This is a genomic window from Terrabacter aeriphilus (assembly GCF_039542985.1).
Classification (GTDB): domain Bacteria; phylum Actinomycetota; class Actinomycetes; order Actinomycetales; family Dermatophilaceae; genus Terrabacter; species Terrabacter aeriphilus.
Window position 1 is genome coordinate 111,322 of the sequence record NZ_BAABIW010000006.1, and the last position, 55,256, is coordinate 166,577.

A 55,256-nucleotide genomic window follows, 5' to 3' on the forward strand; every position below is an offset into this window, starting at 1 on the left:
GTCGCGGCGCACGTAGGGCGCGGCAAGGGCGGCCACCGGCACGACGAGCAGCGGCAGGAGGGCCGGCCCCAGCTCGACGTCGGCCGTGGCCAGCGTGACGAGCGTGCCGAGGATGCCGCCGGCGGTCCAGAACCCGTGGAAGGACGGCAGGATCGGCCGGCCGTAGAGGTGCTCGACGGTGACCGCCTGCATGTTGGACGACGCGTCGACGAGACCGAGGGCCAGCCCGTAGACGGCGAGCCCGGCGACGAAGACCCCGAAGGTGGGCGCGACGAGCAGGACGGCGAAACCCGCGGTCGCGGCGACGAGGCCGAGCCGGACGACGACGGCGCTCGAGGACCGGCCGGCGACGAGCTCGGCGACGACGGAGCCCCCGCCCGCGAGCAGCACGACCATGAGCAGCAGGCCGCTCACGGCGAGCTCGTCGAGCGACCACTTCTGCTGCACCTGCGGCAGGCGGGTCGTCAGAGAGATGAAGAGCAGGCCCTGGACGAAGAAGGCGGTCCCGGCGGCGAGCCGGGAACGCACCAGCGAGGACGGGGGCAGCGGCGGCGTCACGCTCGGACCCTGTCGGTCCCGCCCCTCGCCGTCAAGCGTCGCGGGTCACCAGTCGGCGCCCTGGCAGCGGGAGCGGTCGGTCGTCTCCACCTGCAGGGTGGCGTGCGCGACGTGGAACCGGTCGCGCAGCATCCGGCTGGCGGCCTCGAGCACCTCGGGCCCGGCGCCCGGGTCGGTGGTGACGACGTGGACGGTCGCGACGTCCATGCCCGACGTGAGGGTCCACACGTGCAGGTCGTGCACCTCGGTGACCCCCGGCACCTCCTCCAGGGCGCCGAGCAGCTCGGTCGGCTCGATGCCCGACGGTGCGTGTTGGCCGAGCACGGCCACGACCTCGCGGCCGAGGCCGACGGCCCGGACCGCGACGAAGACCGCGATGGCGAGCGCCACGGCGGTGTCCCACCACGCGCTGCCGGTGGAGCGCACGAGCAGGGCGGCGGCGACGACGCCGAGCGAGCCCACCGTGTCGGCCACGACCTCGAGGTAGGCGCCGCGGACGTTGAGGCTCTCGGCGGCGCCACCCCGCAGGAGGAGCAGCGCGACGACGTTGACGACGAGGCCGATCGCGCCGACGACGAGCATCGTGCCCGAGGCGATCTCGGGGGCGGCGCCGATGCGCCCGACCGCCTCGACGGCGATGTAGACCGACACGGCGAGCATGAGCAGGACGGCGAGTCCCGAGGCGAAGACCTCGGCGCGGTAGGAGCCGAAGGTGCGTCGTCCGGTCGTGTCGGGACGGGTGGCGATGCGCGTCGCGACGAGGGCGGCGCCGAGCGTCACGACGTCGGCGGCCATGTGGCCGGCGTCCGACAGCAGCGCGAGCGATCCCGACACGAGGCCGGCGACGAGCTCGACGCCGAAGTAGGCCCCGACGAGGCCGAAGGCGACCGCCAGGCGCCACCGGTGGCGACCGGCCGCGTGGTGGGCGTGGCCGTGGCCGTGGCTCACCGGACGGCCCCGTCGTGCAGGGCGTGCTCCCGCGTCACGTCGAGCAGCAGGCGGACGTGGGCGTCGGAGAGCCGGTAGAAGATGTTGCGACCCTCGCGACGGCCGGTGACGACACCTGACGCGCGCAGCAGCCGGAGCGCCTGCGACACGGTGGCCTCGGCCGTGGCGGTGGCCGCGGCGAGGTCGCACACGCAGAGCTCGCCGGCCTCGAGGAGGGCGTAGAGCAGGCGGGCCCGGGTGGGGTCGCCGATGAGCTTGAACACGCTCGTGACGCGGGCCAGCTCGCCCTCGTCGGGCGCGTGGGCCGCGGCCAGGGCGACCTTCTCGGGGTGCACGTGCGAGGTCGCGCACCCGTCGAGACCGGTGACGGTCGTCATGCTCATCCCTTCATCTGATCGGATGATCAGATGTCACTGTGTCGTCCGTCGAGACCGGGTGTCAAGCGGGCGGCAGACTGTCGCCCATGCTGAGACTGACCGTCACGATCCCGGCCGAGCTGACCGACCGGGTCACCGAGGTGCTCGCCGACTCCACGGCCGTCAGCACGCTCTCGGTGATCCGCGGCGCCGCGCTGCGCCCCGTCGGCGACGTCGTGCACGCCGACGTCGCCCGCGAGGGTGCGAACGTGCTCGTCGACCGGCTGCGCGACCTCGGCGTGCACCGCGAGGGCACGCTGCAGATCGAGCCCGTCACGACCTGGGTCTCGCGCCGCGGCTTCGAGGCCGACGAGGAGACGCCGGGCAGCAGCTCGGACGCCGTCGTCTGGGCCCAGGTCGCGCAACGCTCCTACGACGACAGCGAGCTCAACTGGACGTTCCTGTCGTTCATGTCGCTCGCCACCCTCATCGCCGGGATCGCCATTGTGCTCGACTCCCAGATCCTCGTCATCGGCGCCATGGTGCTCGGGCCGGAGTTCGGCGCGGTCGCCGCGCTCGGGGTCGCCCTCGTGCGACGGCGCACCCTGCTGCTCGCCGTCGCGGCGCGGGCGCTGCTCGTCGGCTTCGGCGTGGCCATCGCCGTCACCGCGGTGGCCGGGCTCGCCGCACGGGCCCTCGGGTGGGTGACGATCGACGACATCAGCGGCCCCCGGCCCGCCACCGCCTTCATCTACACGCCGGACAAGTGGTCGTTCATCGTCGCGGTGCTCGCGGCGGCGGCCGGGGTGCTGTCGCTGACCTCGGCGAAGGTCGGCGGGCTGAGCGGGGTCTTCATCTCCGTCACGACGGTGCCCGCCGCCGGCAACGTCGCCCTCGGCCTGGCCTTCGGCGCGTGGGACGAGGTGCGCGGCAGCGGCCTGCAGCTCGTGGTCAACCTCGTCGGCATGGCGCTCGCGGGGTGGCTCACCCTCGCGCTCCAGCGCGCCGTGTGGTCGCGCGTGCCGGCGCCGCGCTCGCACTCGCGGCTCAGCCGTCGCATCCACGCCGACCCGCCGACCCGCTCGTGATGACCCCGCCGCCGGGCCTCGATCCCGGCCGGATCGTGACGGCCCTGCGCGATCGGTGGGGCATCGACGTGGTCACCCTGACGTATGCCGCCGTCGGCTTCGGCGGCCACCACTGGCGCGCCGTGGACGCGGCGGGCGTCCCGTGGTTCGTCACGCTCGACGTCGACGTCCCCGGCGGGCCGCTGCGCGCCGCCCTCGGCTCGGCGCGCGCGCTCGCGGACGCCGGCCTCGCCTTCGTCGTGGCCCCGGTCCCGAGCCGCGACGGCGAGGTCGTCGTCGACCTCGGCACGACCGGTTGGCTCTCGGTGACTCCGTGGCTCGACGTCACCCGCACCCCCGAGCCGGGGGTGCAGGACCGCGGCGACCGCGACGCCGTGGTCTCGGCGCTCGCCCGCCTGCACGCGCGCACCGACGTCGTGGCGGGAACGGCCGGCCGCGACGACCTGTGCGTGCCGGAGCGTGACCGTCTCGAGCGCGCGATGACGGGCACCCTGCCCTGGGCGGGCGGCCCAAGTGCAGACCGGCCGTATGCCGATCGCGCCGCCCGCGCGCTGGCCGCCGCGGCCGCGGTGCTGCGGCCGGCGCTGGAGGAGTGGGACGCCGCCGCCGCGCGCGCCCGGCAGGACGCCGCCACGGACGGCGACGCCTGGGCGGTGACGCACGGCGAGCCGCACTGGCGCAACGTGCTCGTCGGCGCCGACGGCCTCCACCTCGTCGACTGGGACACGACCCTCGTCGCGCCGCGCGCCCGGGACCTGTGGCACGTGGCCGGCGCCGACGGAGCCGCCTCGCTCGAGGTGCTCGACGCCTACGCGCGCCACGCGGGGCGGGTGGTGCGACCGGAGGAGCTGCAGGCCCAGGCCCTGCGCTGGGACCTGACGGACGTCGCGCTCTACGTCCGCTGGTTCAGCGAGCCGCACGCCGACGACGCCGACAGCGCCACGGCGTGGCAGGGTCTCACCGAGGCGTTGGACTCGCTCGGGGCACGGGGGTCGAGGGGGACGGGGGAGCCGGCGGCACCGTGAACGTCGTCGACAGGGCGCCGTTGACGACCGACAGCAGCACGACGGTCTCCTGCCGGATCACGGCGTAGCGGCTCACCGCGACCGGTGACGAGGCCTCGGCCTCCCCCGAGGCGGCGTCGGCGAAGAGGCGCAGCGAGCCGACCCGGCCGTAGTAACTGGGCGGGTCCACGCCGGGCGGTGGCCCGTTCGCCTCGAGGCGCGCCAGCCGGCGGGACAGCTCGTCGAGCCGGACGGCTGCGGGCGCACCGCCGAGCGGCATCCGGTCGAGGGCGGCCACGTCGGCCACGAGGGCGGTGTAGTCGACGACGGCGCCCGCCCGGTCGAAGACCCGCGTCGTCGTCAGGGCGGGGCGCGGCAGGACCGTCACCGTGACCGCCGGGGTGGCCACGACGGTCGTCGTCCGCACGACGGTGGACGTGACGGTGACGGTGCGGGTGTCGACCTGGGTCACGACGACCGTGCTCGTCGGTGCACCCGTCGACGTGTTCGGTGGCGCGGGCGTGCCGGTCGAGGCGACCACCTGGCTCAGCTCGACGGCCGGGGTGCCGCTCGAGCAGCCGCCGAGCGCGAGGGCGCCGGCGAGCGCGACGAGCCCGATGGCTCCCGCAGCGGGGGCGCGGCGCACGGCGGCTCCAGGTGTCGACGGGGACGGTGGCTCGATTGTCGGCCCCGGACCGGCCCACGGGGGCCGAATGGGACCAATCAGGTTCGCGCCACGTCGGGGCGGCTTGCCGACCGCCGCGTCCGGGCCGTCAGAGCAGCGAGCTCGGGTCGTCGGGCACGTCGGCGGCATACGCCGTCAGCAGCTGCAGGGGCACGACCTCGAGCGCCTTCTCGTGGGTGCCGGCGAGCAGCACCGGTGCGGCCGCGCCGTCCTGGTGGGCCTGCAGCCAGCGGGCGGCCACGACGCACCAGCGGTCGCCGGGGGTGAGCCCGGGAAAGCGCCACTCCGGCCGGGGCGTGACGAGGTCGTTGCCGACCGAGCGCTGGTGCGCGAGGAACTCGGCCGTGACGACGACGCAGACGGTGTGGCTACCGCGGTCCTCGGGCCCCGTCGTGCAGTAGCCGTCGCGGTAGAAGCCGGTGAGCGGGTCGGTGCCGCAGGCCACGAGGTCGCCACCGAGCACGTTGCGTTCACGCGCTGCCATGGCTGCCAACCTAGCGGCCTCGCGGGCCCCGCGTCCGGAGGCTCCGCTCGCTAGGCTGAGGTCATGAGGGAGCACGACCAGGACTACGTCGACGCCTGCCGATCGCGGGTGGAGTCGCAGATCGGGATGTTCCGGGAGGTCGCCCAGGCCGCCCGCGACCACGGTGACGCCGACGTCTCCGGCCTCGAGGGCGCCCTCGAGTCGCTCGAGTACGAGTACTTCAACAACATGCTGCTCGTGCTCGACGCCTCCTTCCCGACGCCCGACGCGGGCCCCGGCACCGCCGTGGCGGAGGTGCGGGCGCTCTCGCGCTCGCTCATGGAGGACGGCGGCACGCTCGCGGTCGACCCCGAGGACCCCGACGCCCCGGCGCCCGGTGGTGGGGTGCTCGGACTGCGGGCCGGCGACCCGATCACGTTGACGCTGCAGCAGTTCCGCCGCATCTCCGACGCGTTCTTCCGCGAGATCGAGAGCCGCACCGCCCGCAGCGATGGGTGACCCCGCAGGGGTGCGCCGCGACGCGCTCGGCGTGCCCCACCTGCGCGCCGACGACGTCCTCGAGCTCGCGCACCTGCAGGGACGGGTGACGGCCCTCGACCGCGGCTGGCAGGTCGAGCACCACCGCTGGCGCATGGAGGGCCGCACGGCCGAGCACGTCGGGCGTGCCGGCCTGCCGTGGGACCGCTTCGCCCGGCAGGTGCGCCTCGAGCCGATCGTGCGGCGCTGCTTCGAGGGCCTCGACCCCGAGACGCGCGAGTGGCTCGCCGCCTACGTCGACGGCGTCAACGTCGCGCTCCCCGAGGGACTGGGCCACGCGCCCGAGATCGACGCGCTCGGCCTGCAGCCGTATGCCGCCCGCCCCCGACCGTGGGAGCCGTGGACGCCGCTCGGCATCTTCTGGGGCATCCACCTGCTCTTCGGCACGTTCCCCGGCAAGCTCTTCAACGCGCACGTCGCCGACCGGCTCGGGCCGTCGTTCCTCCCGCTCTTCGACGCCGAGGGCGCCGACGGCTCGGGCAGCAACGCGTGGGTGATCGGCGGGTCGCGCACGGCCGGCGGCCTGCCGCTCGTGGCCGGCGACCCGCACCGCACCATCGAGCTGCCCGGCTGCTACCAGCAGGTGGGGCTCGCCTGCCCGGGCATCGACGTCGTCGGCTTCACCTTCCCCGGCGTGCCCGGCGTGCAGCACTTCGCGCACGCCGGGTCGGTCGCCTGGGGCATCACGAACGCGATGGCCGACTACCAGGACCTCACCCTCGAGACGCTGCGGGTCCTCGACGGTCCGGGTGGACGGCGGTTCGAGGCCCGCGGGCTGCAGGGCTGGGAGCCGGTCGAGGCCAGCACCGAGTCGATCGCGGTGCGGGGGGAGCAGCCCGAGGTGGTGCCGGTGGTCGTCACCGCCCGCGGACCGGTCGTGACCGGCCTCGAGGGGGAGCTGGAGCGCGCGGAGGGTGGCGTCCCTGACGGGAACCCGCCGGCATACAGCCTGCGAACCCCCACGCAGGTCGAGCACGACCTCGGCTTCGCCGCGCTGCTGCCGCTGCTGCGGGCGCGGACGGTCGACGACGTCGAGGCGGCGCTCGCGCACTGGGTCGAGCCGGTCAACAGCGCCCTCGTCGCCGACGACACCGGCGCGATGCGCCACCTCGTCGTCGGGCGCGTGCCCGACCGCGACGCGGCGGGGCTCGCGCTGCCGTTGCCCGCGTGGGACCCGCGGCACGCCTGGCGCGGCTACCGCACCGTGCCCGCCGAGGTGGTGGCCGACGTCGCGGTGAGCGCCAACGACCGGGCCAGCGGCGGCGGCCTCGGCGCGGAGTACGCGACGCCGTTCCGAGCGGAGCGGATCCGGGCGCTCGTCGGTGAGCGCACGGGGCTCACGGCCGACGACTGCGCGGCGATCCACGTCGACACCCGCAACGGGCAGGCCGACCTCATGCGCGAGCTCGTCGGGGCGTGCGTGCCCGAGGCGCTGGGCGAGCCCGCCCGCGCGGTGCGTGACGCGCTGCTCGCCTGGGACGCCCACAGCGACGCCGGCAGCCACGGTGCGGCGCTCTTCGCCGGCTGGCGCACGGCCCTCGTGCGCTGGCTCGCCGCGCACCCGGTGCTCGCCCCGATCGCCGGACCCAGCGCGCACTCGCCGCTCTTCGCGTCGTGGACCGACGTGCCGACCCGGGTCGGGGCCGGGTGGCAGGCGATGGCGGTGCTCGGCCCGCCGCACGGCATCGCCGTCGGCGAGGGGGTGCGGCACGCCCTCGAGCACGTCGCTGCCTCGATCAGCCCGAGTCAGGTGTGGGGCGAGCGGCACTGGCTCGACCCGGTGCATGCCCTCGACCCCGTCGGCGAGACGGCGGGCGCGCGGCCGACCCCGCGGCGTCGACCGGTGAGCGGCGACAAGGGCTGCGTGCTCGCCGCCGCGAGCGCGCCGGGCTCGACCGAGCGCTGCTACGGCGGTCCCGTGGCGCGCTACGTCTGGGACCTCGCCGACCGGAGCGCGAGCCGCTGGGTCGTCCCGTTCGGGGCGTCCGGCCGGGCGGGCGAGGCGAGCTTCGAGGACCAGACCGACGCGTGGCTGGGGGGGGTGCTGCTCCCCGTCGACGATCCGCTCTGATCGGGAAAAGTCGGGACTTTACTCGACACTTACCATTCCCAGTGCAGTGGATGACGGTTCAACGTACAGTTATGGGGTAAAGGCACCGTTTTGCCCCTTGGTGTCGCTGCGCGAACGCAGGAGAGGTGAGTCAGGTGACCACGAGCATCGTCCCGGCACCCCACGACCCGTCGCGCCCCGGCCCGGCGACGGCCGAGCTCGACCGGTGGGTGCAGGACCCGTCGTGGCCCGTGCCGCCCCGCGGCTGGCACCTCTGGGCCGCGGCCGGCGCCTCGGCCGCGAGCGAGCACGAGCCCTCCTTCACCCTGCCGGCACGCCCCGGCGCGGGTCGTGAGCGCGTCGACCTGCTGGCCGACCGCGAGCCGCGTCCGCTGCCCGAGGGCACCGTGCCCGGATTCGCGATCCTCGCCTGCCTCGTCCTCTTCGCCTTCCTCGTCGGGGGCGCGACCGGTGGCCTCGTCGTGCTCGGCGTGGCCCCGCTGCTCGCCGCGGTCGCCGCCCTCGTGACCGGTGGGGTCTCGCTCCTGCCCGTCGGCGGACGCCGCGGCGCCGGACTGCTGCTCGGCACGGCCGTGACGGCGCTCATCCTCGGCTCCGTCGTGACGAGCGACCGGCCGTCGCCCGTCAGCGACCTCGACGCGGCGATGATCGCGTCCGGCGCGCCGCGCCTGGCCGACACCGACCTGACCGACCCCCAGCCGACCGACCCCGAGCCGGCCGGCGCCGACGCCGCCCCGGCCGCCGCGTCCGCCCCGGCCGCCTCGAAGGGAACCGAGGGTGCCGGCGTCGTCGCGTCTCCTGCGCCCGTGCCCTCGGCCGGCGCGTCGCGACCTGCTCCGCACGCGGCGACGGGTGCCGGCTCGGCGTCGACGACGCCTCGCGCCACGAGCCGGCCCGCTGCGTCGCCCGCCCCGCAGTCCGCGCAGTCCGCGCGGCCCGCTGCGCCGGCCGCGTCCGCCCCGGCGGTCGCCGCGCCCGGAGGCGCCACTCGTCCCGGGGTGGTGAGCCGTCCGGCCACGCGCCCGTCGGTGCCCACGCTGGCGTCCGACGCCCTGGAGCCCCGGCCGGCTGCCGCGGCCGCACCGGCCAGGGACGCGGCCCGGCCGGCGACGAGCGCGCCCGGCACGGCCGAGCCCGCCACGGCGAAGCCGGCCAAGAGCAAGCCGGCGAAGAGCAAGCCGGCGACGAGCAAGCCGGCGAAGAGCAAGCCGGCCAAGAGCAAGCCGGCCAAGAGCAAGCCGGCCAAGAGCAAGCCGGCCAAGAGCAAGCCCGCCAAGAGCAAGCCCGCCAAGGCGAAGTCCCAGCCGGCCAAGGTCAAGCCCGCGAAGGGCACGCCCGCCAAGCCGATCCGTCCCGGCGCGGGACCGGGCGGGGCGGCCCACGCGGTCACGGACCGCACGGCGCCCTGAGCGGCTCCGCGCGAGGCCGGGGACGCCGGCACCGCGCGTGTGCGACAGTGACCCCGTGCACTCCTCGATGACCCGCGCCACTATCATCTGGTTCGTCGGCGCCGCGGTCGTTGGGGCGGCCGCGGGTGGCCTCCACCTGCTCCGGTCGGACCTCGGCGGCGCGCACACCGGCACGCCGCTCATGGTCGGCGCCTACGGGCTGACCGCCCTGGCCGCGCTCATGCTCTACCACGGCGTCGTCGTCGCGGCCCGCGAGCAGGATGCCGCGGCCGGGCCGGAGCAGCCGCAGCAGGTCCAGAAGCCCAGGAAGCCCCAGTCGCAGCCGGGCGGCTCCCCGCCCGACCCGACCGTCTACACCTTCCGCGGTGGCAAGCCGGTGAGCGATCGCTCCCGGCCCCCGCGACCCTGACGACGGGCACCCTGACGACGGGCACCCTGACGGGCACAATGACGGGGTGAACGCCGGCGTCACCCCGTGGGTGCTGCACGTCGACCTCGACCAGTTCATCGCAGCGGTCGAGGTGCTGCGCCGTCCCGAGCTGGCCGGCCTGCCCGTCATCGTCGGGGGACGCGGCGACCCCACCGAGCGTGCCGTCGTGTCCACCGCGAGCTACGAGGCCCGGGCGCTCGGCGTCGGGTCGGGGATGCCGCTGCGGCTGGCCGCGCGCAAGGCGCCGGACGCCGTCATCCTGCCCGTCGACGCTGCTGCCTACACGGCCGCGTCGGAGCAGGTCATGGAGGCGCTGCGCGGCCTGGGCGTCGTCGTCGAGGTGCTCGGCTGGGACGAGGCCTTCCTCGGGGTGGCGACCGACGACCCGGAGGCCGTGGCGCACCGCGCGCGGGAGGCCGTGCTCGACGCGACCGGGCTGCACGCATCCGTCGGCATCGGCGACAACAAGGTGCGCGCGAAGATCGCGACGGGGTTCGGCAAGCCGCGCGGGGTCTTCCGGCTGACCCGGCACAACTGGTTCGAGGTCATGGGGGAGCGCCCGACGATCGACCTCTGGGGAGTCGGGTCGAAGGTCTCGAAGCGACTGGCCGGCCACGGCATCGCCACGGTGCGCGAGCTCGCCGACGCCGAGGAGGCCGTGCTCGTCGGTGAGTTCGGGCCGCGGATGGGCGTCTGGTACTCCCAGCTCGGCCGCGGCCTCGGCTCGGCCGTCGTCGACGACACCCCGTGGGTCGCGCGGGGCCACAGCCGCGAGACGACCTACCAGCACAACCTCACGACGCCCGAGCAGGTGCGCGAGGCCGTCGCCGAGCTCGCGTCGCAGGCGTTCGACGACACGAGGAAGGAGGGCCGGCCCGTCGTGCGGGTGACGCTCAAGGTGCGCTACGCACCGTTCTTCACGCAGACGCGGGCCCGCAAGCTCGCCGAGCCGACGAGCGAGCGGGCCACCGTCGTGGCGGCGGCCCTGCAGCTCGCCGCGGGCCTCGACCCCGAGCGCGAGGTGCGCCTGCTCGGCGTGCGGGCCGAGATGGTGATGCCCCCGGACGGCGACCCCGTCGAGCGGACGCCTATCCGCGGACGCCTCTGACGCCGTCGTGCAGGAACCCCACGATGGGGGCGAGCTCGGGCACCTCGCCGGCCGAGTCGAGCGACGTCTCGAGCACGGCGTCGTGCGTGGGGCGCGCCTCGCGGTAGAGCGCCCAGCCGGCGTCGGTGAGCTCGGTGTAGATGCCCCGGCGGTCGTCGGCGCACAGCACCCGGGTCAGCAGGCCACGGTCCTCGAGCCGGTTGACGAGCCGGGTCGTGGCCGACGAGGAGAGCGCGGCCGCGCGGGCGAGCTGCGACATGCGCATGTGCCACCCGTCCTGGCGGGAGAGGGCGTCGAGGACGGTGAACTCGACGACGGAGAGGGCGTGTCGACGCACGAGCTCGCGCTCGAGGGCGCTCTCGATGTGCGCGTGCAGCGCGGCGAGGGTGCGCCATCCCGAGGCGCGCACCTCGACGGCGGAGTCGGCGATTCCCATGCGCACCATCATAGCGCGCGTTTGCAATATGCCGCGTGTGCAACTAACGTCGCCGACGTCAAGTAGTTGCACACGCGGCATACCGGCGCGAGCAGGGAGGCTCGGACCGGCGTCACCGTCCCGTTCGGAAGGACTCGGAACCACTCATGCCTCTCGGTCTACTCGCCCTCGCTCTCGGCGGCTTCGGCATCGGCCTGACGGAGTTCGTCATCGCCGGCCTGCTCAGCACCGTCGCCGGCGACCTCGGGGTCAGCATCCCCACCGCCGGCTACCTCATCAGCGGCTACGCGCTGGCCGTCGTCGTCGGCGCCCTCGGGCTCACGCCGGTGCTCGGCTCGTGGCGGCCCAAGCGCGCGCTGCTCGTGCTCATGGTCCTCTTCGTCGCCGGCAACGTGCTCTCCGCCGTGGCCACCGGCTACGGCGTGCTCCTGCTGGGGCGCGTGGTCGCCGCACTCGCCCACGGCGCCTTCTTCGGCATCGGCTCGGTGCTCGCCGCCTCGCTCGTGCCGGCCGACCGCCGCGCCGGCGCGATCTCCGTCATGTTCGGTGGGCTCACCCTCGCCAACGTGCTCGGGGTGCCGCTCGGCACCTTCGTCGGCCAGCAGTGGGGCTGGCGCGCGACCTTCGCCGTCATCGCCGTGGTCGGCGTCGCTGCGGCGGCCGGCATCGCCGCCCTCGTCCCGGATGCCGCGGCCGAGCGCCGCGAGGCCGGGCTGCGCACCGAGCTCGCGGCGTTCCGCAGCGGCCAGGTGTGGTTCTCGCTCGGGATGACCGTGCTCGTCTTCGGCGGCATGTTCGGTGCCTTCATGTACGTCGAGCCGCTCCTGACCCGGGTCTCCGGCTTCGGCGAGTCGGCCGTGCCGTGGCTGCTCGTGCTCTTCGGCGTGGGCCTCTTCGCCGGCAACCTGCTCGGCGGCCGCTGGGCCGACCGGGCGCTGAACCGGACCCTCGTGTGGCTCACGCTGGCGCTCGCCGTGTCGCTCGTCGCCTTCGCGCTGCTCTCGGGCACCCGCCTCGGCTCGGCCGCCATGCTTCTCGCGATGGGCTTCTTCGGCTTCGCGACGGTGCCCGGGCTGCAGATGCGGGTGCTGGAGCACGCGACCGGCGCTTCGACGATGGCCTCGTCGGCCAACATCGCGGCCTTCAACGTCGGCAACTTCCTCGGTGTGTGGGTCTCCGGGCTGGCCATCGCGGCCGGTCTCGGCTGGACCTCCCCGCTGTGGGTGGGGGCGGCCTTCGCCGCGCTCGGCCTGCTCGTGCTCGGTCTCGCGGCCCGGGCGCAGCGCGCCCGGCCGGTGCGCGAGGACGTGCCCGAGCCGGCGCCCGTCGGCTGAGGAAAGCCGCGATCCCGGCAGCCTGGGCGGCTGCCGGGATCGTGGTGCGTGCGTGGTCGTGCGGGCGGGTGGTGCCGGAGCGTCAGGCGCGACCGTGGGCCGCGCGGCTGCGGCGGCTCAGGGCGTCGACGGTGACCGCGAGCAGCAGCACCGCGCCGGTGATCATGTAGCGCTCGGGCGAGCCGAGGTTGATCAGGGCGAGGCCGTTGCTGATCGACTGGATCACGAGGATGCCGAGCAGGGCGGCATACGCCGACCCGCGCCCGCCGAAGAGGCTGGTGCCGCCGATGACGGCCGCGGCGATGGCGTTGAGGTTCGTGTCCGCGCCGCCGCTGCTCTGGTTGGCGGCGGCCAGGCGGGCCGCCGCGAAGATGCCGCCGACCGCGGCGAAGCTCGAGCAGAGCGCGAACACGGTGAGGTAGACCCGGCGCACGTTGATGCCGGCTCGGCGGGCGGCCTCGACGTTGCCGCCGACGGCCATGACCGAGCGGCCCCAGCGCGTGCGGCGGATGGCGAAGTCCATGACGACGACCAGCGCGAGGAACACGAGGAACATCACCGAGACGCCACGGTCGCGGTTGAGCACGATGATCGGCACGACGAGGAAGAGGGCGAGGAAGCCCGAGCGGACGGCGATCATGCTGACCGGCGTCGTCGACAGGCCGGCCGCGTCGCGGCGGGCGTTCGCCCGCAGCCGGGCGAGGGCGAAGACGGCGACGGCGGCGAGGGCCAGCACGTAGGCGAGCGTCGCCGGCAGGAAGGTCTGCTGGGCGAACTTCACGAGGCCCGACTCGAACGGCAGGTTGATCGAGCCCTCGGCGCCGAGCACCTTCAGCTGCAGGCCGAGGAAGCCGAGCAGCCCCGCCAGGGTGATGACGAAGCTCGGCACGCCGAACCGCGTGTAGATCGCGCCGTAGGCGAGGCCGATGACGAAGGCGACGGCGACCGCGACGAGCAGCGCGAGCAGGACCGGCCAGCCGCGGTTGACGGTGCCGACGGCGACGATGGCGGCGGCGAGGCCGCTCACCGAGCCGACGGAGAGGTCGATCTCGCCGAGGAGCAGCACGAGCACGATGCCGATGGCGATGGTGCCGATGGCCGCGCTCTGGAGCGTGAGGTTGACGAGGTTGCGCGGTGAGAGGAAGGCGTCGTTGAGGCCCTGGAAGACGACCCAGATGATGACGAGGCCGATGACGACGGGCAGGGCGCCGAGGTCACCGCTGCGCAGCCGGGAGAAGAAGGCGCGCACGGTGCCGCCGACCCCACCGGCCTGGGCGATGAGCCGCTCGTCCTGGAGGTCCGCCGGCAGGGCGGCGGTCGCGGCGGTGGGGTCCGCGGGCTCGGCGGCGTCGCGGGTGGGGTCCGGAGTCGTGGTGCTCACTGCTGCTCCTCGCTCGGCGTCCGGCGCGAGGCGCGCTCGGACACGGCGTTCGTCGTGGCGCCGGTGATGGCGGCGATGATCTCCTGGGCGTTGGTCTGGCTCACGTCGAAGGTGCCGTTGTTGCGGCCCAGGCGCAGCACGCAGACCCGGTCGGCGACGGCCATGACGTCGCTCATGTTGTGGCTGATGAGGATGACGCCGTGGCCGTTCTCGCGCAGCCGCTCGACGAGGTTGAGCACCTCGGCGGTCTGGGCGACGCCGAGGGCGGCCGTCGGCTCGTCGAGCATGACGACCTTCGGGTCGCCGAGGAGCGAGCGGGCGATGGCGACGGTCTGGCGCTGGCCGCCCGAGAGGCTGGCGACGGGGATGCGCACCGACGGGATGCGCGCGGAGAGCTGGCGCAGCAGCCGCCACGACTCCTTCTCCATCGTCACCTCGTCGAGGGCCCGGCCGGAGTAGAGCTCGCGGCCGAGGAAGAGGTTGCCGACGACGTCGAGGTTGTCGCAGAGCGCGAGGTCCTGGAACACCGTGGCGATGCCGAGCTTCTGGGCCTCGGCCGGCGAGCTGACGGCGGCGGAGGCGCCGTCGAACTCCATGGTGCCGGAGTCGGGCGTGTAGACGCCGGCGATGGTCTTGACGAGCGTCGACTTGCCGGCGCCGTTGTCGCCGACGAGGGCGACGACCTCACCGGGCCGGACGTCGAAGTCGATGTTGGTGAGGGCCTGCACGGCGCCGAACCGCTTGGAGATGCCCCGCAGTGAGAGCACGGCCGTCTGCGTCGGTGCGGGTGGCGGTGAGGTGGTTGCGGTCATGTCCGTCCTTCGGATCTGTCGAGCGGGAGCGCGGTGCACGTCGGTCCCGGTGCGACGCCGGGTGGGTGGGCACGAGGATCCGTGCCCACCCACCCGGTCTACACCTTGCGTGTCGCGCGGGCAGGCGTATGCCTGCGGGTGGTGCGTCGGGCGCAGGTCAGCTGATGCCGGCGGCGGTGCAGGCGGCCGCGAAGGTGCTCGAGCAGATGTCGGACGTCTTGTAGATGCCGTCCTTGACGATCGTGTCCTTGATGTTGTCCTTGGTGACGGCGATCGGGTCGAGGATCGTGCTGGCGATGCCCTTGAAGTCCGTCGTCTTCTCGGGGGTCTGCTTGTTGGCGAGGGCGATCGCGGCCTTCGCGGCGGCCTCGGCCTCCGGCTTGATCGGCTTGTAGATCGTCATCGCCTGGTCGCCGGCGAGGATGCGCTGGATCGCGGCGAGCTCGGAGTCCTGGCCCGTGACGGGCGGGAGCGGGTTGACGCCGCCACCCTTGAGGGCCGCGATGGCGCCGCCCGCGGTGCCGTCGTTGGCCGCGTAGACGCCGACGAGGTTGCCCTTGACGGCCGAGATCTGCCCCTCCATCCACTGCTGGGCCTTGTCCGGGCTCCAGTCGGGGGTGTCGTACTCGGCGGCGATCTTGAAGCCGCTGCCGTCGAGGACGCTGTGCGCGCCGGACTTGAAGTCGGCGGCGTTGGGGTCGGTGGGCGAGCCGTTGATCATGACGACGTCACCGGAGGTCTTGCCGCTCTTCTTGACGAGGTCGACGAGCGTCTGGGCCTGGATCTTGCCGACCGTCGCGTTGTCGAAGGACACGTAGTAGTCGGCGCCGTCGATGAAGCGGTCGTAGGCGACGACGGGGACGCCGCTGCTCTTGGCGCTCGCGACGACCGAGGCGGCGGCCTTGCCGTCGACCGGGTCGAGGACGAGGACGTTGGCACCCTGGGTCAGGGCGGCCTCGGCCTGCTGCTGCTGCTTGCCGGCGTCCTGGTCGGCGTTGCTGTAGATGACCGAGCAGTCGGCGCAGGAGGCCTTGACGGCGGCCTCGAAGAGCGGACGGTCGAAGGTCTCGTAGCGCGTGGTCTTCGACTCGGGGAGCAGCAGGGCGATCTTCTTGCCACCGCCGGCAGCGGCGCCGCCGCTGCTGTTCGAGCCGGACGGGGTGTTGTCGCTGCTGCTGCCGCACGCAGCGATCGAGGTGAGGCCCAGGCCGGCCGCAAGGGCGATGCCGGCGAGGCGGGTGGAGCGTGCACGCATGGTTTGGAACTCCCTTGTTCAAGCGCCGGCATCCACGTTGGTGCGGCCCGTACTCCGGAGTAAAAGGCCTGCGACCCCTTGGCGTCAAGGCTTGAATTCAAGCCATGGACGTAATCGTTACCAAGTGGCCCTCGGTCGCGGCGTACAGCGTCTCGGCCGCGACGACGGCGCCCACGACGTCGGCGTCGGTCTGCAGCTCGGACTCCCGCACGACGAGAGAGGCCACGGCGCTGGGGATGGCGCTGCGCTCGAGGGCGCGCTGCATGGGGTCCGCGAGCACGTGCCCGACGAGCGAGAGCTGCCCGCCGAGCACGACGACCTCGGGGTTGAGCAGGTTGACGAGGCCCGCGAGCGCCACCCCGAGGTGCCGCCCGGCGTCCTCGATGACGCGCCGGCAGCCGGCGTCGCCGTCGATGGCCTTGGCGATGATGTCGCGCAGCGTCAGGCGCCCGTGCGAGCCGGCGAGGGCGTCGCTCAGGGCGTGCGCGCCGATGAACGTCTCGAGGCAGCCGCGGTTGCCGCACCGGCAGACGGGGCCGTGCTCGTCGATCGTCAGGTGCCCGATCTCGCCGGCCGTGCCCGCGATGCCGCGGAAGACCTCGCCCCCGAGCACGATCCCGGCCCCCACCCCGTAGGACAGCTTGATGTAGGCGCCGTTCTGAACCCCTTGCAGCGCACCGCATCTCAGCTCGCCGAGGGCTCCGAGGTTCGAGGTGTTGTCGACGGAGACGGGGGCTCCGACCCGGCCGCGCATCTCGTCGGCCACGTCGACGCCGCGCCACCCGGGCAGGATGCTCTCGGACCCGACCTGACCGCTCACGCTGTCGACGGGAGCCGGGATGCCGACGCCCACGGCCTTGACGTCGGGCATCGTCTTGCCGGCTTTCTCGACGAGGTCGTGGAGCAGGCGCGCGGCGCGCTCCATGCCCTCGTCGGCGTTGTGGTTCGCCGGCAGCGGCATGCGCTGGCGGCCGACGATGTCGCGCGGCCCGGTCGCGACGGCGACGCGCACGTCGCGGTCACCGAAGGCGATGCCGGCGAGCAGCGTGTTCCCGGTGGCGAGCGAGACGAGGACGGCCCGCCGCCCGTTGCGGATGCTCGGGGACAGCTCGAGCGCGCCCGCGCCGTCGAGCTCCTTGACCATGTTGGAGACCGTGGCGGGGCTGAGGCCGGTCGCCCCGGCGAGCTCGACCTGGGTCATCGCCCCCTGCTCGCGGAGGGCGTCGAGCACCCGCAGGCGGTTGGCTTCACGCAGAGATGCCTGCGAGCCGGGTGCCGCCTGCGATGGATTCACGGGGTAAAGATAAGCGGTTGTGTCCGCTCTTGGGTAGCCGTCCCGGCTCAGAGTGCGGCGGCGACCGCGCGGCCCGCCGTCCGACCGCTGAACAGGCAGCCCCCGAGGAAGGTGCCCTCGAGCGAGTTGTAGCCGTGCATGCCGCCGCCGCCGAACCCGCTCACCTCGCCCGCGGCGTAGAGCCCCGGCACGGGCTCGCCGCCCGCGCCGAGCACCCGCCCGGACAGGTCGGTCTCGAGGCCTCCGAGGGTCTTGCGGGTGAGGATGTTGAGCCGGACGGCGATGAGCGGACCCGCGGCCGGGTCGAGCAACCGGTGTGGGGGTGCGACGCGGATCAGCTTGTCGCCCAAGTAGTTTCGCGCCCCGCGGATCGCCGTGACCTGGGCGTCCTTGGTGAAGTCGTTGGCGATCTCGTTGTCGCGCGCCACGATGGTGCGTCGGAGGGCTGCAGCGTCGACGAGGTGGTCGCCGGTCAGCGCGTTCATCCCGCGGGCGAGCGCGTCGACGGTGCTCGCGACGACGAAGTCCTCGCCGTGCTGCTTGAACGCCTCGACGGGGGCGGGGGCGCCGCTCCTCGCCCGCCCGAGCACCTGGCGCACGTCCCGCCCCGTGAGATCGGGGTTCTGCTCCGAGCCCGAGAGCGCGAACTCCTTCTCGATGATCCGCTGCGTCAGCACGAACCACGAGTAGTCGTAGCCGCTCCGCTGGATGTGGCCGAGGGTCCCGAGCGTGTCGAAGCCCGGGAAGAACGGCGCCGGGAAGCGGCGTCCGCGGGCGTCGAGCCACAGCGACGAGGGGCCGGGCAGGATGCGGATGCCGTGGTTGTGCCACACGGGGTCCCAGTTGCGCAGGCCCTCCGTGTAGTGCCACATCCGGTCCGGGTTGATGACGCGACCGCCCGCCCGTTCGGTGATGGCGAGCATCCGGCCGTCGACGTGCGCCGGCACGCCGGCGACCATGCGGGCGGGCGGCGTGCCGAGCCGGGCGGGCCAGGCACGGCGGACGAGCTCGTGGTCGCCGCCGATGCCACCGCTCGTGACGACGACCGCCTGCGCCGCGATCACGAAGTCGGCCACCTCCTCGCGACTGCTCGGACGGCCGCGCTCCGCACCGTCCTCGACGAGTCGACGCCCACGCACGCCGGTGACCGCGCCGTCGGTCACCACGAGGTCGTCGACGCGGTGGCGGAAGGCGAGGGTGACGCGTCCGTCGGCCACCGCGGCGCGCACCCGGCGCTCGAAGGGCTCGACGAGGCCGGGGCCGGTGCCCCACGTGATGTGGAAGCGGGGCACCGAGTTGCCGTGCCCGTCGGCCCGGCCGTCGCCGCGCTCGGCCCACCCGACGACCGGGAAGAGCCGGTGCCCCTGCTCGCGGAGCCACGCCCGCTTCTCGCCTGCGGCGAAGTGGAGGTAGGCCTCGGCCCAGCGGCGCGGCCAGTAGTCCTCCTCGCGGTCGAACTGCGCGGAGCCCATCCAGTCCTGGGTCGCGAGCTCCAGGCTGTCGCGGACGCCCATCCGGCGCTGCTCGGGGCTGTCGACGAGGAAGAGACCGCCGAAGCTCCAGAACGCCTGGCCGCCGAGCGACTGCTCGCCCTCCTGGTCGACGAGCACGACGCGCCGGCCGCGGTCGGCGAGCTCCGCGGTGGCGACGAGCCCGGCGAGGCCGGCGCCCACGACGACGACGTCGGCGTCCATCGGTCTCCTTCCGTGGGTGCTCGAGCGGCACCCGGGCGCCCAGCCTCGCCGACGGTCCATCGACGGTCAACCACCCGGCTTGACTTCCCGCGCTGTGAATGAAAATCATTCTCGCATGAATCGCCGAACGTCATCCTTCGTCCTCGCGCCGTTCCTCGGTGCCCTCCTCGCAGGCTGCGCCGCCCCCGGCGGTCCCGCCGGCTCCCGGTCGTCCGCGCCGGCACCGATGCCGTCCGCCGCGCCGACGGCGGAGGCGGAGGGGCCGTCTCCCCGCCTCGCCCTCAGCCACCGCGACGGGGTCATGGTCGTCGACGCCGCGACCCTCGAGGTCGTCGGCGACGCAGCGACCACGGGCTTCATCCGCCTCAACCCGGCCGGTGACGGGCGCCACGTGCTCGTGACGCAGGAGGACGGTTGGCGCGCGCTCGACCTCGGTGCGTGGACCGAGCCGCACGGCGACCACGAGCACTCCTTCACGACCACGCCGCGCCTGACCGCAACGACGATTGCGGGGTCGCACCCGGGGCACGTCGTCGTGCACGGCACGCGCACGACGCTCTTCGCCGACGGGACGGGGGAGATGCAGGTGCTCGACACCGACTCGCTCGGGGGCGTGGACGGTTCGGTCGACGTCGTACGCCACAAGGCGCCCGCCGCCCACCACGGCGTCGCCGTGACCCTGCCGGACGGCACGCTCGTGCACAGCCTCGGCACCGAGGAGGCCCGGACCGGGGCCGTCGCGCTCGACGTCGCCGGCGCGGAGGTCGCGCGCACCGACGACTGCCCCGGTCTGCACGGCGAGGCGGTCGCAGCGGGCGACGTCGTCACCCTCGGCTGCGAGGACGGCATGCTCGTCTATCGCGACGGGCGCTTCACCAAGGTGACCAGCCCGACGGCATACGGCCGCATCGGCAACCAGGCCGGGTCGGAGCGCTCCGGCGTCGTCCTCGGCGACTACAAGGTCGACGAGGACGCCGAGCTCGAACGACCCACGCGCGTCTCGCTCGTCGACACCCGGACGGGTCGGCTGCGGCTCGTGGAGACCGGGGCGAGCTACTCGTTCCGCAGCCTCGAGCGCGGCCCCGCGGGTGAGGCGCTCGTCCTCGGCACCGACGGTCGACTTCGCGTCATCGACCCCGACACCGGCGTCGTGAAGCGCTCGGTGCCGGTGGTGGGGCCCTGGCGTGAACCGCTCGAGTGGCAGGACCCGCGGCCGTCCGTCCGCGTCGTCGGTGACCGGGCCTACGTCACCGAGCCGTCCCGCTCGCGCCTCGTCGCCGTCGACCTCACCACCTCCCGGGTGACCGGCGAGGCGATCCTGCCGCACGTGCCCAACGAGATGGCGGGCGTCGCCGGTTGAGGGTGAGCGCGCGGACCGGCGACCGGTGACGTCGCCAGGACCGCCGGGTATGGCACCGGGGCCCCGCGGACTGGGGACCCATCGACGAAAGGACATCCCGATGACCGACGTGACCACGGACTCCGGCCTCCTGCACGAGGTGAAGATCCACGTCGAGGACACCGGCGGCGACGGACGCCCCGTCGTGCTCGTCCACGGCTGGCCGCTCTCGGGCGCGTCGTGGAAGGAGCAGGTGCCCGCCCTGGCGGACGCCGGCTACCGCGTCGTCACGTACGACCGGCGCGGCTTCGGTGAGAGCGACAAACCGCACGGCGGCTACGACTACGACACGCTCACCGACGACCTCGGGAGCCTGCTCGAGGCGCTCGACCTGCGCGACGTGACGCTGGTCGGGTTCTCCATGGGCGGCGGGGAGGTGGCCCGGTACGTGACCCGTCACGGCGAGGACCGCCTGCGCAGCGTCGTCTTCGCGGCCGCCGTGCCGCCCTACCTGCTGAAGACCGACGACAACCCCGAGGGGCCGCTGACGGAGGAGGCCTCCGGGCAGATGGAGGAGGGCGCGAAGGGCGACCGTGACGCCTTCTTCGACCAGTTCACGACGGACTTCTTCTCCGCCCACGGCACCCTGAAGGTCGACGAGGCGACCCGCCAGGAGGCGATCGGGCTCTGTCGCCAGTCCGACCAGCGCGCGCTGCTCGGCTGCATGGAGGCCTTCGGCACGACCGACTTCCGCGACGACCTCGCCGCGATCACCGTCCCGGCCCTCGTCATCCACGGTGACGCCGACGCGATCGTGCCCTTCGAGGGGTCGGGCCAGCGCACGCACGCCGCCCTGCGCGGGAGCGAGCTCGTCGTCCTCGCGGACGGTCCGCACGGGATCAACGCCAGCCACCCGGCGGAGTTCAACGCCGCCCTGCTCGACTTCCTGCAGAAGTAGTCGCGCCGGCCCCCGGGGCGCCGCCGACCACGGGTCCGCGGCGCCCCTCAGCGTGTCTGCTTGCGGCAGAGCGGGATTCCCCCTGGGCTCGTGGCGACGCAGGCTGGACGCATGAACGACACCTTCTCCTCCGCCGCGCTGGACGACCAGCTGTCGATGGAGCTGCTGCACCAGCGCATCATCGTCCTCGGCTCCGAGGTCGACGACCCCGTCGCCAACCGGGTCACCGCGCAGCTGCTGCTCCTCTCGGCCCGCGACCCGCGCGCCGACATCAGCCTCTACGTCAACAGCCCCGGCGGCTCCGTCACCGCGGGCCTGGCGATCTACGACACGATGCGGGTCATCCCGAACGACGTCTCCACCCTCGCGCTCGGTTTCGCGGCCTCGATGGGCCAGTTCCTCCTCGGCGCCGGCACGCCCGGCAAGCGGTTCGCGCTGCCGAACGCGCGGATCATGATGCACCAGCCCTCCGCCGGCATCCAGGGCACGGCCGCCGACGTGGAGGTGCAGGCCGCCAACCTCAAGGCGGTCAAGCGCCGGGTCAACGAGCTGCAGGCCGAGCACACGGGGCAGGCGGTGGAGCAGATCACCCGGGACAGCGAGCGCGACCGGTGGTTCAGCGCGGAGGAGGCGGCGGCATACGGGATCGTCGACCACGTCGTGCGCTCACTGACCGACGTGCGCCCGGGCGGCGTCGAGCGCAAGGTGGGACTGCGGTGAGCAGCTACACGATCCCCTACGTCGTCGAGCGGACCCCGGCGGGGGAGCGCAGCTTCGACATCTACAGCCGGCTCCTGCAGGAGCGGATCATCTTCGTGGGCACGGAGATCGACGACGGGGTGGCCAACGTCGTCATGGCGCAGCTGCTGCACCTCGCCGACGTCGCACCGGAGCGGGAGGTGTCGCTCTACGTCAACAGCCCGGGCGGCTCCTTCACGGCGCTGATGGCCGTCTACGACACGATGCAGTTCGTGCCGACCCCGGTCGCCACCTACTGCCTCGGCCAGGCGGCGTCGGCGGCTGCGGTGCTGCTGGCGGCGGGGGAGCCCGGCCGACGCTTCGCGCTGCGGCACGCGCGCGTGCTGCTCCACCAGCCCTCCGCGGGCGGGCAGGGCACGGTCAGCGACCTCGCGCTGCAGGCCGACGAGCTGCTCCGGGTGCGGGCGCAGGTCGAGGAGGTGCTGAGCCGCCACACCGGGCGCAGCGTCGAGCAGCTGCGCCTCGACACCGACCGCGACAAGGTGCTGACCGCGCAGGAGGCGGTCGCCTTCGGCATCGTCGACCACGTCGTCGAGCGGGCCGCGGAGGCGGTGGCCGGTGCGGGCTGACGCGGCCGACCCGAGACCTCCGCCGGGGCTCGTACCGCCGGCGACCACCTCCTGCGGTGCCGAGCGCATGGGGAGTGCTCCCCATGCGCTCGACGTGCGACCCGCTCCAGACCGGGAGAGGCTCGAAGGGCACGACACGGACGACCGCACGAAAGGGACTCGTATGCGCAGGAATTGGTTCACCCACGTCATCGCCGTCGCCGCCCTCGCCCTCGGGGGGCTGGGCGTCGCGACCGCCACCGTGACCGCCACGGCACCCACGGCCCACGCCGACGAGTGCTACTCGTGGCCGCGCACCCTGGGCTCCGGGGCATCCGGGGCCGACGTCACGCAGCTGCAGATCCGCGTCGCGGGCTGGGTGCCACGCGGCCAGGTCATGGGCATCGACGGCTCGTTCGGGGCGCAGACGAAGACGGCCGTCGCGAACTTCCAGCGCGCGTACGGCCTCTCGGCCGACGGGGTCGCCGGCCCCGCGACGTTCTCGAAGATCTACGCGCTGCAGGACCCCGACTGCACGCCCGTGCACTTCAGCTACGCCGAGGCGAGCGAGAACTGCGGGCGCGGCTTCACCGGCACCGCGGCCCAGAAGGAGAACATGAAGCGGGCCCTGTGGCGCGCCGAGGCGCTGCGCCACCAGCTCGGCGACCACCCGCTCCGGGTGACGTCCGGCTTCCGCGACACGACGTGCAACGCGTCGGTCGGCGGCGCGACCAACAGCGTGCACCTGAACGGTGGCGCTCTCGACCTCGTGCCCGGCGACGGCTCGACCTCGATCTGCAGCATCGCCAAGCAGGCCCGCTACGCCGGCTTCGGCGGCATCTTCGGTCCGGGCTACCCCAACCACAGCGACCACGCGCACGTCGACATCCGGTCGAGCATCGCGTGGGACGCCGACGCCTGCTCCGGCTGGTGACCGTGGACCCCGCGCTCACCCGCCGCTCCCTGCTCGTCGGCGCCCTCGGCGTCGGCGCGGTGGGGGGCCTCGGGGTCGCCAAGGCGGCCCCCTCGAACGCGGCGGTCACCGCCGTCGCCCGCCCGAGCATCGCCTCGTGCGCCGCGTGGGGCGCCCGGCCCGCGACCGGCACGGTCGGCATGACCGGGCCGCCGCAGAAGATCCTCGTCCACCACACGGCGTCGGCGAACACGACCGACTACTCGCAGGCGGCGGCATACTCCCTCGCCCGAAACATCCAGTCGTGGCACTTCGCGCGCGGCTGGATCGACTCGGGCCAGCAGTTCACCATCAGCCGAGGCGGCTTCACCATGGAGGGCCGGCACCGCTCGGTCGAGGGCCTGGGCTCCGGCTCGAGCACCGTCTTCCCGCTCGGGGCGCACTGCACGGGGCAGAACTCGACGTCGATCGGCATCGAGAACGAGGGCACGTACACGAGCGCCCTGCCGACGTCGGCGCAGTGGGACGCACTCGTCGCGCTCTGCGCGTACCTGTGCCAGACCTACGGCCTCGGGCCGGCGGACATCTACGGCCACCGGGACTTCCTCGACACCGAGTGCCCGGGAGACGCCTTGTACGCCAATCTCCCCCAGCTGCGGGCCGACGTCGCGACGCGGCTCGGCACGACCAACCCGCCCCCGCCGCCGACCCGCACCTGGCCGACGCTGAAGCAGGGCAGCAGCGGCTTCCGGGTGACCGCCGCGCAGCACCTGCTGCGGCACTCGGGACGCAGCGTCACGGCTGACGGTGCGTTCGGGCCGGGCACCGCTGCGGCCGTCGTCTCCTTCCAGCAGGCCGGGGGCCTCACGGCCGACGGCGTCGTCGGGCGGGCGACGTGGGAGGCGCCCCTCGCCGTCACCTGCCGGCAGGGGCAGACGTCCGACGCCGTCCGCGGCGTGCAGTCCGCGCTCACCGCGCAGGGGTATGCCGTCACGGTCGACGGCGTCTTCGGCGCGGGAACCGCCTCGGCCACCCAGGCCTTCCAGACCGCCCACGCCCTCGACGCCGATGCCGTCGTGGGCCCCAACACGTGGAGCGGGCTGCTCGCGTAGATCGGAGGAACCATGAAGACCACCACCACCCGCAGGAGCCTCGCCGGGCTCCTGGCCGCGGCCTCGATCGCGGTGCTCGGCGTCGCCGCGGCCCCGAGCGCGCTCGCCGCCTCGACCGACGAGATCGCGTTCGACTACTTCGTGTCCAAGGGCCTGACCGAGCGGCAGTCGGCCGGCGTCGTCGGCAACCTCATCCAGGAGTCGGGCAGCCCGATCAACCCCTACGCGAACCAGCCCGGCGGCCCCGGTGTCGGCATCGCTCAGTGGAGCGAGGGCGGCCGGTGGGACACCGACTCCCGCGACAACATGGTCTGGTACGCGGGGCTGAGCGGCCGCAGCCGCTACGACCTCACGGCCCAGCTCGACTTCACCTGGTACGAGCTGTCGACCTTCTCCGGCTACGGGCTCTCGAGCCTCAAGGCCGCGACGTCGGTCGACTCGGCGACGACCGTCTTCATGCAGAAGTTCGAACGGTGCGGCACGTGCGCGACGACCCAGCGCATCGCGTACGCGAACGACGTGCTGCGCAAGTACGGCTCCGGCGGCACGGGCGGTGGCAGCACGGAGACGAGCCTGCCGGTCCTGCGCAGCGGCAGCAGCGGCGCCGCCGTGCGCACCCTGCAGTACCTGCTCCGGGCCTCCGGCAAGAGCGTCACGGCAGACGGGTCCTTCGGCCCCGCGACGGACTCCGCCGTGCGCAGCTACCAGTCGGCGCACGGGCTGTCGGTCGACGGCGTCGTCGGCAACAACACCTGGTACTCGTTGCTGCCGGTGCTGCGGCAGGGCTCGACGGGCGAGGCCGTCAAGGGCCTGCAGCGCGAGCTCGTCGACGCCGGCTACTCGCTGACGGTCGACGGCTCGTTCGGGCCGGCGACGTACTCGGCCCTGCGGTCCTACCAGTCCACGAGCGGGCTCGTCGTCGACGGGGTCGCCGGCACCAACACGTGGGGCAGCCTGGTCGACTGACCCGACCGCGTCGCTCAGGCGACGAGCAGCACCGCACCCGTCGCGTCGGCCGGTGTCCCGGTCGGCGCGGCGGCGTGCCCGAGGGTTCCCGCCACGCTCGACCCCACCCGTGAGGTGAGGTCGAGGACGCGGCCGCCGGTCGACGCGTCGGCCGCCAGCGCCCGCAGCTCGCGGTGGGCGGCGCCGACGAGGTCGGTGATGCTGGAGCCGAGGGCCACGCAGACCGCCTCCAGCACCTCCGACGACGGCTCCTTGAGACCGCGCTCGACCTCGGAGAGGTAGGCGAGGGAGATGCCCGCGCGGGCGGCCACCTCGGCGAGCGTGCGGGCCTGGCGCGTGCGCAGGCCGCGGAGCAGCCGGCCGTAGACCTCCCGGAGCAGGGGCGCAGGGGCGGGCGGGTGCGTCGCGACGTGGGTCATGGCCGTCTCCGATCTCGGTGCGTCGTCCCAGCGTCGCACGGGTGCCGCCCCGGTGCGCCGGGCCGGGGACCGGTGTCGCTACGCCGTGGGCGAACTCGTCACCCAAAAGATGTTGATGCTGTGCACATGGTGCGCGAGGCTGTCGGTGGGGGCGGTTACGGTCGCCCCATCGTCGCCACTCACCCGGGGAGCCGCACATGACCACGACCATCGGCGCGCCGTCCACGCGCCACCGCTTCACGGGGCCGGCCATCGAGGCCGAGCACCTCGTCAAACGCTTCGGCGACATGACCGCCGTCGACGACGTCAGCTTCACCGTGCCGCAGGGCTCGGTCCTCGGCCTGCTCGGGCCCAACGGCGCCGGCAAGACCACGACCGTCCGGATGATGACGACGCTGAGCCGGCCGACGAGCGGCACCGCCCGCGTCGCCGGGCACGACGTGGCGCGCGAGCCCGAGCTGGTCCGCCGCAGCATGGGGCTCACGGGGCAGGCCGCCACCGTCGACGAGCTGCTCACCGGCCGCGAGAACCTCCGGCTGATGGGCTCCCTCTACGGCCTGCCCAAGGCCGAGGTGCACCGCCTCTCCGACGAGCTGCTCGAGCGCTTCTCGCTGACCGACGCCGGCAACAAGGTGATCAAGGAGTACAGCGGCGGCATGCGCCGGCGCCTCGACCTCGCCGTCAGCCTGATCGCGACCCCGCCCGTCCTCTTCCTCGACGAGCCGACGACGGGCCTCGACCCCCGCAGCCGCGTCGAGCTGTGGGAGGTGCTGCGCGGCCTCGTCCGCGACGGCACGACGCTGCTCCTGACGACGCAGTACCTCGAGGAGGCCGACCAGCTGGCCGACCGCATCGTCGTCATCGACCACGGCCGCATCATCGCCGAGGGCACGGCCCTCGAGCTCAAGGACCAGTCCGGCAAGGCCGCGATCGTCCTCACCGTCTCGCACGCCGAGCAGCTCGAGTCGGCACGTGCCCTCCTCGCCGCGCACGTCGAGGGCGTCCACGTCGACGTGTCCGCGCGGCGGCTCACCGCCCCCGCCGAGGGCCTGTCGGACATGACGCGGGTCGCCGCCGTCTTCGACCGCAGCGAGATCGAGCTCGACGACCTCGGCCTCCAGCGGCCGAGCCTCGACGACGTCTTCCTCAGCCTCACGGGCCACCGCGCCGAGACCGACGCCCCCGAGTCCGACGCAACCGGGGCCGGCGCGACCCCGGACACCAGCTCCACCGCCGAGGAGTCCCGATGACCGACCGAGCCACGACGACCGCCACCGCCACCGTGGGTGCGCCCGCGGGGCCGCACGACTACGAGCCCCCGGGCCGCTCGCGCCAGATCGGGATGATGGTCTGGCGCAGCCTCAAGCACATCAAGCGCCAGCCCGAGATGCTGACCGACGTCACGATCCAGCCGATCATGTTCGTGCTGCTCTTCGCCTTCGTCTTCGGCGGGTCGATCCAGACCGACAGCGGCTCCTACCGCGAGTGGCTGCTGCCCGGGATCATGGCGCAGACGATGGCGTTCTCCGCTTTCATCGTCGCCATCGGGCTCAACATGGACCTCGACAAGGGCATCATCGACCGCTTCCGGTCGCTGCCCATCTCCCGGTCGTCGGTGCTCGTCGGGCGCAGCGTCTACAGCCTCATCCACTCGAGCATCGGCATCTTCGTCATGTCGATGACGGGCCTCGCGATCGGCTGGCGCATCCGCGGTGGCTTCGGCAACGCCGTCCTGGCCCTCGCGCTGCTGCTGCTCTTCGGCTTCGCGATGATCTGGGTCGGCGTCCTCGTCGGGTGCTCGATGCGCTCGGCGGAGGCCGTCAACGGGCTGATGTTCACGACGATCTTCCCGGTCACCTTCCTCGCCAACACCTTCGCCCCGACCGAGGGGATGGTGCCGTGGCTGCGCACGGTGGCCGAGTGGAACCCGGTCAGCTCGCTCGTGCAGGCGATGCGCGAGCTGTGGGGCAACGTCCCCGCCGCGCCCGCGGACGCGGCGCTGCCGTTGCAGCACCCCGTCGTGACGACGGTGATCTGGTCCCTGCTCATCACCGGGGTGGTGGCACCGCTCGCCGTCCGTGCGTTCGTGCGGCGCACCACCGACTGACGGGGCGCCCTCGGGGGAGCCTCAGAGCGCGCGCATCCGGTTGTTGCGCGGCTGGTGCTCGAGCTCGGCGAGCCCGAGCTGCTCGAGCAGGGGCGGGAGGTACATGCCGACGCGCCCGCGGTAGCCCTTGCGCAGGCCGTACCAGCCGCCGAGCGGGTTGCCCTCCGAGCGGGCCCACGCCTCGACGGTGCCCTCCTTGGCCGGCTTCTGCTCGTCGGCCGCCCCGAGCGGCACCCAGTCGCCCTGCTCGCGCAGCCAGGCGTGGAGGTCCTCGACGACGCGGGCGTCGTACGTCAGGCGCGTCGAGCCGACCTGGCACACGAGCTGGGCCGGCTCGGCGTCGTCGTCGCGGAACATCGTGTACTCCGACGTGCCGGGCGGGGTGCGCAGCACCCAGGGGTCGTCGCTGCTGCCGGTCCCGCTCATCGGGGCTCCTCCCCAGGTCGTCAAGATCGCGTCAGGATAGCGCCGTCGGGGTGCGCGCGAGGCCGGGTCGGGTGTTCCGTGGAGTCATGACCACCGACCGGCCGACGTCGCACCCGAGCGCCACGCGGTGGGGCGCGGCGGCCCTGCCGGTGCTCGTCGGCGCGCTGCTCGCCCTGCTCCGGGGCACGCTCGCGGAGAGCACCGCGGCCATGGTCCTCGTGCTGACCGTCGTGGCGGCGGCCGCCACCGGCGACCGCGTGGCCGGCATCGCCGCGGCGCTCACGGCGGCCGGCAGCTTCGACTTCTTCCTCACCGAGCCCTACCTCTCCCTCTCGATCCACCGCACCGACGACGTCGAGCTGGCCGTCGTGCTCGTGCTCGTCGGGCTCGCCGTCACCGAGATCGCGCTCTGGGGCTGACGCCAGCAGGCGGTGGCCCTGCGCCGCGAGGGCTACCTCACGGGCCTCGCGGACCTGCTCGACCTGCCGCCCGGGACGACGGCGACGGCCCGGGGCGCCGCCGTCGCCGACGCCATCGCGACCGCGCTGGGCGCCGACCGCTGCGCCTGGCACGCCGGTCCGCCGCGGTGGGACGACCCCGTCCTCGCGGCCGACGGGAGCGTGACCGCCGGCGGGCGCCGGCTGCCCGTCGAGCGCACCGGTTTGCCCCCGGAGGGGATCACGGCCATCGTGGTGACGCAGGACGACGACGTCCTCGGCCACTTCGCGGTGACGGCCTCGACCCGGGTCGTGCGCCCGAGCCCCGAGCAGCTGCGCGTGGCCGTGCTCCTCGCCGACAGCATGCTGGCGCGGCGCCCGTCCGGCCGGTGAGCCGATGGTAAGGGTAGCCTTACCTATGGCGTAGGGTGGGGAGCGCCCGCCGCACCGGCGGCATCCTCCACGTCGTCGAACCCCTGAAGGACTCCCTGCCATGACGTTCCGTCCCCGGCCCCTGGCCGGCATCGCCCTGCTCACCGCCGCCTCCCTCGGGCTCGCGGCCTGCGGCTCCGATTCCGGCTCCGGGTCCGGGTCCGGCAGCACGGCCGGCGGCGGCGAGCTCACCGTCTACAACGCCCAGCACGAGAGCCTGACGCAGGAGTGGGTCGACGCCTTCACGACGTCGACCGGCATCAAGGTCACGGTGCGCAACGGCTCCGACACCGAGCTGTCGAACCAGATCATGCAGGAGGGTGCGGCCTCGCCCGCCGACGTGTTCCTCACCGAGAACAGCCCCGCCATGACCCAGGTCGAGAACGCCGGCCTCTTCGCCGACGTCGACCAGGCCACCCTCGCGCAGGTGCCCGCGCAGTTCCGCCCGTCGACGGGCAAGTGGACCGGCATCGCCGCCCGCTCGACCGTGCTCGTCTACGACAAGCGCAAGGTGCAGGAGAACCAGCTCCCCGCCTCAATGCTCGACCTCGCCAAGCCGGAGTGGAAGGGCCGTTGGGCCGCCTCGCCGTCGGGCGCCGACTTCCAGGCCATCGTCTCGGCCCTGCTCGAGCTCAAGGGCGAGGCCGCGACGAACGAGTGGCTGACCGCCATGAAGACCAACGCGAAGATCTACAAGGGCAACAGCACCGCGATGAAGGCGGTCAACTCGGGCGAGGTCGACACCGCGCTCATCTACCACTACTACTACTACGGCGACCAGGCCAAGACGGGCGAGAACTCCGGCAACGTCGGCACGCACTACTTCAAGAACCAGGACCCGGGCGCCTTCGTCTCCGTCTCGGGAGGCGGCGTGCTCAAGTCCTCCAAGCACGCGGCCGACGCGCAGAAGCTGCTCGCCTTCATCACCGGCAAGAGCGGCCAGGAGGTGCTCGAGAAGGGCACCTCGTTCGAGTACGCCGTCGCCTCCGACGTCCCGTCGAACCCCGCGCTCGTGCCGCTCAAGGACCTCCAGGCCCCGACCGTCGACCCCGCCAAGCTCAACTCCGCCACGGTCACCGACCTGATGACCCAGGCTGGTCTGCTGTAGTGCTCCGGTGACCACCGCCCAGATCGCGACCCGCGCACCGCGGGAGCACCGGGAGCGTCGGCGTCCGCCGGTGCTCCCGGTGCTCGCCGTGCTCATCGCACTGTTCTCGCTCATGCCGCTCGGCTACGTCGTGGCGATGACCGTGGCGACCGGGTGGGACGCCGCGGCGCCCCTCATCTTCCGGGCGCGGGTGGGCGAGCTGCTGCTCAACACCGTCCTGCTCATGCTCGTGTCGGTGCCGCTGTGCCTCGTGCTCGGCGTCGGCGGTGCCTGGCTCGTCGAGCGCACCCGCCTGCGCGGTCACCGGTTCTGGGCCCTGGCGCTCGCGGCGCCGCTCGCGATCCCGGCCTTCGTCAACAGCTACGGGTGGGTCTCCGCCGTGCCGTCGCTCGCCGGCCTGTGGTCGGGCGTGCTCATCTCCGTGCTGTCCTACTTCCCGCTCGTCTACATCCCGGCGGCCGCGACGCTGAGCCGCCTCGACCCCGCCCTCGAGGAGTCCGCGGCGGCGCTCGGCCTCGGCCCCTGGCGGGTGTTCCGCCGGGTCGTGCTGCCCCAGCTGCGGCTCGCGATGACCGGCGGCGCGCTGCTCGTCGGCCTGCACCTGCTCGCCGAGTACGGCGCCTTCGCGATGATCCGCTTCGACACCTTCACGACCGCGATCATGGTGCAGTACCAGTCGACCTTCAACGGCGCGGCCGGCAACATGCTCGCGAGCGTGCTCGTGCTGCTCTGCCTCCTGCTCCTGCTCGCCGAGGTGCGCAGCCGCGGTCACGCCCGCTACGCCAAGGTCGGCTCCGGCGGCCAGGCGGCCCCGAGCCGGATGCCGCTGGGGCGCCTGCGCGTGCCTGCGCAGCTCTCGCTCCTGCTCCTCGTCGCCCTCGCGGTCGGGGTGCCGATGTGGTTCGTCGTGCGCTGGGTCGTGCTCGGCGGGTCGGCCATCTGGGCCCCCGACGAGCTCGTGCCGGCCCTGACCCAGACGCTCCTCTACGGCGTGGCGGGCGCCGCCGCCACGGTGCTCGTGGCCTTCCCGATGGCCTTCCTCGCGGTGCGCCGGCCGAGCTGGTTCACCCGCTCGCTCGAGCTGTCGAACTACGTGACGAGCTCGATGCCCGGCATCGTCGTCGGCCTGGCGTTCGTGACCGTCAGCATCCGCGTCCTGCCCGCCGTCTACCAGACCGCGGTGGTGCTCGTCGCCGCGTACGTCCTGCTCTTCCTGCCTCGCGCGCTCGTCAGCCTGCGCGCCGGCCTCGCCCAGTCACCGCGCGAGCTCGAGGAGGCGGCGCAGGCCCTCGGCGTGCGGCCCTTCGTGGCCTTCGTCCGGGTCACGCTGCGCCTCACCGCCCCGGCCGCGGCGGGCGGCGCCGCCCTCGTCTTCCTCGCCATCGTCAACGAGCTGACGGCCACCCTGCTGCTCTCGCCGAACGGCACCCGCACCCTCGCCACCGAGTTCTGGGCCAAGAGCAGCGAGATCGACTATGCCGGCGCGGCCCCGTACGCCCTGCTCATGGTCGCGCTGTCGGCCCCGATGACCTACCTGCTCTTCCAGCAGTCCAAGAAAGCGGTGGGACAGTGACCGACACGACCGGCACGACCGACACGACCGACCCGGCCACCGGTCGCCTCGAGGTGGCCGCGCTGACCAAGAGCTTCGGCGCGCAGGAGGTGCTGCGCGGCGTCACCCTCGGCGTCGAGCCGGGCAGCACGACCGCCATCGTCGGCCCGTCCGGGTCGGGCAAGACGACGCTCCTGCGGCTCATCGCGGGCTTCGAACGACCCGACTCCGGCACCGTGCGGCTCAGCGGCGAGCCCGTGGCCGGCGACGGCGCGTGGGTGCCGGCGCACCACCGCAACGTCGGCTACGTCGCGCAGGACGGTGCCCTCTTCCCGCACCTCACGGTGGGGCAGAACATCGCCTTCGGCCTCGTCGGCGGCGCGGTCGGGGGCGGGCGCCGCGCGAAGGCCCGCGTCGACGAGCTGCTCGAGATGGTCTCCCTCGACCGGGCGCTCGCCTCGCGCCGCCCGCACGAGGTCTCCGGCGGCCAGCAGCAGCGCGTGGCGCTCGCCCGGGCGCTCGCGCGCGAGCCGCAGCTGATGCTCCTCGACGAGTCCTTCTCGGCGCTCGACGCCGGCCTGCGCGTGGCGACCCGGCGCACGGTGGCCGCGGTGCTCGGGGCGGCCGGCATCACGACCGTCCTCGTGACGCACGACCAGGCCGAGGCGCTCAGCTTCGCCGACCAGGTGGCCGTCATGCGGGGCGGGACGCTGGCGCAGGTCGACAGCCCGCTCGAGGTCTACACCCGCCCCGTCGACCGCGCGACCGCCGAGTTCCTCGGCGACGCCGTCATGCTGGAGGCCTGGGTCGACGGCGACCGGGCCACCTGCTCGCTCGGCACGGTGCCCCTCGCGCCGACCACGCACCGCGGTCGGGTGCAGCTCATGCTGCGCCCCGAGCAGATCCGGGTCGACCCCGAGGGCCCGATCCGCGGCGTCGTCGTCGACACCGACTACTTCGGCCCGGAGAGCACCGTCCGGCTCGAGCTGACCTCGGGCCGCGAGCCCGGGTGCGAGACCTCGGCGCTGGCGCGCGAGGGCGAGATCATCAGCATCCGGCACTCGAACGCGTTCATCGCGGCGCCCGGCACCGAGCTGCGGCTGCGCATCGAGGGCGAGGCCATCGCCTTCCCGCCGGCCGGCTGACACGGCTCGCGCTGCTCGAGGCGCCCGCGGCAGAGCCCGGACATGGGCGCGCCCCGCCACCGAGGAGGTGATGGCGGGACGCGAATGCCGAAGCAACCTCATGCACCGTAGGCCCGCGCGGACCGCCGTGGGGTAAAGCCCCGGTCAGGATTGGGCGAGGGTTTCGTCTCGCCCGGCCGACCGAGCGGCTCGGCCGGCTCAGCCCGCGTGCGCGCGCAGCCAGGCGATGTCGGCGGTCTGGCCCTCGAGCCCGCCCGGCGTCTCGCAGACCACGGGCGCCCCGGCCGCGCGGACGACGTCGGCGAGCGCGTCGCCGGCGATGTGGCCGGAGCCGAAGTTCGTGTGCCGGTCGGCCCCCGAGTCGAACTCGTCACGTGAGTCGTTGGCGTGCACGAGGTCGATGCGCCCGGTGATGGCGCGCACCTGCTCGACCACGGTGCCGAGGTCGTTGCCGCCGGCGTGCGCGTGGCACGTGTCGAGGCAGAAGCCCACCCGGTCGCTGCCGGACGCACCGCCGATGGCGTCCCAGAGCCGGGCGATCGCCTCGAGCCGCCGCGCCATCGCGTTGTCGCCGCCCGCCGTGTTCTCGATGAGGAGCGGCACCGCGAGGTCGAGCCCGTCGATGCACTTGCGCCAGTTGTCGAACCCCTTCGCGGCGTCCTCGTCGACGCCGAGGTGGCCGCCGTGCACGATCACGCCCTTGGCGCCGATCTCGGCGGCCGCGGTCACGTGCTGCTGCAGCAGCTTGCGACCCGGGATGCGGATGCGGTTGTTGAGGCTCGCCACGTTGATCGGGTAGGGCGCGTGGACGTAGAGGTCGATGCCCGCCGCCTCGGCGTCGGCGCGCAGCGCGGCCGCGCCACCGGCATACCGGATGACCGGGCCCTTGTAGCTCTGCGGGTCGCCGAGGAAGAGCTGCGAGAGTGAGGCCCCCCGCGCCCGCGCCTCGGCGATGGGGTCCTCCTGGTCGACGTGCGCACCGATGTGTAGGGCCATGCCGCCAGCGTATGCCGGGGGCGGGCGCCGGGAACGCGGTGCCCCGGCGCCCTCCCCGCCGGGTCCGGATGCCGACCTGCTTGCATAAGCCACCCTTATGCAAGCAATAATGTGGAGGATGAAGACCTCGCGTTTCCCCGCTGTCGTCGACGACGTCACCGTCCGCCTCGTCGCGGCCGTCGTGCTCGCCGTCGGCGTGGTCGCCCTCGCGACGTCGCAGTGGTGGCTCTACGCCGTCCTGGCCGTCGACTTCACGCTCCGGGCCTCGCTCGGACCGTCGGCGAGCCCGGTCGCGCGGCTCGTGCAGCGGTGGATCCGACCCGCCGTCTCCGCAGCCGCGCGACCCACGGCCGGGCCGCCGAAGCGTTTCGCCGCCGCCATCGGGGCGGTCATGACGGTCGCGGCGACCGCGCTGTGGCTGACGACGGTCATCACGGGCTCGTCCATCGCCGCCACGGGCGTCGTCGTCATCGGCGCCGTCATGGTGCTCTTCCCCGCGCTCGAGTCGCTGCTCGGGATCTGCGTGGGCTGCGTCCTCTTCTCGTGGCTGATGCGCCTCGGCCTCGTGCCCGAGGAGGTCTGCCTCGACTGTGCCGACATCACGCGTCGGCGCACGCGGCCCGCCGCCGACTCGACGCTGGCCGGCTGACTCAGCCGGCGGCGGCGCGCAGCTTCTCGAGCAGCGGTCCGGCGGCCTCGGCGAGGAAGCGCTCCTGCGCGTCGCCGCCGACCTGGACGACGGCGACGTCGGTGAAGCCCGCCTCCCAGTAGGGGCGCACGGCCTCGACGATGCGGTCGAGGTCGGGGCCGCACGGGATCGAGTCCGCGACGTCCTCGGGGCGCACGAACTGCGTGGCGCCCGCGAAGCCGGCCGGGGTCGGCAGGTCGGCGTTGACCGACCAGCCGCCGCCGAACCAGCGGAACTGGTCGTGCGCGCGCTTCACCGCGACGTCCTCGTCCGGGTCCCAGCAGATCGGGATCTGGCCGATGGCCCGCGCGCCCGAGCCGATGCGCTCGGCGCCGGCCGTGCGGTTCCACGTGTCGACGAGGTCGGACTTCGGCTCGACGGCGATGAGGTGGTCGGCCAGGGGGGCGAGCTTCTCGATGGAGGCGTCGCCGCTCACCGCGACGGCCACCGGCACGAGGATGTCGGGCACGTCCCAGACGCGCGCCGAGTCGACGTCGAAGTACTCGCCGTGGTGCGTCACGAGCTCGCCCGAGTGCAGCTTGCGGATGATCTCGATGGCCTCGACGAGCATGTCCTGGCGGGTGACGACGCCGGGCCAGCCCTCTCCGACGACGTGCTCGTTGAGGCTCTCGCCACTGCCGAGCCCGAGGGTGAAGCGACCGTCGGCGAGCAGCTGCACGGTGGCGGACTTCTGCGCCACGACGGCCGGGTGGTAGCGCATGGTCGGGCAGGTCACGTAGGTCATCAGCTCGACCCGCTCGGTCGCGTGCGCCACGGCGCCGAGGACCGACCACGCGTAGGGGGCGTGCCCCTGCTCGGTCAGCCACGGGGAGTAGTGGTCGCTCGAGACCTCGAAGTCGAAGCCCGCCTGCTCGGCCCCGACCGCCCAGCGGACGAGGTCCTTGGGGCCGCTCTGCTCGGTCATGAGGGTGTATCCGAAGTTCGTCACCCCCACCTCGTACCCGATGGCGCGCGTGACACGCCGACGGCGTACAGGGTTTGTCCACACCTGTGGACGTGACCTGTGGATCCGGCGTGTCTGAGCGGGGGACCGTGGCCTCCCGGCTCAGGACGGGGAGCGGCGCGAGAGGAAGCGGCGGATGGCCTCGCGGGGCCGGTCGCGCAGCTCGGCGCCGTGCGTGAAGGCGGCCACGTCGTAGTCGAGCTCGCCGAGCACGTGGGCGGTGCGCTGGGTCATGCGGAAGTCGGTGCAGAACGCCTTGACGGGCCAGCGGAGGCCGAGCACGTTGAAGATGGCGTCCCCGGTGATGAGCGTGCGCGACTCCTCGTGCAGGAGCGACACGTGGCCGGGGGAGTGGCCCGGGGTGTGCACGACGCGCAGGCCGCCGGCGATCGGCAGCACGTCGCCGTCGCGCATCTCGTGCTCGACGGTGACCGGCTCGAAGTCGCGGCCCGGGCGCGTGACCCGGTCGAGGAGCCGGCCGAGCAGGACGCTGCGGTCGCGCGGCGGCGACGAGCCCTCCACGACGTGGGCGGCGTCGTCGTGGTGCACCGTGAAGCCCCGACCCGTCTGCCGGGCGACGTGTGCGGCGCCGCCTGCGTGGTCGGGGTGCGCGTGCGTGAGGACCAGGCGGGTCACGTCGCGCGGACCGGAGCCGATGGCGGCGAGCGCGGCCATGACCTTGGGTCCCGAGGACGAGACACCCATGTCGACGAGGGTCACCTGGCCGTCGTCGTCGCGCAGGGCGAAGCCGTTGACGAGGTCGCGCACGAGCGGGATGCGCCAGACGTTCGGCGCGAGCGGAACCACGAGGTCCTGGGCCATGGGCCGACCCTAACCCCGGCCGGGTGGGTAGGTCCGGAACGTGGCGTCGCACGCCACCCGAGACACCGAGCAGAACCGAGCGCCCCTCCACGGGGCGACCAGAGGAGGACCACATGGCCAAGCGAGTCGCATTTCTCGTCGCGAGCGAGGGCATCGAGCAGGTCGAGCTGACGGAGCCGTGGAAGGCCGTCACCGACGCCGGGCACGAAGCCGTGGTCGTCAGCCCCGAGGCGGGCGAGGTCCAGATGTTCAACCACCTCGACAAGGGCGACACGAAGCCGGTCGACGTGACCGTCGCCGACGCGAAGGTCGGCGACTTCGACGCCCTCGTGCTGCCCGGCGGCGTGGCCAACCCCGACGCCCTGCGCACCGACGCGGCGGCCGTCGCCCTCGTGCGCGAGTTCGTCGCGTCGGGCCGGCCCGTGGCCGCGATCTGCCACGCGCCCTGGACCCTCATCGAGGCCGACGTGCTGAAGGGCCGTCGCCTCGCGTCGTGGCCCAGCCTGCAGACCGACATCCGCAACGCCGGGGGCGAGTGGGTCGACGAGTCCCTCGTCGTCGACGGCAACCTCATCACGAGCCGCAACCCCGACGACCTGCCCGACTTCTGCGGTGCGGTCGTCGAGGCCCTCGAGCACGGGGCCGCCGCCAACCCTGCCTGAACGCGTTTGTCGCTCAGCCGAACCCGTGCCGGGCCAAGGGGTGCAGGAGCTCACGCTCCTCGTACGCCAGGTGTGACAGCAGGGTGTCGGTGAGCAGGTCGAGGGCGCGCTGGATCTCCTCCAGCGCGCCCTCGCCCGTCTGCCCGTACCCCTCGGTGCCGACGAGCCCGACGAGGGCGTCGTCGACCTGCTCGAGCACGTCGGCGATGACGTGGTGCTCCTCCTCGAGCCGGTCGAGGACCGGGCCGAGGTCGGGCTGGACGCCACGCAGGTGCGTGAAGATGCTGCGGTCCTCGAGCGTGTGGTGCCCGGTGACGAGGCGGCAGTACGTCTCGCAGTAGGCGCCGAGCGTCCAGTTGTTCTGCCGCATGGCCATCGTGTTGATGACCGAGCGCGCCGCCCCCGTCGACAGGGCTCCGCGCCGCACCTGGCCGACGATGTCGCGCAGCTGGGCGAGCTCGGCGCGCAGGTGGTCGTGCACGTCGACGAGGTGCTGGGGCACCGCGGCCTCGGCGGGGGAGTATGCCGCGTCGACGGGTTTCGCGGTCACGGGGCGGTCGTCCTCGCGCCAGGGCAGCGACGCGCTGAGGCGGGTGCCGTCGTCAGGTGTCGCGCGGACGGTGAGCGGTGAGGCGTCGGCGCGAGCGGCACGAGCACGGGGAGCGGGAGGAGCGGCGGCTGGTGGCTCGACGCCCCCGGCTAGTCGGGCGCGTTCGGACTCGACGAGGTCACGCACGGCTGGGGCGACCTCCACGGCATACCTTCGCAGCACGTCGGGGTCGTCGGTGCCGAGGACGTAGGTGCTCATCCCCTCCGTCAGGGTGAGCTCGGCGAGCTGCTCGGCCCAGTCGTCGGCGGTGCCGCGCAGGAAGCCGCGGCCCGTGCCGAACTGGCCGAAGACGTTGTACATCCGCCGGATCGCCTGTGGCCCGCGCCCGGCCCGGTCGGCGGCCTCGTCGATGGCGGCGTTCATCGCGGGGAGGGCGTCGGGGTCGGCGTAGCCCATGCTCGGCAGCCAGCCGTCGGCGAGGCGGGCCGTGACCCGCAGCATGCGTGGCTGGTAGGCACCGAGCCAGATCTCGACGGGGTGCACCGGGAAGGGCCCGGCGTGCATCCCCGCGACGGAGTAGTGCTCGCCCCGCACGGTGACCGAGCGGGCGCCCGGGTCGTCGGGATGCTGTCCCCAGACGCCTCGGATGATCCGGATCGCCTCGACGAGCGCGTCGACGGCTTCCTTGGGTGAGCGACGTTCGCCGCCGGCGGCGACGATCGCGTCCCAGAAGGCACCGGTGCCGAGGCCGAGCTCGGCCCGGCCACCGCTCAGCACGTCGAGGGTCGCGACCTGCTTGGCGAGGCCCACCGGTGGTCGCAGCGGGAGGTTGGCGACGTTGGCGGCCACGTGGATCGCGTTGGTGCGAGCGGCGACCGAGGTGAGCAGCGTCGAGGTGTCGAGGTGCGCGGCGTTGTAGGGGTGGTCCTGCACCGTGAAGAGGTCGAGCCCGACGACGTCGGCGAGCTGCGCGAGCTCGAGCGTCGCGTGGGTGCGGGAGGCGTCCGGGCTCGCGAAGACGCCGAACCTCAGCTCGTGCCCGTAGTCCATGGACTCAGGGTGGCATACGCTCCGGGGCATGACCCGGGACGACGCAGCCGTCGAGGCGTTGCGCGCCCTCATCCGCATCCCGACCGTGTCGCACTGGGAGCGGGACCGTGAGGACCGGTCCGCCTTCGCGGCGCTGCTCGTCGAGCTGCGGGAGCGCTTCCCGCGGCTGCACGCCGTGTGCGAGGTGGAGCGGATCGGTGGCGACGCGTTGCTCGTCCGTTGGCCGGGTCGGACGCCGGTGGCGCCGGTCGTGCTCATGGCGCACCTCGACGTCGTGCCGGTCGACGACCCGTCGGTGTGGACGCACCCGCCGTTCGCGGGTGACGTCGCCGACGGGCACGTCTGGGGCCGTGGGGCGCTCGACTGCAAGGGGTCGCTGGTGGCGACGTGCGCGGCCGTCGAGTCACTGATCGCGGACGGCGTCACGCCGGGACGCGACGTGTGGCTGTCGTTCGGCTGCAACGAGGAGGTGTCGGGAGAGGCGGCGGAGGTCGCCGTGGCCGCCTTGAAGGTGAGGGGCGTCGAGCCGTGGTTCGTCCTCGACGAGGGTGGGGCGGTCGTGCAGGGCGTGCTGCCCGGCGTGGATGCGCCGCTCGCGGTGGTCGGCGTCTCGGAGAAGGGCACGGTCGACGTCGAGCTCGTCGCGCACGGCGACGGCGGCCACGCCTCCGCGCCGCGGCGGATGGGGGCCACGTCGCGCCTGGCCCGCGCCATCCTGCGCCTCGAGCGCAGGCCCTTCCCCAGCCACCTGCCCGACGCCACCGTCGACATGCTCGAGCGTGCGGGCGCCCATGCCCGGATGCCGTATGCCGCGGTCTTCGGTCGTGCGCGGCGACTGCGGCCGGTGCTCTCCCGGGTGCTCCCGCGGCTCGGCCACGAGACGGCGGCACTGACGCGGACCACCGTTGCCGTCACGCAGCTGTCGGGGTCGCCCGGCGCCAACGTCATCGCGCCCGTGGCACGGGCGCACGTCAACATGCGCGTCATGGTGGGCGAGACGGTCGACGGGGCGCTCGAGCGGATCCGCCGCACCGTCAAGGACCCCCATGTGGAGGTCGTGCTCGTCAGCGGCCACGGACCGAGCCCCGTGTCGCCGACGGCCGACCCGGCATACGGCCTGATCGAGGCGACGGTCGGCGAGGTGTTCCCGGGCACGGTCGCGATCCCGTACGTCATGCTCGCGGCCACGGACTCGCGGCACTTCCACCGCGTGTGGCCCCGCGTCTACCGGTTCACCCCGTTCCGGATGAGCGACGCCCAGCGTGCTGCGATCCACGGGGTCGACGAGCGCATCGGCATCGACGACCTCCACGACGGGATCGCTTGGTACCGCCGGCTGCTCGAGCAGCTCTAGCCCGAAGTCGTCCAGGAGGAGCAGGATTCGCATGTCTGACAGCACGGTCGTCTCCGACGCCGCCCGGGCCCTCGCGCGCAGCCCGATCACGAAGGTCGTCGGGTTCCTCGTCTGCGTCGAGCTGGCCAGCGGGGTGCTGCAGGGCTACTACACGCCGATCTTCACGGACATCGCGCGCCACCTGTCCGTCAAGGACGCCGACGTCAACTGGTTCGAGGCCGCGCAGCTCATCGTCTCGGCGCTCGTCGTGCCGCTGCTGGCCCGGCTCGGAGACCTCGTCGGGCACCGCAGGGTGCTGCTCCTGTCGACGGTGGTGACGGCCCTCGCGTCGTGGGGCGTGGCGTTCGCCCCGAGCTTCGGGCTCTTCCTCGTCGCGTGGGCGATCCAGGGCTTCTACGTCGTGTGGCTGCCGATGGAGGTGGCGATCATCCACCGCCGCACCGGGGGCGCGGAGCGGCGGGTCCGCGGCGCCGCCGGCCTGCTCGTCGCGGGACTGGAGCTCGGGGTCATCGCGGGTGCCCTGACGAGCGGCGCCCTCGCCGAGTCGCTCGGCATGACGGCGCTGCTCGCCCTGCCCGCGGTCGTCGTGACGCTCGCCCTCGTCGCCATCTGGTTCGGGGTGGAGGAGTCGCCCACGCTCGCGCACGGCAGGGTCGACTGGGGCGGGTTCGGGCTCGTCACCCTCGCCCTCGGGCTCGTGATGGGCGGCCTCGTGCTGCTGCGGGTGGCCGGCCCGGGCAGCCCGTGGCCGTGGGTGCTCGTCGTGGCCGGAGGGGCCGCGCTCGTGCCCTTCGCCCGCCGCGAGCTGTCGCACCCGGAGCCGCTCGTCGACCTGCGGATCCTCGGGGCGCGCGGGCAGTGGCCGGTGCAGGCGACCGCGTTCCTCTTCGGCGTCTCGGTGCTCGGGGCGCAGATCCCGCTCTCGACGTTCGCGCGCACCGACCCCGCCGTCACGGGCTACGGACTCGGCGCGTCGGCCGGCCGCGTCTCCGTCATCATCGGTGGCTACGTGCTGTCGCTGGCCGTGGGCGCGCTGCTGTTCCACCTCCTCGCGCAGCGCACGGGCACGCGCGCGGCCATGGTCGTGGCGGCCCTGCTCGTCGCCGCCGGCTACCTGATGTTCCTGCCGTTCCACGCGTCGCTCGCGCAGACGATGACCAACATGGTGGTCGCGGGGCTCGGCTCGGGTGCGCTCGTGGCCGGGCTCCCCGCCGCCGCGGCCGCGCAGGCGCCCCCCACGCACACCGGTCTCACGACGGGCATGACGAACACGACGAAGACGATCGGGGGCGCCTTCGCCTCGAGCGTCTTCGCCATCGCCCTCGCCTCGACCGGCACGGTCGATGCCGAGGCGACCGCGCACGCGTCGCTGTCCGGCTACCTCGTCGTCTGGTCCATCTGCGGCGTCACGGCGCTCGTCGCGGCCGTGTTCCTCGCGGTGGTGCAGGACGCGCCCCGCACCACCCGTCCGGCGGCCGTCTAGCGACCGCCACCCGGGAGCCGGGGGGATGCGCCCAGCTGGGCGCGGTCGGCCGCGGACCGGCCGGAGTGCCAGCCCTCCGCGTCACGGGCGGCGCCGACGGTCGTGCGGCGGACGTCCGGGAACCACTCGTCGACCCGCTCGGCCACCTGCTCGGCGCGGGCGGCGAGCAGGGGGACGAGCTCCCTCCCGCTCGGACCGTCGGCGACGGCCGACCGCTCCTCCGCGACGGTCGCCTCGTGCAGCCGCTCGCCGATGCGCTGGGCGAAGGCGGAGAGGAACGACTGGCGGAAGGAGCGGGTGCGGCTGCCACCGTGGGGATCGGTGCGGGAGCCGGCGGCGGCGAGCGTGCGCGTGGCCTGCACGAGGAGCGAGGTGAAGAGCAGCTCGACCGCCTCGAGGTCGGCCTCGAACCCCACGACGGTGCCGAAGCCGAGCTCGCGCGACCACACCATCCGGCACCGGTTGGCCGAGGCGACGGCCTGCAGCAGGGAGGCCTTGGGCCCGTCGTAGGGGTTGTCGATGCCGATGCGCCGACCCGACGGGCCGCTGCGTCGACCTCGCGACGCGTCGTGCCGTGCCAGCAGGGCCGCGTCGATGCTGTGCCGCGCCATGAGCGACTGCGCGCCGGCGGTGAAGGTCGCGGCCTCCGCCTCGAAGGTCGTCGACTCGGCCTTGGCGAGGAGCATGCGCACCCGGCTGAGGATCCGCTCGTCGGCCACCGGGGGTGGGGGTGTGTCGCCGCTCTCGCCCCGGCTCGCGGGGATCGCCTGACCGGGGAGCGGGGTCAGCAGCTCGAGCCGAGGCAGCCGGGAGAGCAGGTGCAGCACCGCGAGCACGCGCTCCACGAGGGTGAACCAGTCGAGGCCGCCGGCTCGTCGTGCCTCGACCCACGTGACCGACGGCGATCGCGGTGCGGCGTCGTCGAGCTCGCGCAGCTGGGCGAGCCACTGCCGGTCGACCGTGGCCGGGGCATACTGCGCGAGCTCGGCCGCCATGACGTCCACGGCGATCTGCTGCTCGTCGGGCCCGAGCCGGCGTCCGGTGAGCCGGTGGACGTCGGCGGGCTGCCAGCCGAGCTCCCAGGCCCGCGTGACGGCCCGGGCCAGGGCGTCGACCAGACCGCGCACGACCACGCGCGCCGTCGTGCCCGAGGAGCAGAGCGTCGCCACCGTCGAGATGGTGTCGTCGATGTCGCGCGTGTCGGCGCGGTCGATGGCGTAGACGCCCTCGTCGAGCAGGAGCTGCAGGGCGGTCCGCAGCTCGTCGTCGCGGGCAGCACCAGGTGCGTCGGGTGCGCCGTGCTCGTCGTGTCGCGGGGCGCCCGAGCGGTCCTGCGCTGCTCGTCGCCGCTCACGGCTGGCCTTGCCCATCGGTCCTCCTCGGGTCGTCCACCCATCGTGTCATCGGCCGCGCGTGCGGTGCGCAGCCGGCACCTGGCTGTGGACGACGAGTGCCCCGGGGTGAGGGGGTGTGGACGGCAGCGGCTCGGCGGAGCGTCGGGCAAGGGTTCGTACCCGAGCCCGCTGAAGACGCTCCGGCACGCTCAGGACGGTGGGACGTTCGAACCGTCCGGTGAGGAAGCCTGCGGCGGCGCGGTCCCACCGGACCGCCCACGAGTCCGGTCGGTCGGCGCGGGGGTTGGCAGCTCGAGGCCCTCGCGCCAGTTCTTGGGGTGGGTCGTGCAGGTGCGTCCAGTCAGGGTGGTCCACTCCAGGGCTCGGCCGGGCAGGCCCGTGGGAGTGCCCTCGGTGACGGGTCGGGAGGTCCACGCGCCGGTGGTCTTCGTGTTGCGGTGGAAGCGGTGCTTGGCGTAGAGGTTGTCGGCCCCGGTGGGTCCGGCGGGGTAGGGCGCCTCGTGGTCGAGGTCGCACCGGGCGGCCGGGGTCTCGCAGCCGGGACCGCGGCAGTGGCCGTCCAGGGAGGCCACGGCCCGCCGCAGCCGGGTCACGAACGTGCGCTGCGGGAGCGGCCCGCCGCCGCGTGCTGGTGCCAGCACGTTCTCGGCCACCCGCGCCACGTCTGCGTCCGACAGGGCCGCGGTCTCGGCCGCGAACTGCAGCACCCGCGCCAACGCGCACCGACCCGATCGCAACGCGGCCAACGCTGCTGCGTGCCGCCGCGGGGCGGTCGCGACGCTCAGACGGCGGGCGACCTCCCCGGTGCCGATCCCGGTCGCCAGCGCGATCTCCTCACCGACGACCCGGTCGAGGCCGACGCGGCCCAGCCCTGCCCGGCCTGGTGCGGCGGGGAGCGCGTCCAGCTGGCGCGACTCGATCGCGTGCAACGCGCCGTAGGCCTCGAGCAGGTCTGCCTCGACCCGTGCCTGGGCCGCTTCCAGCGCCTCGATCCGCGCGAGGGCCACCTCCCCGGCCCGCGCCAGCCCCTCCAGGACCCCCGCCCGCTCGTCGCGCTCCGCCCGCTCCACACCCTCGGCGCCGGCATCGTCGGCGTCCTCGGCCTTTGCTCGGGCGGCGGCCAGAGCAGCCGACACCGCGTCGAGTTGCTGCCGCACGAGGTCCAGGGTGGCCACGACGGCGCGCTCGAACGCCTCCGGGTCGGTGCCCCGGGAGAGGCGGATCGGCTCGAAGCACCCGGCCGGGAAGCGGCGGCCGCCGTCCGGTGGCTCGGTCGGCGCGGCAGGTGGAGCCGGTGTGTGCGGCACGTGCGCCTCCTCCCAGGACGTCCTCTCGTTCACCCATGAGAACATGTGTTCGACGGAGTTGGAAGGGGTTGAAAGCGGCTGTGGACTGGTGGGTGCCACTGTCCCGCAGGCGATTCCGCGCTGTGCGACTGACTCTTCGACGGGGAGGAGTGGGTGGAGGAGGGCAGGTCATAGGGTCTGTGCATGGCGCGGACGAGGATGACCATCACGGGCACGCCGGTGGGGGACGTCGAGCTCGCGGTCGTCACGCCGGTCGGCACGCGCAGGCGCGACCCGCTCCCGCTGCTCGTCGCGCACGACGGTCCGGAGTACTCGCGACGCTCCCACCTGCTCTCCGCCCTCCGTGCCGCGACGGCCGACGGTCGCGTGCCGCCCAACCGGGTCGTGCTCCTCGAACCGGGCGACCGCAACGCGAGGTATGCCGCCAACCCGCTCTGGGGGGACGCGCTCGTCGAGCACGTGCTGCCCGCGCTGCACACGGCATACGCCCTCGACGGCCGGCCCACCCTCATGGGCGCGAGCCTGGGCGCACTGGCCTCGCTCGAGGCGGAGTGGCACCACCCCGGCACCTTCGGCGCGCTCTTCCTGCAGTCGGGTTCGTTCTTCCGGCGCCGCGTCGACGACGAGGAGGACTTCGAGTTCTGGGGGCGGGTGACGCGGTTCGTCACGAACGTGCGCCGCGTGCGCCGACGCCGCACCGACGCCCGCATCGTCCTGACGTGCGGCGGCGACGAGGGCAACCTCGCGAACAACCGCCAGATGGCCGAGACGCTCGCCGCCTCCGGGCACGACGTGTCGTTCACGGAGGTGCCCGGCCGGCACGACTGGCCCTCGTGGGAGCACGCGTTCGACCCGCACCTGCTCGACCTGCTCGACCTCGCCGCGCGGAGGTCGCGGGAGTGAGCGGCGACAGACGGCCCGGTTCCTGCAAGGATCGCTGTCGAGAAACCCGATGCCCGACGGTAGGAGCGCCACGATGACCGACCTCGCCCCGCAGCAGGACTCGCCGACCACGCCGACGGCGCCGTCACACCGCACGCATCTCGTGGGGCTGCTGCTCGGGGCCGAGGAGGACTGGCCCACCGCCTTCGAGGCGCTGCTCGACCTCGTCGGACCGATCACGACCGACGACGGCGTGACGCACGAGCTGACGAGCGAGCGCCTCACCATCGAGCCGTTCGACCTGCGCCAGCCGGTGCGCACCGAGCTCGTCATCGACCGCCTCGCCTACTGGTACTACCACCCGCGCGAGTGGCTCAAGAAGGCCGCGCTGATGAACGACACCTACCTGCTCAACAGCCCGTTCACCTTCCAGTCGATGGAGAAGCACAGCGCCTACGTCGCGCTGATGCGTTTGGGGCTCAAGGTCCCCGAGACGTGGCTCGTGCCCTACAAGAACCCCGTCGACAACGTGCGCTGGGCCTACACGAGCGCGAAGTACAACCGCCCGTTCGACCTCAAGGCCATCGCGAACCAGCTCGGCTACCCGATGTACATGAAGCCCTTCGACGGCGGTGGGTGGCGCGGCGTCTCACGCATCGACGACGAGTCGGACCTGGTCAAGGCCTACGACGAGTCGGGCGAGATGCTCATGCACCTGCAGTCGACCGTCGAGTACGACCACTTCGCGCGCGCCCTCTCGATCGGGCCCGAGACGATGGTCATGGACTTCCGTCCCGAGCAGCCCATGCACAACAGGTATGCCGTCAGCTATGACTTCCTGCAGCCGTCGGCCGGCAAGCAGGCCGCCGCGATCAGCCGCATCGTCAACGCGATGTTCGGCTGGGAGTTCAACTCCTGCGAGATGCTCGTCAAGGGCGACGACGTCTATCCCATCGACTACGCCAACGCGTGCCCCGACGTGGCCGTGACCTCGCTGCACTACTACTTCCCCTGGGCCATCAAGGCGCTCGTGCGCTGGTCGGCGTACTGCCTCGTCACGGGGCGCAAGGGGCCGATGGACCTCGAGATGCGGCGCTACTTCGACGTCGCGGACCGCGACGACCTCACCGACGAGGAGAAGCTCGACGCCTACCTCGCCATCGCCGACGAGTACTTCGAGACCGACGCCTACCGCGCGTGGTGCGCGCGCCACCTGCCGCACCTCGACGCGGCGGTGCTCGAGTGGGTGAGGTCGGATGCCTTCGCCAACCTGCTGCGCGCGACGGTCGTCACGACCTACCCCGCCCACGAGCGCGACCGCTTCATGGCGCACTTCGGCGGGCTCATCGACCTCTGGGTGAGCGACGAGACGGCGCGGCTGGGCGCGGCGCCGGCCTGATCCGCCTCAGCGCCGGTGCCGACGGCCGTCCGCGCCGCGGTTCGAGCTCCGGATGCCCTGCTGGAGCCTCAGGGCGTCGCGCAGGCCCGGCGGCGTCGGCAGCCTGCGCCGGACCAGCTCGGCCGCGTAGCTCTCCAGGGCGTCGAGGAGCACCTCTCGTGCCCCGTCCAGGAGCATGGGGTCGACCCTGCCGGCGCGGAGCCCGTCGACCTCGAGCTGGGCCGCGCGGACCGTCGTCATGAGCTGGTCGAGTCGCGGACCGACGGGCGACGCCAGTGACGGATCGGTCATCGCCTCGAGCTCCGATCTGCCCGTGCGTGCCGCACCGGCTTCCCCTCACCGTACGCCGTGCGGAGCGACGTCGGCTCCGCACGGCTCGTCGTCGTCAGCCGCGCGCGCCGCCGATGCCGGCGACGAGGTTGATCGCCGACGCGATGACGACGGTGCCGTAGAGGTAGGCGAGCAGGGCGTGCCCCAGCACGACCCGGCGCACGTCGGAGGTGCGCAGGTCGGTGTCCGAGACCTGGTAGGCCATGCCGAGGTTGAAGGAGAAGTAGGCGAAGTCGGAGAAGGTCGGGTCCTCGTCCTGGTTGAAGTCGATGGGGGGCGTGGCGCTCGAGTAGTAGACGCGGGCGTAGCGCAGCACGTAGACGGTGTGCACGCAGAGCCAGCCGACGGCGACGGTGAGCAGCCCGATGACGGCGTCGACCAGCTGGGCGGTCCCCGTCGCACTGCTCCCCACGAGCAGCGCCGCGACGCCGAGGAGGCTGGCGAGCCCGACGACGATGACGACGACGTCGTACCAGGCGGCGTCGCCGTCCCGACCGGCCACACGCCGGCGGGTCGCAGGGGCGTCGTGCCCGAGGACGTGCGCGAGCAGCGGCCCGGCGAACGAGAGCCCCGCGGCGACGAAGCCGACGAGCACCCGTGCCAGCGGCTCGGCCGCCGGACCGAACGGGAGGAGGAGGCCGACGAGCAGCCCGACGACCAGGGCGATGCCGAGTCGCCGACGGATGGTGACCACGGTCCGGACCCTACTCCCGCGGGGTACGTCACGCGGTGGCATGCGCGTACCGGACGCCCCTTCCACCGAGCCTTAGGATCCCCTCATGTCGGACACCCCCAGCGCTCGGCGCAGCCTCACCGTGGTCTACAACCCGGTCAAGGTCGACGACGTCGACGCGGCCAAGGAGCTCGTGGCCCGGGCTGCTGCCCGGCACGGCTGGGAGAGCCCGGCCTGGGTCGAGACGACGGCGGAGGAGACCGGCGAGAAGCAGGGGCGGGAGGCCGTGCGATCCGGTGCCGGTGTCGTGGCCTCGCTCGGCGGGGACGGGACGCTGCGGGCCGTCGCCTCGGCGCTCGTGGGCACCGACGCGGCGCTCGGCCTGCTGCCGGGTGGCACCGGGAACCTGCTGGCCCGCAACCTCGGGCTCCCCGTCGACTCGCTCGAGGACGCCGTCGAGGCCATGCTCGGCGGCGCCAACCGACGCATCGACGTCGGCCTCGTGCGGGTGGCCGACCGGCCCGTCGAGCCCCGGGAGAGCCACGGCACCCACGACGGCGGGTCGCTCGTCGACGATGACGAGGAGGTCTTCCTCGTCATGGCCGGGCTCGGCCTCGACGGCCAGGTCATGGCGGGCACGAACGACAAGGCCAAGGCGGTCGTCGGCTGGATCGCCTACCTCCTCAGCGGTCTGCGTCAGCTCTTCACGCGGGGCTTCCGGGTCGAGGTGACCTCCACCGGCAGCGCCGGCGTCCTCGCTGGCGCGAGCGACCGTGACGACCACCAGCACCGGGACGACGAGCGGAGCGGCTCGGTGAGCCGGCACGCCCGCACCGTCGTCGTGGGCAACTGCGGCACCCTCCAGGGTGGCATCGAGCTCATGCCCGAGGCCAAGCTCGACGACGGCGTGCTCGACGCCGTCGTCGTCGCCCCCAAGGGCCTCACCGGCTGGATCTCCGTCGTCTCGGACATCGCGACCCGTCACCGCGCCGGGCACCGGCGCCTCGACCGGCTCCGGGGTCGCGAGTTCACCGTCACCGCGGGTCGTCACGTCGAGGCCGAGATCGACGGCGACCCCATCGGCACGCACGTGTCGCTCGGCATCCGGGTGCTGCCGGGGGCGCTGGTGGTGCGCGTTGGTTGAGCTCCGCCGCGACGGGCGGCGCCCCGCGGGCCGGCGTCGCCGGCTGCTCGGCGCGCTCGGCTACGGCCTCGGGTTCGCCCTGCCCGTCACGGCGCTCGCCTTCGTCGTGCGCGAGAAGTTCCGTCCGCTCATCGACCTCGACGAGCGGCTCATCGTCGCGGCCACCGACATCACCCGTGACAACCCGTGGCTGCGCACGACGCTGCTCGCCTGGCAGGAGGTCACGCAGCCCAAGTGGGTCTACATCGCCGCCTCGGCCGTGTGCCTCGTGCTGTGGCGCCGGCACCGCCACCTCGCCACGCGCTGCCTCTGGGCCTTCGTGACGATGATGGTGGCCTGGAACCTCCAGCTCGTGCTCAAGGAGGTCGTGCGCCGGGCCCGCCCGGTCGTCAGCGACCCCGTCTCGCACGCGCCCGGCTACAGCTTCCCGTCGGGCCACGTCGCGAACGCCGCCGCGATCGCGACGGTGCTGACGCTGCTGCTCTGGCCGGTGCTCGCACCGACCGCGCGGCGGTGGCTCGTCGGGGGGCTGACGGCATACGTCGTGCTGACCTCGCTCGACCGCGTCTTCCTCGGCGTGCACTACCCGTCGGACGTCGTGGCCGGCATCCTCTTCGGCGTCGGCCTCGGCACGGCCTCCTACGTCGGCTACCTCGGGTGGAACCCCCAGGGCCCGGACACCTCCCCTCCGCCGGAGGGTGACACCGGGCCCGAGTCCTCGAAAGGCAGTTCGTGAACCCCTCCTTCGTCCACCGCTACGAGGTCGACCAGTCCCGCCCGTCGGTCGGCTCGGCGCTGCGTGACGCGGCGCTGCGCGTGCTGGCCCCGGCCGTCGTCCTCTTCGGGCTCATCGTCGGGCTCGGCTTCCTCATCCTCGGGCCCCTCGGCAACCTCCCCTGGGAGGAGGACCTGAGCAAGAGCGTCGCCGCGGGCCGCACCGCGACGATGAACTCGGTCACGGCGGTGTGGTCGCACGTCGGCAACACCGAGATCGTCATCGGCGTCTGCGTCGTCGTCGTCGCGCTCGTGTGGTGGCGCACGAAGCAGTGGTGGTACGCCGTCGTGCCGGCCATCGCCATCGCGGCGCAGGCGAGCGTCTTCGTCGCGGCGACCACCCTCACCGACCGCAAGCGCCCGGCCGTGGAGCACCTCGACCCCGCGCCGCCGACGTCGAGCTACCCCAGCGGCCACATGGGCGCCTCGACCGCGCTCTACCTCACCTTCGCGCTCATGGCGCAACGGATCGAGCGCGTCTGGCTGCGCCGGCTCGTCACGGTCGTCTGCGCGATCGTGCCGCTCCTCGTCGGCTACGCCCGGCTCTACCGCGGCATGCACCACCTCGTCGACATCCTCGTCGGGATGGTCAACGGTGTCGTGTGCGCCCTGCTCGCGTGGAACTACCTGCGGCGCAAGGCGTCCTAGACGTCGGCGTGCCGGGCCCGGCCGAAGCAGTAGACGCCGAAGGCGATGAGGCCGACGGCGACGATCCCGAGCAGCACCGGGCCGCCGGGCGCGCCGAGGAGGTTGTGCAGGGCGCCGTCGAGGCCGCGTGCCTCGCTCGGCTTGTGCCGCACGGCGGCGAGCACGAAGAGGCCACCGACGATGGCCAGCGCCACGCCCTTGGCGACGTAGCCGAACCGGCCGGCCTTGACGATCCACTGGCCCGGGTGGCTCTCGAGGTCCTGGAGGAACTTCTTCTTCCAGCCCTTGACGACGTGGTAGGCGCCGACCCCGATGACGACGAGGCCGACGAGCGCGACGAGCCACTGCCCGGCGGGCTGCTTCATGAGGCTGGCCGTGAAGTCGGTCGTCTGCTTCCTGCTCGAGGAGTCGCTGCCGCTCGCGAAGGTGAAGGCCGACCACGAGAGCACGAGGTAGACGACGGCCTTGGCCACGGCCTTGCCGCGCTCCGAGGCCTCACGGCTGCCGGTGATGGCCTCCGTCACCTGCCAGAGGGCCAGCCCGAGCCACGCCACGACGGCGACCCAGAGCGTGACGAGGCCGAGCGCGTTGTCGGCCATCGAGCCGAGCGCGCCCGACTGGTCGGCACTCGCGCCCTTCGAGCCGAAGGCGAGGCGCAGCGCGATGGCGCCGATGACGATGTGCAGCACCCCGTTGACGGCGTAGCCGACGCGGGCCGCCGTCTCGAGGGCGGGGTGGTCGCCGGCGCGCCGCGAGGCGGCCTTGACGTCTGCGGAGTCCATGGGTGGTGATCCTGTCGGTCGAGGGGTCCCGAGGGCACCGCAGAACATACCCGTTCAGGGCAGCTCGAGGACGCGGCGGAGCTCGGTCCATGCGAGCACGCCCAGCGCGCGGTCGGCGGCCTCGGTGCCGCCACGGGCGAGCTGCATGCCGCCGGTGGCCACCGTCTCGCCGGGCAGCACCACGCGGTGGCCGGCCCGCGGGTGCGTGACGAGGGTCGTCGGCAGGTCGAGCGCCGCGCGCCGCTGTTGGACGGCGCGGGCGAACTCCACTGCGGGCCAGACCTGGTCGTCGCCGCCGGCGACGAGGAGCACGTCGCCGAAGAAGCGCTCGACCGGGATCGTCGCCGCTGCCACCGCGGCCGCGTGGGTGCGCAGGCTCTGTGCGTAGACGGGGGCGTATGCCGGGGGGTCCCCGGGCGCGTGCGCGTCGTCGTCGTAGGGCACGAACGGGAGAGGGCGACCGCCGCGGCTCCACGACGAGTGCTGCGGCCGGAGCTCGCCGTCGGGCCCGGGTCCGACGTTGGCCCACACGACGTGGCTCGGCGCGAGCGCGACGACGGCGTCGACCGCGGGGTCGTCCTCGGCATACGCGAGGAGGCCCTCGGCGCTCTTGGAGGCGCCCAGGAGCACGACGCGCTCGCACTGCGCCGACAGGGCGGCGACCGCCGGCGCGAACGCCTCGAGCGGGTGCTCCCAGATGCCCGCGGGGCGGCCCGGTCCACCGAACCAGCGGTAGGTCAGGGCGGCGCTGACGCCGGCGGCGGCGAGCACGCGCGCCCGCTCGACCTCGACCCGGCCGCTCGACCCGGAGAGGACGAGCACGCCGGTGCCGTTGCCGCCGCGCTCGGGCTCGACGAGCACGCCCTCGTCCTCGCGCCGGTGCTCCCGCAGCCGCGCGCTCATCCGCCGAGCCTCTCGAAGCCGGTGACCGTGAGCACGGCGGCGCCGACGTCGTCGCTCGCTGTCAGGTCGACGACGGCGGTGATGCCCCAGTCGCGGTCGTCGTCGGGGTCGACGACGACCTGGCGCAGCCGCCACTCCGTCGGCGTCCTCTCGATCTGGAGGAGGGCGGGGGAGCGGGCACCCTGGTCGGTCGCGACGGCGTCGTGGTCGTCGTAGTACGCGCCGAGGGCCTCGTTCCACGCGTCGGCGTCCATGACGACCTTCTGGGAAGGGTCGGTCAGCTCGGCGACCCGGGCCTCCAGCTCGCCCAGGGCTTCCCACTCGTCGCGCGCGGCGAGCTCGACGCGGTGGAACATCGCGTTGCGGATCATCACCGTGAAGGCGCGCTCGTTCGCCGTGAGCGGTCGGGCCGGAGGGGTGACGTCTGCGGCGCCGACGGTGTCGTCCGCCGGGTTGACGAGGTCCTCCCACTCGTCGAGCAGGCTCGAGTCGGTCTGGCGCACGAGCTCGCCCAGCCACTCGATGACGTCCTCGAGCTCCTCGGTGCGGTGGCTCTCGGGGACGGTGCGGCGCAGCGCGCGGTAGGCGTCGGTGAGGTAGCGCAGGACCAGCCCCTCCGATCTCGACAGGCCGTAGTACGAGACGAACTCGTTGAAGGTCATGCCGCGTTCGTACATCTCGCGCACGACCGACTTCGGCGACAGCGCGTCCTGCGAGATCCAGGGGTGCGACTGCCGGTAGGCGGCGAGGGTGACCTCGAGCAGGTCGGCGAGCGGCTTGGGCCAGCTGACCTCCTCGAGCCGCTCCATGCGCTCCTCGTACTCGAGGCCGTCGAGCTTCATCGCCGCGACGGCCTCGCCACGCGCCTTGAACTCCTGCGCCCGCAGCACCTGCCGGGGGTCCTCGAGGATCGCCTCGATGACCGAGACGAGGTCACGGGCGTACGAGTCGCCCTCGGGGTCGAGCGTGTCCATGACGGCGAGGGCGAAGGGGGCCAGGGGCTGGTTGAGGGCGAAGTCGCGCTGGAGGTCGATCGTCAGCGCGTGCCGCCGACCCGAGTCCTCCACCGTGGCGAGGCGCTCGACGACCCCGGAGGTGAGCAGCTCCTTGGCGAGCACGAGGGCGTGGCGCTGGAGGCGGCGCTGGTCCTTGACCTCGTGGTGGTTGTCGGAGAGCAGCCGCGCCGCGTGCGCGACCGGGTTGCCTTCTCGCGCGAGGATGTTGACGAGCATCGAGTGCGACACCTTGAGCCGTGGCTGCAGGGGCTCGGGCTCGGCGACGATCAGCCGCTCGAAGGTCTCCTCGGACCAGTTGACGAAGCCGTCGGGTGCCTTCTTGCGCTGGATCTTCTTCTGCTTCTTGGGGTCGTCACCGGCCTTCTCGACCGCGCGGAGGTTGTCGATGACGTGGTCGGGCGCCTGCGCAACGACCCAGCCGCGCGCATCGAACCCGGCGCGTCCGGCCCGGCCGACGATCTGGTGGAACTCGCGGGCCTTGAGCAGGCGCTGGCGCGTCCCGTCGAACTTCGTCAGCCCGGTGAGCAGCACGGTGCGGATCGGCACGTTGATGCCCACACCGAGCGTGTCGGTGCCGCAGATGACCTTGAGCAGGCCGTCCTGGGCGAGCTGCTCGACGAGGCGGCGGTACTTCGGCAGCATGCCGGCGTGGTGCACGCCGATGCCGTGGCGGACGAGCCGCGACAGCGTGCGCCCGAAGCCCGACCCGAAGCGGAAGGCGCCGATGCGCTCGGCGATCGCCTCGCGCTCCTCGCGCGTCGTGATCTTGACGGCCATGAGGCTCTGCGCGCGCTCGAGCGCGGCCGCCTGCGTGAAGTGGACGACGTAGACGGGGGCGCGGTCCTGCTCGAGCAGCAGCTCGATGGTCTCGTGCAGGGGCGTGACGGCATACGAGAACTCGAGGGGGACGGGGCGCTCGGTGCCGGTGATGACGGCCGTGGAGCGGCCGGTGCGCCGCGTCAGGTCGTCGCGGAACATCGTGACGTCGCCGAGCGTCGCCGACATGAGCACGAACTGCGCCTGCGGCAGCTCGAGGATCGGCACCTGCCACGCCCACCCGCGGTCGGGCTCGGAGTAGAAGTGGAACTCGTCCATGACGACGAGGCCGACGTCGGCCGAGCTGCCCTCTCGCAGAGCGAGGTTCGCGAGGATCTCGGCGGTGCAGCAGATGATCGGCGCGTCACCGTTGACCGACGCGTCGCCGGTGATCATGCCGACGTTGTCGGCCCCGAACTGCTCGCAGAGGGCGAAGAACTTCTCCGACACGAGCGCCTTGATCGGCGCCGTGTAGAAGCTGACGCGGTCGTCGGCGAGGGCCGCGAGGTGGGCGGCGGTGGCGACGAGCGACTTCCCCGAGCCGGTCGGCGTCGACAGGATGAGGTTGCTGCCGCTGAGGATCTCGAGGAAGGCCTCGTCCTGGTGCGGGTAGAGGGTGAGGCCGCGGTCGGTCGTCCACCCGGTGAAGACCTCGTAGAGGCTGTCGGGATCGGGATCCCGCGGGATGCGCTCGCTGAGGTTCGTCGTCACCGCATCGAGTATGCCGGTCCGCGCGGTCACGGCCGACCGGACCGCGGGCGCCCGCCCCCGTCCGGCGAGCGCCCCTTGCCCTGTCGGTGGGGGATGGCAGGCTGGCCCCCGATGGCAAAGGGCAAGAAGGCAGACGTGCTGGACCGCTTCTCCCCGGCGACGGCGGAGTGGTTCCGGAGCAGCTTCAGCGCGCCCACGACCGCCCAGGCCGGCGCCTGGGACGCCATCAGCTCGGGCCACCACTGCGTCGTCGTCGCCCCCACCGGATCGGGCAAGACGCTCTCGGCCTTCCTCTGGGCCGTCGACCGGATGGCGCGCGAGCCGGTGCCCGAGGAGCGGCTCGAGCGCTGCCGCGTGCTCTACATCTCCCCGATGAAGGCGCTCGCCGTCGACGTCGAGCGCAACCTGCGCGCCCCGCTCGTCGGCATCGGCCACGCCGCGGCCCGCCTCGAGCTCCCGCCGCCCGACATCAGCGTCAGCGTGCGCTCCGGTGACACGCCGGCCAACGAGCGGCGCGCCTTCGCGCGCACGCCCACCGACATCCTCATCACGACGCCCGAGTCGCTCTTCCTCATGCTCACCTCGTCGGTGCGCGAGGCGCTCAAGGGCGTCGAGACGGTCATCATCGACGAGGTGCACGCCGTGGCCGGCACGAAGCGCGGGGCGCACCTCGCACTCAGCCTCGAGCGGCTCGACGCGATCCTGCCGAAGCCCGCCCAGCGCGTCGGCCTGTCGGCGACGGTGCGCCCGGTCGAGGAGGTGGCCCGCTACCTCGCCGGCGGGCGGCCCGTCGAGATCGTGCAGCCCGAGTCGACGAAGCAGTGGGACCTCGAGGTCGTCGT

General features: G+C 73.4%; 56 protein-coding genes (2 of these 56 only partly in view). 32 read left to right on the plus strand and 24 right to left on the minus strand.

Features of this window, described 5'->3' with window-relative positions; all coding sequences use genetic code 11:
* The 3 genes in view from ABD979_RS02775 to ABD979_RS02785 are tightly spaced (at most 45 nt apart) and all read right to left on the minus strand, a layout consistent with a single transcriptional unit that may run on beyond the window.
* Positions 1-558, minus strand: the beginning of a protein-coding gene (locus ABD979_RS02775) for an MFS transporter (protein ID WP_345505907.1). It extends 645 nt beyond the left edge of the window; 558 of the gene's 1,203 nt are visible here — the first part of the coding sequence; it begins with the start codon at positions 556-558; the stop codon falls past the left edge of the window.
* A 45-nt stretch (positions 559-603) separates the two neighbouring features.
* Positions 604-1,506 carry a cation diffusion facilitator family transporter gene (locus ABD979_RS02780; RefSeq protein ID WP_345505908.1) on the minus strand — a complete coding sequence of 301 codons (903 nt, stop codon included), beginning with the start codon at positions 1,504-1,506 and terminating at the stop codon, positions 604-606.
* A complete protein-coding gene (locus ABD979_RS02785) occupies positions 1,503-1,883 on the minus strand; it encodes an ArsR/SmtB family transcription factor (RefSeq protein ID WP_345505909.1) in 381 nt (126 codons plus the stop codon). Before ABD979_RS02785 ends, ABD979_RS02780 begins: the two co-directional genes overlap by 4 nt.
* 86 nt (positions 1,884-1,969) lie before the next feature.
* Between ABD979_RS02785 and ABD979_RS02790 the strand changes: the two genes are divergently transcribed.
* Both ABD979_RS02790 and ABD979_RS02795 read left to right on the plus strand, forming a co-directional pair.
* Positions 1,970-2,950, plus strand: coding sequence for a DUF389 domain-containing protein (locus ABD979_RS02790; protein WP_345505910.1), 981 nt, complete (start codon positions 1,970-1,972; stop codon positions 2,948-2,950).
* Positions 2,950-3,975, plus strand: a complete 1,026-nt coding sequence (locus ABD979_RS02795) for a hypothetical protein (protein WP_345505911.1) — start codon at positions 2,950-2,952, stop codon at positions 3,973-3,975. The genes ABD979_RS02790 and ABD979_RS02795 overlap by 1 nt, the downstream gene beginning before the upstream one ends.
* Here the strand turns inward: ABD979_RS02795 and ABD979_RS02800 are convergent.
* Entirely contained in the window at positions 3,908-4,600 is a 693-nt protein-coding gene (locus ABD979_RS02800; RefSeq protein ID WP_345505912.1) for a hypothetical protein, read from the minus strand. The genes ABD979_RS02795 and ABD979_RS02800 overlap by 68 nt on opposite strands.
* A 127-nt stretch (positions 4,601-4,727) precedes the next feature.
* Entirely contained in the window at positions 4,728-5,123 is a 396-nt protein-coding gene (locus ABD979_RS02805; protein WP_345505913.1) for a DUF2237 family protein, read from the minus strand.
* 63 nt (positions 5,124-5,186) lie between these two features.
* On the opposite strand from ABD979_RS02805, the gene ABD979_RS02810 reads away from it, so the two are divergent.
* The 5 genes from ABD979_RS02810 to ABD979_RS02830 all read left to right on the plus strand — a co-directional run bounded on the left by ABD979_RS02810 (position 5,187) and on the right by ABD979_RS02830 (position 10,678).
* Positions 5,187-5,621 (plus strand): hypothetical protein, encoded by a 435-nt coding sequence (locus tag ABD979_RS02810; RefSeq protein ID WP_345505914.1) that lies wholly within the window; start codon positions 5,187-5,189, stop codon positions 5,619-5,621.
* A complete protein-coding gene (locus tag ABD979_RS02815) occupies positions 5,614-7,731 on the plus strand; it encodes a penicillin acylase family protein (protein ID WP_345505915.1) in 2,118 nt (705 codons plus the stop codon). The genes ABD979_RS02810 and ABD979_RS02815 overlap by 8 nt, the downstream gene beginning before the upstream one ends.
* Before the next feature lie 134 nt (positions 7,732-7,865).
* Complete coding sequence (locus ABD979_RS02820) at positions 7,866-9,140, plus strand: hypothetical protein (protein ID WP_345505916.1); 1,275 nt, start codon at positions 7,866-7,868, stop codon at positions 9,138-9,140.
* A gap of 67 nt (positions 9,141-9,207) precedes the next feature.
* Complete coding sequence (locus ABD979_RS02825; protein WP_345505917.1) at positions 9,208-9,549, plus strand: hypothetical protein; 342 nt, start codon at positions 9,208-9,210, stop codon at positions 9,547-9,549.
* A gap of 46 nt (positions 9,550-9,595) precedes the next feature.
* Complete coding sequence (locus ABD979_RS02830) at positions 9,596-10,678, plus strand: DNA polymerase IV (RefSeq protein ID WP_345505918.1); 1,083 nt, start codon at positions 9,596-9,598, stop codon at positions 10,676-10,678.
* Here ABD979_RS02830 and ABD979_RS02835 read toward each other — a convergent pair.
* Positions 10,659-11,114: a MarR family winged helix-turn-helix transcriptional regulator gene (locus tag ABD979_RS02835; protein ID WP_345505919.1), complete on the minus strand. Its 456-nt coding sequence runs from the start codon at positions 11,112-11,114 to the stop codon at positions 10,659-10,661. The two genes, ABD979_RS02830 and ABD979_RS02835, sit on opposite strands and share 20 nt — an antisense overlap.
* Positions 11,115-11,260: 146 nt before the next feature.
* Between ABD979_RS02835 and ABD979_RS02840 the strand changes: the two genes are divergently transcribed.
* A complete protein-coding gene (locus ABD979_RS02840) occupies positions 11,261-12,448 on the plus strand; it encodes an MFS transporter (protein WP_345505920.1) in 1,188 nt (395 codons plus the stop codon).
* 82 nt (positions 12,449-12,530) lie between these two features.
* Here ABD979_RS02840 and ABD979_RS02845 read toward each other — a convergent pair whose 3' ends face one another.
* From ABD979_RS02845 to ABD979_RS02865, 5 genes are all read right to left on the minus strand, one after another.
* Positions 12,531-13,829 carry a sugar ABC transporter permease gene (locus ABD979_RS02845; protein ID WP_345505921.1) on the minus strand — a complete coding sequence of 433 codons (1,299 nt, stop codon included), beginning with the start codon at positions 13,827-13,829 and terminating at the stop codon, positions 12,531-12,533.
* Entirely contained in the window at positions 13,826-14,641 is an 816-nt protein-coding gene (locus tag ABD979_RS02850) for an ATP-binding cassette domain-containing protein (protein ID WP_345505922.1), read from the minus strand. The genes ABD979_RS02845 and ABD979_RS02850 overlap by 4 nt, the downstream gene beginning before the upstream one ends.
* Before the next feature lie 157 nt (positions 14,642-14,798).
* Entirely contained in the window at positions 14,799-15,896 is a 1,098-nt protein-coding gene (locus ABD979_RS02855; protein WP_345505923.1) for an ABC transporter substrate-binding protein, read from the minus strand.
* A 97-nt stretch (positions 15,897-15,993) separates the two neighbouring features.
* The gene (locus ABD979_RS02860) at positions 15,994-17,190 is read right to left on the minus strand and encodes an ROK family transcriptional regulator (protein WP_345505924.1); all 1,197 of its coding nucleotides are present in this window, start codon (positions 17,188-17,190) and stop codon (positions 15,994-15,996) included.
* A gap of 47 nt (positions 17,191-17,237) precedes the next feature.
* Positions 17,238-18,884 carry an FAD-binding dehydrogenase gene (locus ABD979_RS02865; RefSeq protein WP_345505925.1) on the minus strand — a complete coding sequence of 549 codons (1,647 nt, stop codon included), beginning with the start codon at positions 18,882-18,884 and terminating at the stop codon, positions 17,238-17,240.
* A gap of 115 nt (positions 18,885-18,999) precedes the next feature.
* Here ABD979_RS02865 and aztD point away from each other — a divergent pair, with 115 nt between their 5' ends.
* From aztD to ABD979_RS02900, 7 genes are all read left to right on the plus strand, one after another.
* Entirely contained in the window at positions 19,000-20,244 is a 1,245-nt protein-coding gene (gene aztD, locus ABD979_RS02870) for a zinc metallochaperone AztD (RefSeq protein ID WP_345505927.1), read from the plus strand.
* A 100-nt stretch (positions 20,245-20,344) separates the two neighbouring features.
* Positions 20,345-21,181, plus strand: coding sequence for an alpha/beta fold hydrolase (locus ABD979_RS02875; RefSeq protein WP_345505928.1), 837 nt, complete (start codon positions 20,345-20,347; stop codon positions 21,179-21,181).
* Between the two features lie 111 nt (positions 21,182-21,292).
* Positions 21,293-21,901: an ATP-dependent Clp protease proteolytic subunit gene (locus ABD979_RS02880; protein WP_345505929.1), complete on the plus strand. Its 609-nt coding sequence runs from the start codon at positions 21,293-21,295 to the stop codon at positions 21,899-21,901.
* Complete coding sequence (locus tag ABD979_RS02885; RefSeq protein WP_345505930.1) at positions 21,898-22,509, plus strand: ClpP family protease; 612 nt, start codon at positions 21,898-21,900, stop codon at positions 22,507-22,509. The genes ABD979_RS02880 and ABD979_RS02885 overlap by 4 nt, the downstream gene beginning before the upstream one ends.
* Before the next feature lie 163 nt (positions 22,510-22,672).
* Positions 22,673-23,422 carry a D-Ala-D-Ala carboxypeptidase family metallohydrolase gene (locus ABD979_RS02890; protein WP_345505931.1) on the plus strand — a complete coding sequence of 250 codons (750 nt, stop codon included), beginning with the start codon at positions 22,673-22,675 and terminating at the stop codon, positions 23,420-23,422.
* Positions 23,392-24,513, plus strand: coding sequence for a peptidoglycan recognition protein family protein (locus ABD979_RS02895; RefSeq protein WP_345505932.1), 1,122 nt, complete (start codon positions 23,392-23,394; stop codon positions 24,511-24,513). Before ABD979_RS02890 ends, ABD979_RS02895 begins: the two co-directional genes overlap by 31 nt.
* A gap of 12 nt (positions 24,514-24,525) precedes the next feature.
* On the plus strand, positions 24,526-25,479 hold the full coding sequence (locus ABD979_RS02900) for a phage tail tip lysozyme (protein ID WP_345505933.1): 954 nt from the start codon (positions 24,526-24,528) through the stop codon (positions 25,477-25,479).
* A gap of 14 nt (positions 25,480-25,493) precedes the next feature.
* Here the strand turns inward: ABD979_RS02900 and ABD979_RS02905 are convergent, their stop codons facing one another.
* Positions 25,494-25,898, minus strand: a complete 405-nt coding sequence (locus ABD979_RS02905) for a helix-turn-helix domain-containing protein (protein WP_345505934.1) — start codon at positions 25,896-25,898, stop codon at positions 25,494-25,496.
* Positions 25,899-26,095: 197 nt separating this feature from the next.
* Between ABD979_RS02905 and ABD979_RS02910 the strand changes: the two genes are divergently transcribed.
* Together ABD979_RS02910 and ABD979_RS02915 are read left to right on the plus strand one after the other, a co-directional pair.
* Entirely contained in the window at positions 26,096-27,148 is a 1,053-nt protein-coding gene (locus ABD979_RS02910; protein WP_345505935.1) for an ATP-binding cassette domain-containing protein, read from the plus strand.
* Positions 27,145-28,005, plus strand: a complete 861-nt coding sequence (locus ABD979_RS02915; RefSeq protein ID WP_345505936.1) for an ABC transporter permease — start codon at positions 27,145-27,147, stop codon at positions 28,003-28,005. Before ABD979_RS02910 ends, ABD979_RS02915 begins: the two co-directional genes overlap by 4 nt.
* A 21-nt stretch (positions 28,006-28,026) precedes the next feature.
* Here ABD979_RS02915 and ABD979_RS02920 read toward each other — a convergent pair whose 3' ends face one another.
* Positions 28,027-28,431 (minus strand): DUF6855 family protein, encoded by a 405-nt coding sequence (locus ABD979_RS02920; RefSeq protein ID WP_345505937.1) that lies wholly within the window; start codon positions 28,429-28,431, stop codon positions 28,027-28,029.
* An 86-nt stretch (positions 28,432-28,517) separates the two neighbouring features.
* On the opposite strand from ABD979_RS02920, the gene ABD979_RS02925 reads away from it, so the two are divergent.
* The 5 genes from ABD979_RS02925 to ABD979_RS02945 all read left to right on the plus strand — a co-directional run bounded on the left by ABD979_RS02925 (position 28,518) and on the right by ABD979_RS02945 (position 33,105).
* Positions 28,518-28,850, plus strand: a complete 333-nt coding sequence (locus ABD979_RS02925; protein ID WP_345505938.1) for a DUF4118 domain-containing protein — start codon at positions 28,518-28,520, stop codon at positions 28,848-28,850.
* A 12-nt stretch (positions 28,851-28,862) separates the two neighbouring features.
* On the plus strand, positions 28,863-29,261 hold the full coding sequence (locus tag ABD979_RS02930) for a hypothetical protein (protein WP_345505939.1): 399 nt from the start codon (positions 28,863-28,865) through the stop codon (positions 29,259-29,261).
* A gap of 100 nt (positions 29,262-29,361) precedes the next feature.
* The gene (locus ABD979_RS02935; protein ID WP_345505940.1) at positions 29,362-30,408 is read left to right on the plus strand and encodes an iron ABC transporter substrate-binding protein; all 1,047 of its coding nucleotides are present in this window, start codon (positions 29,362-29,364) and stop codon (positions 30,406-30,408) included.
* Between the two features lie 112 nt (positions 30,409-30,520).
* Positions 30,521-31,981, plus strand: a complete 1,461-nt coding sequence (locus tag ABD979_RS02940; protein WP_345506335.1) for an ABC transporter permease — start codon at positions 30,521-30,523, stop codon at positions 31,979-31,981.
* Positions 31,978-33,105: an ABC transporter ATP-binding protein gene (locus ABD979_RS02945; protein ID WP_345505941.1), complete on the plus strand. Its 1,128-nt coding sequence runs from the start codon at positions 31,978-31,980 to the stop codon at positions 33,103-33,105. The genes ABD979_RS02940 and ABD979_RS02945 overlap by 4 nt, the downstream gene beginning before the upstream one ends.
* 198 nt (positions 33,106-33,303) lie before the next feature.
* Here the strand turns inward: ABD979_RS02945 and ABD979_RS02950 are convergent, their stop codons facing one another.
* Positions 33,304-34,101: a deoxyribonuclease IV gene (locus ABD979_RS02950; protein WP_345505942.1), complete on the minus strand. Its 798-nt coding sequence runs from the start codon at positions 34,099-34,101 to the stop codon at positions 33,304-33,306.
* Positions 34,102-34,219: 118 nt separating this feature from the next.
* Between ABD979_RS02950 and ABD979_RS02955 the strand changes: the two genes are divergently transcribed.
* The gene (locus ABD979_RS02955; protein ID WP_345505943.1) at positions 34,220-34,750 is read left to right on the plus strand and encodes a DUF4395 domain-containing protein; all 531 of its coding nucleotides are present in this window, start codon (positions 34,220-34,222) and stop codon (positions 34,748-34,750) included.
* 1 nt (position 34,751) lies between these two features.
* On the opposite strand, the gene ABD979_RS02960 is transcribed toward ABD979_RS02955, so the two are convergent.
* Together ABD979_RS02960 and ABD979_RS02965 are read right to left on the minus strand one after the other, a co-directional pair.
* Positions 34,752-35,738 (minus strand): LLM class F420-dependent oxidoreductase, encoded by a 987-nt coding sequence (locus ABD979_RS02960; RefSeq protein ID WP_345505944.1) that lies wholly within the window; start codon positions 35,736-35,738, stop codon positions 34,752-34,754.
* Positions 35,739-35,855: 117 nt separating this feature from the next.
* The gene (locus ABD979_RS02965) at positions 35,856-36,575 is read right to left on the minus strand and encodes an MBL fold metallo-hydrolase (protein ID WP_345505945.1); all 720 of its coding nucleotides are present in this window, start codon (positions 36,573-36,575) and stop codon (positions 35,856-35,858) included.
* 113 nt (positions 36,576-36,688) lie between these two features.
* Here ABD979_RS02965 and ABD979_RS02970 point away from each other — a divergent pair, with 113 nt between their 5' ends.
* On the plus strand, positions 36,689-37,237 hold the full coding sequence (locus ABD979_RS02970) for a type 1 glutamine amidotransferase domain-containing protein (protein ID WP_345505946.1): 549 nt from the start codon (positions 36,689-36,691) through the stop codon (positions 37,235-37,237).
* Between the two features lie 13 nt (positions 37,238-37,250).
* On the opposite strand, the gene ABD979_RS02975 is transcribed toward ABD979_RS02970, so the two are convergent.
* Positions 37,251-38,837, minus strand: coding sequence for an LLM class flavin-dependent oxidoreductase (locus ABD979_RS02975; protein WP_345505947.1), 1,587 nt, complete (start codon positions 38,835-38,837; stop codon positions 37,251-37,253).
* Between the two features lie 28 nt (positions 38,838-38,865).
* Here ABD979_RS02975 and ABD979_RS02980 point away from each other — a divergent pair, with 28 nt between their 5' ends.
* Together ABD979_RS02980 and ABD979_RS02985 are read left to right on the plus strand one after the other, a co-directional pair.
* Positions 38,866-40,191: a M20/M25/M40 family metallo-hydrolase gene (locus ABD979_RS02980; RefSeq protein WP_345505948.1), complete on the plus strand. Its 1,326-nt coding sequence runs from the start codon at positions 38,866-38,868 to the stop codon at positions 40,189-40,191.
* 31 nt (positions 40,192-40,222) lie between these two features.
* On the plus strand, positions 40,223-41,674 hold the full coding sequence (locus ABD979_RS02985; RefSeq protein WP_345505949.1) for an MFS transporter: 1,452 nt from the start codon (positions 40,223-40,225) through the stop codon (positions 41,672-41,674).
* Here the strand turns inward: ABD979_RS02985 and ABD979_RS02990 are convergent.
* Complete coding sequence (locus ABD979_RS02990; protein WP_345505950.1) at positions 41,671-43,044, minus strand: DUF2786 domain-containing protein; 1,374 nt, start codon at positions 43,042-43,044, stop codon at positions 41,671-41,673. The two genes, ABD979_RS02985 and ABD979_RS02990, sit on opposite strands and share 4 nt — an antisense overlap.
* Positions 43,045-43,217: 173 nt before the next feature.
* Entirely contained in the window at positions 43,218-44,369 is a 1,152-nt protein-coding gene (locus ABD979_RS02995) for a hypothetical protein (protein WP_345505951.1), read from the minus strand.
* Between the two features lie 150 nt (positions 44,370-44,519).
* On the opposite strand from ABD979_RS02995, the gene ABD979_RS03000 reads away from it, so the two are divergent.
* A complete protein-coding gene (locus tag ABD979_RS03000) occupies positions 44,520-45,239 on the plus strand; it encodes an alpha/beta hydrolase (RefSeq protein ID WP_345505952.1) in 720 nt (239 codons plus the stop codon).
* Positions 45,240-45,312: 73 nt separating this feature from the next.
* Complete coding sequence (locus ABD979_RS03005; RefSeq protein ID WP_345505953.1) at positions 45,313-46,617, plus strand: ATP-grasp domain-containing protein; 1,305 nt, start codon at positions 45,313-45,315, stop codon at positions 46,615-46,617.
* A 6-nt stretch (positions 46,618-46,623) separates the two neighbouring features.
* Here ABD979_RS03005 and ABD979_RS03010 read toward each other — a convergent pair whose 3' ends face one another.
* Positions 46,624-46,908, minus strand: a complete 285-nt coding sequence (locus ABD979_RS03010; RefSeq protein WP_345505954.1) for a hypothetical protein — start codon at positions 46,906-46,908, stop codon at positions 46,624-46,626.
* Positions 46,909-47,002: 94 nt separating this feature from the next.
* Positions 47,003-47,641: a DUF1345 domain-containing protein gene (locus tag ABD979_RS03015; RefSeq protein WP_345505955.1), complete on the minus strand. Its 639-nt coding sequence runs from the start codon at positions 47,639-47,641 to the stop codon at positions 47,003-47,005.
* 85 nt (positions 47,642-47,726) lie between these two features.
* Between ABD979_RS03015 and ABD979_RS03020 the strand changes: the two genes are divergently transcribed.
* Genes ABD979_RS03020 through ABD979_RS03030 form a run of 3 tightly spaced genes read left to right on the plus strand, consistent with a single transcriptional unit; the run spans position 47,727 to position 50,186 of the window.
* Complete coding sequence (locus ABD979_RS03020) at positions 47,727-48,764, plus strand: diacylglycerol/lipid kinase family protein (protein WP_345505956.1); 1,038 nt, start codon at positions 47,727-47,729, stop codon at positions 48,762-48,764.
* Positions 48,757-49,500 carry a phosphatase PAP2 family protein gene (locus tag ABD979_RS03025; RefSeq protein ID WP_345505957.1) on the plus strand — a complete coding sequence of 248 codons (744 nt, stop codon included), beginning with the start codon at positions 48,757-48,759 and terminating at the stop codon, positions 49,498-49,500. The genes ABD979_RS03020 and ABD979_RS03025 overlap by 8 nt, the downstream gene beginning before the upstream one ends.
* Positions 49,497-50,186: a phosphatase PAP2 family protein gene (locus ABD979_RS03030; protein WP_345505958.1), complete on the plus strand. Its 690-nt coding sequence runs from the start codon at positions 49,497-49,499 to the stop codon at positions 50,184-50,186. Before ABD979_RS03025 ends, ABD979_RS03030 begins: the two co-directional genes overlap by 4 nt.
* Here the strand turns inward: ABD979_RS03030 and ABD979_RS03035 are convergent.
* From ABD979_RS03035 to ABD979_RS03045, 3 genes are read right to left on the minus strand one after another with little or no spacing between them, the layout of a single operon-like run.
* The gene (locus tag ABD979_RS03035) at positions 50,183-50,968 is read right to left on the minus strand and encodes a DUF1206 domain-containing protein (RefSeq protein ID WP_345505959.1); all 786 of its coding nucleotides are present in this window, start codon (positions 50,966-50,968) and stop codon (positions 50,183-50,185) included. The two genes, ABD979_RS03030 and ABD979_RS03035, sit on opposite strands and share 4 nt — an antisense overlap.
* 54 nt (positions 50,969-51,022) lie before the next feature.
* The gene (locus ABD979_RS03040) at positions 51,023-51,871 is read right to left on the minus strand and encodes an acyl-CoA thioester hydrolase/BAAT C-terminal domain-containing protein (protein WP_345505960.1); all 849 of its coding nucleotides are present in this window, start codon (positions 51,869-51,871) and stop codon (positions 51,023-51,025) included.
* Entirely contained in the window at positions 51,868-54,414 is a 2,547-nt protein-coding gene (locus ABD979_RS03045) for a DEAD/DEAH box helicase (RefSeq protein WP_345505961.1), read from the minus strand. Before ABD979_RS03045 ends, ABD979_RS03040 begins: the two co-directional genes overlap by 4 nt.
* A 111-nt stretch (positions 54,415-54,525) precedes the next feature.
* Between ABD979_RS03045 and ABD979_RS03050 the strand changes: the two genes are divergently transcribed.
* Positions 54,526-55,256, plus strand: the 5' portion of a protein-coding gene (locus tag ABD979_RS03050; RefSeq protein WP_345505962.1) for an ATP-dependent helicase. It continues 4,108 nt past the right edge of the window; only the first 731 of its 4,839 coding nucleotides appear in the window; the start codon lies at positions 54,526-54,528; its stop codon lies off the right edge, out of view.

Bases quoted from the DNA above. Each gene is read 5' to 3' on its own strand.
- ABD979_RS02815 (WP_345505915.1), top strand. From the start codon at position 5,614: ATGGGTGACCCCGCAGGGGTGCGCCGCGACGCGCTCGGCGTGCCCCAC.
- ABD979_RS02975 (WP_345505947.1), bottom strand. From the start codon at position 38,837: ATGGACTACGGGCACGAGCTGAGGTTCGGCGTCTTCGCGAGCCCGGAC.
- ABD979_RS03040 (WP_345505960.1), bottom strand. From the start codon at position 51,871: ATGAGCGCGCGGCTGCGGGAGCACCGGCGCGAGGACGAGGGCGTGCTC.
- ABD979_RS03035 (WP_345505959.1), bottom strand. From the start codon at position 50,968: ATGGACTCCGCAGACGTCAAGGCCGCCTCGCGGCGCGCCGGCGACCAC.
- ABD979_RS03005 (WP_345505953.1), top strand. From the start codon at position 45,313: ATGACCGACCTCGCCCCGCAGCAGGACTCGCCGACCACGCCGACGGCG.
- ABD979_RS02935 (WP_345505940.1), top strand. From the start codon at position 29,362: ATGACGTTCCGTCCCCGGCCCCTGGCCGGCATCGCCCTGCTCACCGCC.
- ABD979_RS02890 (WP_345505931.1), top strand. From the start codon at position 22,673: ATGCGCAGGAATTGGTTCACCCACGTCATCGCCGTCGCCGCCCTCGCC.
- ABD979_RS02855 (WP_345505923.1), bottom strand. From the start codon at position 15,896: ATGCGTGCACGCTCCACCCGCCTCGCCGGCATCGCCCTTGCGGCCGGC.
- ABD979_RS02940 (WP_345506335.1), top strand. From the start codon at position 30,521: ATGCCGCTCGGCTACGTCGTGGCGATGACCGTGGCGACCGGGTGGGAC.
- ABD979_RS02925 (WP_345505938.1), top strand. From the start codon at position 28,518: ATGACCACCGACCGGCCGACGTCGCACCCGAGCGCCACGCGGTGGGGC.
- ABD979_RS02785 (WP_345505909.1), bottom strand. From the start codon at position 1,883: ATGACGACCGTCACCGGTCTCGACGGGTGCGCGACCTCGCACGTGCAC.
- ABD979_RS02835 (WP_345505919.1), bottom strand. From the start codon at position 11,114: ATGGGAATCGCCGACTCCGCCGTCGAGGTGCGCGCCTCGGGATGGCGC.
- ABD979_RS02875 (WP_345505928.1), top strand. From the start codon at position 20,345: ATGACCGACGTGACCACGGACTCCGGCCTCCTGCACGAGGTGAAGATC.
- ABD979_RS02955 (WP_345505943.1), top strand. From the start codon at position 34,220: ATGAAGACCTCGCGTTTCCCCGCTGTCGTCGACGACGTCACCGTCCGC.
- ABD979_RS03020 (WP_345505956.1), top strand. From the start codon at position 47,727: ATGTCGGACACCCCCAGCGCTCGGCGCAGCCTCACCGTGGTCTACAAC.
- ABD979_RS02985 (WP_345505949.1), top strand. From the start codon at position 40,223: ATGTCTGACAGCACGGTCGTCTCCGACGCCGCCCGGGCCCTCGCGCGC.
- ABD979_RS02865 (WP_345505925.1), bottom strand. From the start codon at position 18,884: ATGGACGCCGACGTCGTCGTCGTGGGCGCCGGCCTCGCCGGGCTCGTC.
- ABD979_RS02790 (WP_345505910.1), top strand. From the start codon at position 1,970: ATGCTGAGACTGACCGTCACGATCCCGGCCGAGCTGACCGACCGGGTC.
- ABD979_RS02950 (WP_345505942.1), bottom strand. From the start codon at position 34,101: ATGGCCCTACACATCGGTGCGCACGTCGACCAGGAGGACCCCATCGCC.
- ABD979_RS02980 (WP_345505948.1), top strand. From the start codon at position 38,866: ATGACCCGGGACGACGCAGCCGTCGAGGCGTTGCGCGCCCTCATCCGC.
- ABD979_RS02805 (WP_345505913.1), bottom strand. From the start codon at position 5,123: ATGGCAGCGCGTGAACGCAACGTGCTCGGTGGCGACCTCGTGGCCTGC.
- ABD979_RS02850 (WP_345505922.1), bottom strand. From the start codon at position 14,641: ATGACCGCAACCACCTCACCGCCACCCGCACCGACGCAGACGGCCGTG.
- ABD979_RS02970 (WP_345505946.1), top strand. From the start codon at position 36,689: ATGGCCAAGCGAGTCGCATTTCTCGTCGCGAGCGAGGGCATCGAGCAG.
- ABD979_RS02795 (WP_345505911.1), top strand. From the start codon at position 2,950: ATGACCCCGCCGCCGGGCCTCGATCCCGGCCGGATCGTGACGGCCCTG.
- ABD979_RS02915 (WP_345505936.1), top strand. From the start codon at position 27,145: ATGACCGACCGAGCCACGACGACCGCCACCGCCACCGTGGGTGCGCCC.
- ABD979_RS02840 (WP_345505920.1), top strand. From the start codon at position 11,261: ATGCCTCTCGGTCTACTCGCCCTCGCTCTCGGCGGCTTCGGCATCGGC.
- ABD979_RS02880 (WP_345505929.1), top strand. From the start codon at position 21,293: ATGAACGACACCTTCTCCTCCGCCGCGCTGGACGACCAGCTGTCGATG.
- ABD979_RS03000 (WP_345505952.1), top strand. From the start codon at position 44,520: ATGGCGCGGACGAGGATGACCATCACGGGCACGCCGGTGGGGGACGTC.
- ABD979_RS03010 (WP_345505954.1), bottom strand. From the start codon at position 46,908: ATGACCGATCCGTCACTGGCGTCGCCCGTCGGTCCGCGACTCGACCAG.
- ABD979_RS02965 (WP_345505945.1), bottom strand. From the start codon at position 36,575: ATGGCCCAGGACCTCGTGGTTCCGCTCGCGCCGAACGTCTGGCGCATC.
- ABD979_RS02910 (WP_345505935.1), top strand. From the start codon at position 26,096: ATGACCACGACCATCGGCGCGCCGTCCACGCGCCACCGCTTCACGGGG.
- ABD979_RS02825 (WP_345505917.1), top strand. From the start codon at position 9,208: ATGACCCGCGCCACTATCATCTGGTTCGTCGGCGCCGCGGTCGTTGGG.
- aztD (WP_345505927.1), top strand. From the start codon at position 19,000: ATGAATCGCCGAACGTCATCCTTCGTCCTCGCGCCGTTCCTCGGTGCC.
- ABD979_RS02990 (WP_345505950.1), bottom strand. From the start codon at position 43,044: ATGGGCAAGGCCAGCCGTGAGCGGCGACGAGCAGCGCAGGACCGCTCG.
- ABD979_RS02920 (WP_345505937.1), bottom strand. From the start codon at position 28,431: ATGAGCGGGACCGGCAGCAGCGACGACCCCTGGGTGCTGCGCACCCCG.
- ABD979_RS02810 (WP_345505914.1), top strand. From the start codon at position 5,187: ATGAGGGAGCACGACCAGGACTACGTCGACGCCTGCCGATCGCGGGTG.
- ABD979_RS02900 (WP_345505933.1), top strand. From the start codon at position 24,526: ATGAAGACCACCACCACCCGCAGGAGCCTCGCCGGGCTCCTGGCCGCG.
- ABD979_RS02905 (WP_345505934.1), bottom strand. From the start codon at position 25,898: ATGACCCACGTCGCGACGCACCCGCCCGCCCCTGCGCCCCTGCTCCGG.